The following is a 57,671-nucleotide window of genomic DNA, read 5'->3' on the forward strand; positions in this document are numbered from 1 at the left end:
AAAATAACACATTGGGACGGACTTATTGTGTAATTTACGATTTATGATTTTTGATTTACGATTGGGGTGAATGCTGATTTGTAGAAGGGTTTAGAAGAGGTTGTTTCTGATTTTAAATTTCAGCTTTCAGTTTGAAAGTTGGGTTTGGAGTAAAAATGGCAGGATGTGTTTGTGAAGTGTGCTGAAAGTTGGTTAAACTTAGGGAGTATTTTTTATAAAAATTAACGGATATTTTGAAGTTTGATTATTTTTGTATCGGACGTCTTTCCTCTGTATTAATTTTGAGGGAGAGGATAACATCCTGTGTCCGGAAAAATGAATGATCTGCATCGTATTCGTATGAAAAGGATATCCGTATTGTTATTGGTTTTGATTTTCGTAGGAGGAAGTGTTGTTAATGCTCAACGAAAAATCGATTATGTGAATCCGTTGATCGGAACGAACGGAATGGGGCATACCTTTCCCGGTGCCTGCGTTCCTCACGGTTTAGTGCAATTGAGTCCGGATACGGACACTGTTCCGCATAATATTGACGGAAAGTATCAACCCCGGGTATATGAATATTGCGCCGGTTATCAATACCGGGACAGTTCGATTGTCGGTTTTAGTCATACTCATTTTAATGGGACGGGGCATTCGGATCTGGGTGATATTTTGCTAATGCCGGTGACCGGACCGGTAAAATATAATCCGGGGACAGCGGAAAATCCGGATAGCGGTTATCGTTCCCGCTTCTCACATGCAACGGAAAAAGCTTGTCCGGGGTATTATTCCGTTGTGTTGGAGGATTATGGTGTGAAGGCCGAATTGACGACGACGGAACGGGTAGGGGTACATAAATATACTTTTCCGGAGGGTGACGGACATATCATACTGGATTTGAAGCATGGTATTTATAATTACGATGGAAAGGTGTTGTGGGCCAATTTGCGGATAGAGAATGATACGTTGTTAACGGGCTATCGTATAACGAGTGGCTGGGCCCGGGTGAATTATACTTATTTTGCAATTACTTTTTCCAAGCCGATAAAGAGTTACGGTTACCGGGAGATGAAGCCTTTGCTTTACAATGGTATGTGGCGGAAGTTTGATGTTTACCGGAATTTTCCGGAAATCGGCGGACGGAATGTCGTTGCCTGTTTCGATTTTGATTTTTCCGGCGGAGAGACACTGGAAATAAAGGTGGCTCTTTCTCCGGTGAGTAGTCGTGGTGCATTGAACAATTTGCAGGTTGAAACTGCAGGAAGGAGTTTTGATGAATTGTGTCGACAGGCAGAACAAAAGTGGGAAAATGCTTTGAGTGTGGTCGATGTGACAGGAGATTATGACCGGACCTGTAATCTTTATTCTTCTCTTTATCACACATTAATCAATCCTTCGGTTTATATGGATTGTGACAGTTTGTACCGGGGTGTGGATCATGAAATACACAAAGCCGGTGATTTTACCAATTATACCGTTTTTTCCGTGTGGGACACCTACCGGGCTTTGCATCCGTTGTTCAATTTGTTTTATCCTTCTTTGAGCAAAGATATCGTTGCTTCGTTTTTGGCTCATTACCGGCAGAGCGTACACGGATTGCTACCGATTTGGTCTCATATGGCCAATGAAAACTGGTGTATGATCGGATATCACGGGGCTTCGGTTGTGGCGGATGCCTGTGTAAAAGGAATCGAAATGGACAGGGAACTGGGATTAGAGGCGGTTGTGAGTAGTTCTACGGTGCCTTATCTGGAAGGATTGGCTGAATATATGGAATCAGGATATGTACCGCAGGAAAGAAGTAGTAGTTCGGCATCTGTGACACTGGAATACGGATACGACGATTGGGCCATTTATAATATGGCCCGGGTGATGGGCGAGCAGGAGATAGCGAACAAATATTTCAAGCGGGCAAAGGCATATAAACATTTGATTGATCCGAAGCTGGGATTTATTCGTCCGAGGGACAGAGCCGGAAATTGGAAAGCGGATTTTGATGTTTTGGATACTCATGGACAGGGTTTTATTGAAGGTAATTCCTGGAATTATTCTTTTTATATACCTCAGGATGTGAATGGATTGAAGGCTTTTATGGGAGGAGATAAACGTTTTATCGAACGATTGGATTCTTTGTTTACAATGGAATTACCGGCTAAATATTATGCAAATACAGAGGATATTACAGCGGAAGGGTTAATGGGGAATTATGTACACGGTAATGAGCCCAGCCAGCATATTCCGTACCTGTATATGTGGACTTCCCAACCCTGGAAAACACAGTATCGTCTGCGTGAAATAATGGACCGGATGTACCGGAATAATATCGACGGGCTTTGCGGGAATGACGATTGCGGGCAGATGTCGGCCTGGTATATTTTTTCGGCCATGGGCTTTTATCCGGTTTGTCCGGGCTCGGATCAGTATGTATTGGGAGCTCCTTATTTTAAAGAGATGACTGTACATCTTGAAAATGGTAAAAAACTGGTGATTAAGGCTCCCCGTGTGAGTGCTGAAAATCGTTATGTGAGGTCTGTAAAATGGAATGGAGAAGAGTATAAAAAAGCCTATCTTACTCACGAGGCTCTCCGTGAAGGCGGGGAATTGTATTTTGAGATGGGGGCTACTCCGAATAAGAAACGGCTGTTTACGAAGGAACAGAAGCCGTATTCCATGACGAAGGAATAATGTATGTTTATTCGTTAAAATTAAAGTTTATGAAAGAGAAGGTGGTTGTATTATTGGTTTTGTTGGCTCTGGTTTGGGGATATCATTCTCCGGTAAGGGCAGAGGAGAAAGATTATTCGGACTATGTAAATCCTTTAATGGGGACATTGTCTGAATATCAGTTGTCTACCGGCAATACTTATCCGGCAATAGCCCGTCCTTGGGGGATGAATTTCTGGGTTCCCCAGACCGGCAAGATGGGAGATGGATGGATTTATGTATACGATCATTATCGTTTGCGCGGTTTTAAGCAGACCCACCAGCCCAGTCCGTGGATCAATGATTACGGTACGTTTTCCCTTATGCCTGTGAAGGGAATGAAAATTACGGAGGAGGAGCGGGCGAGTTGGTTTTCACATAAGGCGGAAGTAGTCAAACCTTATTATTATAGCGTATACCTGGCTGAACACGATATTGTGACAGAGATGACACCGACTGAGCGGGCAGTTTACTTCCGGTTTACTTTTCCGGAAACGGACGAGGGATATATCGTGATCGATGCTTACGATAAGGGGTCGTATATAAAAGTGATTCCGGAAGAGAATAAGATTATGGGTTATACAACCCGTAATAGTGGCGGTGTGCCGGCGAATTTCAAAAATTATTTCGTCGTTGAGTTTGAAGATACCCCGGATGCATGGCATATTTGGAAAGATGGAAAGGTGTGTGACGGCAGGGAAGTGCAGGATGATCACGTGGGGGCTTTGATCGGCTTCAAAACCCGGCGGGGAGAAAAAATCCGGGCTCGTGTGGCTTCTTCTTTTATCAGCTATGAACAAGCCGAACGTAACCTGAAAGAATTGGAGAATAAAACGTTTGAAGAGGTAAAGGCAGAAGGACAGAAAGTATGGAATAAAATTTTAGGTGTGTTTGATGTTGAAATGAGCCTGGATGAGATGCGCACTTTTTATTCCTGTTTGTATCGTTCTGTTTTATTTCCGCGTAGCTTTTACGAATTTGACGAAAACGGACGTCCTGTTCATTACAGTCCTTATAACGGAAAGGTATTGCCGGGTTATATGTTTACGGATACGGGTTTTTGGGATACTTTCCGTTGTTTATTTCCTTTACTGAATCTGGCTTATCCTTCGATGAATGCTAAGATACAGGAAGGATTACTCAATACGTATAAAGAAAGCGGTTTTTTGCCGGAATGGGCGTCGCCGGGACATCGCGGTTGTATGGTGGGAAATAATTCGGCTTCAGTAGTGTCTGACGCTATCCTCAAAGATATTACTCCCAGGGATATTCAGTTGCCTTTGTATGAAGCGATGTTGTCTACTGCTAACAGTTGTCATCCGCAGGTGAAATCGACCGGGCGGTATGGCTATGAGTATTATAACAATTTAGGTTATGTACCTTATGATGCCGGAATTAACGAAAGTGCAGCCCGTACGTTGGAGTATGCCTATGATGATTGGTGTATTGCCCAGGTGGGGCGGAAGCTTGGCCGGTCGGCAGAAGAGACCGGTCTGTATGAAAAACGTTCACAGAATTATAAAAATTTGTTTGATTCTTCTCATAATTTGATGCGTGGTAAAAACAAGGACGGACGGTTTCAGGAGCCTTTTAATCCATTGAAATGGGGGGATGCGTTTACAGAAGGTAACAGTTGGCATTATACCTGGTCGGTGTTCCACGATGTGAAAGGGTTACAGGATTTAATGGGAGGGCGTGATGTTTTTGTATATATGCTGGATTCCGTATTTACCGTTCCACCGGTTTATGACGATAGTTATTACGGCGGGGTTATTCATGAAATCCGCGAGATGCAAGTAATGAATATGGGAAATTATGCTCATGGTAATCAGCCTGTACAGCATATGATCTATCTGTATAATTATGGCGGTGAACCCTGGAAGGCTCAATATTGGGTGCGGCAGACGATGGAGAGGATGTATCGTCCGACTCCCGACGGATATTGCGGGGATGAGGATAACGGACAAACTTCGGCCTGGTATGTGTTTTCCAGTTTGGGTTTTTATCCGGTATGTCCCGGTAGCGATCAATATGTCATCGGAGCGCCGCTGGTCCGGAAAGCAACGATTACATTGGAAAACGGTCATAAAATTGAAATATCGGCTCCGGACAATACTCCGGAGAATTGTTATATCCGGAGTTTGAGGGTGGATGGGAGAGAATATGACAAAAACTATTTTAGTTACGGAGATTTGATAAAAGGTACGACTTTGCAATTCGATATGAGTCATAGGCCGAATAAAAAACGCGGGATACATCAGTCGGCATTTCCTTATTCGTTCAGTGATCAGAAAATTTTTGATCAGGGATTTTACAGATAGGTTTTTCATTGAGGGATGAATTTCAAGCAGGTGGTATTTTATATAAGTATTGATTCCCGGTTAATTTCGATGTATGTTATTCGAACGGTAAATCAAGCGGATATTTATCGGGTCTGAAAATAATTAATTTGCAATTGAAAATCAAAGATTTATTATTTGTCAGGCTGGAATCGGATTTACAATCTACAATTTACAATCAGAATCTATAATTTTGCTACCGATGTTTTACTTTTTGAAAAATAATCCGTATAATCGAATTTTAATTTGAATAGCATGATGCGGATTATAGGTATACTATTATTGTTTCTGGGACTTTGGGGATGTAGTGACGACAAACATACTCCTCCTATGGCAGATCGGACTGTGATTGTATATTTGGGTGTAGATAATAATTTCAGCGGGGAGGATGATGAAAAGATTGCCGGGTTGACAGAGGGGTGGAAAGAAAGTTTCACCGGTCATTTATTGGTTTATGCAGACCCGCGACCTAAGGGTAGTAATTCGGATAATCCGCAGGGAGAGCCCTACTTAACGGAAATATTGTGGGAGAACGGGAAAGCCGTTGCCCGGGAAGTGAAACGCTATGAAGAAAGTAATTCTGCCGATCCGGTTATTTTTCGCCGGGTATTGTCCGAGATTGTAGATGAATATCCGGCTCAGTCTTACGGTTTGGTCGTTTTATCACATGCTTCCGGTTGGCTTCCTGTCAATACGTTGGCCCGTCCGCGTTCGGTTATATCCGATAAAGGAGAAGAAATGGAGGTCCGTGATTTTGTAACGGCTTTGCCCGTAAAGATGTCTTTTGTTATTTTTGATGCCTGTTTGATGGGAGGCGTTGAAGTTGCTTACGAGTTTAAAGAGTGTGCCGATTATCTGGTATTTTCTCCGGCCGAAGTATTGGTGCCCGGTTTCGTATATAAAACGATGATGGGTCATCTGATGAAGGAAAAACCGGATTTAACGGCTGTTGCCCGTGAGTTTTACGAATATTACGATAAACTGAGCGGTGCATGGCGTTCTGCGACAGTTACGGTTCTTGATGTGTCGAAAATGGAAGCATTGGCGAATCTTGCCAAAGAGTTGCTGGCCGGTGTCGACGGTGAAAAGCATCTTGATATCGGTCATATACAACGTTACGGATACGGCTGGAATAATCTGTATTTCGATTTGGGAGATTACCTGGAAACGTTATATCCTCAGCGTGTCGGAGAGATAGAGGCTGCTTTGAATGCATGTATTGTGTATAAGGCTCATACTCCCGGCTATTATTCGGCAGGTAACGGTTCTTATTCTGCCATTGATTTTTATAGTGGTCTGACTGTTTATATACCGCAGGAGGCTTATCCTTATATGAATAACGAATATAAGAAGATGAAATGGACACAACAGGTAAATCCTTATATTCCCTGATATTTTTGAATAATTTATTACCTTTGTTCGAAGTTGGGGGTTGCCTGGCTTAAGTCTATAGACTTGTTTATCATTTTTGCAATTTGCTAAAAAAGTTTTTACAATATTTGAATAGATCAACTGATTTTGATGTATTATTATAATTCCTAATCTATAAAGATGGCTTTCGGAATAGCAGATTTGAGTATTGTTCCCATGCGTCGGGAACAGTCGGAAAGAAGCGAGATGGTTTCGCAAATATTGTTCGGTGAATTATATGAAATATCGGAGGTTGCCGAAAAATGGGTGTATGTGAAATTGCTGCATGACGGTTATGAGGGGTGGATCGACCGGAAGATGTGTAAACCGGTGAGTGATGAATATGCGGAAAAATACCGGGCCGATGTTCCTGTTCTGACAACCGAAGTTTTTAATATTATTACGAAGGAGGGGGATTACGGCAATAAACTGATTGTTTCCGGGAGCGTTCTTCCGTTTTTAGAAGCAGATAGCCGTAAGTTGCTGATCGGGGAAGATGTGTATACGATGGTTACACGTCCGAAGGATGTCGGGATAGACAGTTTGCGGGAATTGATTATCGAATATGCGTTGATGTATTATAATACCCCGTATTTGTGGGGAGGGCGTTCGCCGTATGGAATTGATTGTTCGGGTTTGGCGCAGATTGTCTATCGTATTGCCGGTATCGATTTGCCCCGGGATGCCTCCCAGCAGGTTAATTGCGGGCAGAATTTTTCTTTTGTAGAAGAAGCTTTACCAGGTGATCTTGCGTTTTTCGGAGATGATGCTGGGGCTATTACTCATGTCGGCATATTGTGGGAACAAAACCGGATCATTCATGCTTCCGGGCGGGTACGGGTAGATAAAATCGATCATCAGGGAATTTTCAATGAGGAATTGAAACGATATACCCATAATCTTAAGGTTATCAAACGGGTTATAAATGATTGATTCTGGTATAAATAAAGGGTGGCTGTAAAATTTGCCACCCTTTTTTATAATTGTTTTTCGAGGAAGTTAATCTTCCGGAAAATCTTTGACACCTGCGATTTGTTCGACATTCAGGTCGCTTTCATTGGCATTTCCGGCGACGTCGTAATGTTGTAGCGGGTTAGCAGTCAATTCCGCATTTTGTTGTCTGTTGTTGAATACATCTATGCCGAGGTATAATGCCGAGTTCAAAGCGATTTCATCCGCCTGGTTCTGGCCGACGATGTCGTAAGCTGTTCCCGATACGGTTGAGGTATATACGATCGGAAGCCCGGCAATAAGGACTGCCCCTTCGTTGCCTTCTATCGTTTTGAAAGGAACCATGCCCTGATCGTGATACAAAGCCAGTATAGCATCGAATTTTTCGTAATCCGTACCTTTGAACAGGTTTTCCGAGGAATAAGGGCCGAGAGCCATAATTCCGTTTTCCCTTGCTTTTTCAATGGCCGGGATGATGATGGATTTTTCTTCTTCTCCGAAGAGACAGTTCTCTCCACTATGGGGATTTAGTCCCAATACGGCAATACGGGGTTTCCGTATGGTAAAATCTTTTTTAAGTGTATTGTCGAGCATCTTCAGCTTACTGAGTATGTTGACCGGCGTAATATTGGCTGCAATTTCCTTAAAGGGAATATGCGTTGTAACAAATCCGATTTTCATTTTTGTACCGACCAATACCGGCATAACATTTTTAACGCCGTATCGTTTGGCCAGATAGTCCGGACATCCGTAGGCACCTTCTGTTTTGAAAGATTCGATCCCCTGGGGTGCTGCAACGATGATTTCGATTCCCTGATGATCCAGATCATCCAGAGCTTTTTTCAGGGCGATCATGGCAGCTTTGTCCGATTCGGCCGTTTCCTGACCCAATTCGACTTTTACTGCATCGTCGATACAATTGATTACATTACAACGTTTGGGGTTCGCTTCTCTCGGTGTTTGTATGCTATTCAGATTAAAATTTTCGATATTTAAAGTTTTCCGGTGATAGGCTGCGACTTTTGAAGAACCGTAGAGGATAGGAGTACATATTTCACAAATCCGGTTTTCTGCCATCATTTTTATGATTAGCTCGTAACTGATACCGTTTACATCTCCGTGTGTGATACCTACATTTAATCTGTTTTCCATATAATCTTTTTTTAGATGCTCTCCGTTGTATTATTATTATACGGCTGGACTCTGAATTGTTGTTGTATAAGCCGCTCAAATCCCGTCGGATTTTTGCCGTACCGGGGCATAACTTTGCTTATGCAAAGATAAACTAATTTTATATTTGTATTGGGATTTGGCTTTGTTTTCTTGAGGGAAGGGGTATAAAAAAAGAGGCTTAAGCCTCTTTTTTGTTTGGGTTTTCCGGACTTTTACGTTCGGGCTTCGGCAACAGGGCCTTGCGTGACAAACGAAGTTTTCCGGTTTTTTTATCTATTTCGAGCAGTTTGACCTGTATACGATCTCCTTCTTTCAATACGTCTTCGACTTTTTCGATACGTTTATAGTCGATTTCCGATACATGGAGTAAACCGTCTTTACCCGGCAGGATTTCAACGAAGGCGCCGAAGGGCATGATTGATTTTACAACCCCTTCATATACTTCTCCTTCTTCCGGTCTGACGACAATAGCGCGGATACGTGCCAGTGCCATATTGATAGAATCGGCATTCGATGCAGCTATATCTACGATACCTTTGTTGTCGACTTCTTCGATATTAATGGTAGCACCTGATTTTTCCTGGATATCCTGGATGATCTTTCCGCCGGGTCCTATTACGGCACCGATCTGATCTTTATCGATGATAATGGTCTGGATACGCGGTGCATGTGGTTTGAGATCCGGACGCGGTGCAGGTAATGTTTCTGTGATGATATTCATGATATGCATACGTCCGCGTTTTGCCTGATCCAATGCTTTTTCCAGAATTTCATAAGGCAGACCGTCCACTTTGATATCCATTTGGGTAGCTGTGATACCGTCTACGGTTCCGGTTACTTTAAAGTCCATATCGCCCAGGTGGTCTTCGTCGCCGAGGATATCCGACAGTACGGCGTATTTTTCACAGCCTTTGTCGGTAATCAATCCCATAGCAATACCGGTAACCGGTTTTTTCATCGGTACACCAGCATCCATTAAGGCCAAAGTTCCGGCACATACGGTTGCCATCGATGAGGAGCCGTTGGATTCCAAAATATCGGAAACAACACGGATGGTGTATGGGAAATCTGTCGGTATCATGCGTTTTAAAGCACGGTGAGCCAGATTACCGTGACCGATTTCACGACGCCCTACGCCCCGGCTCGGTCTTGCCTCTCCGGTAGAGAACGGGGGGAAGTTATAATGCAACAGGAAACGTTCTTTGCCTTGTTCCGTTGCTTCGTCGATAATCTTTTCGTCCAATTTGGTTCCCAAAGTCACCGTCGATAAAGATTGAGTTTCTCCACGGGTGAAAATCGAGGAACCGTGAGGTCCGGGCAGAGAGCCTACTTCGCACCAGATCGGACGGATTTGTTCGGTGGTACGTCCGTCTAAACGTACACCTTCGTCCAGAATCATGCGGCGCATAGCCTCTTTTTCAACATCATGATAATAACGGCTTACCATCATTTTCTTTGCTTCTCTTTCTTCTTCCGGAAGGCTTGCCATATAGTCTTCGCCTACCTGATGCAGCAACTCGCTTCTCAGGTGTTTGTCGGCATTGCATTGGCGGGCTACATCGTATGCTTTTTGATAGCATTTGGCCCAAACGTCTTTGCGCAATTCTTCGTCATTTACTTCATGACAATAGGTCCGCTTTGCTTTTCCGACAGCTTCAGCCAATTCTTTCTGAACCAGACACTGGTCTTTGATGGCTGTGTGAGCAAATTTGATCGCATCCAACATTTCCTGCTCGGATACTTCGCTCATTTCTCCTTCAACCATCATGATGTTTTCATAGGTTGCACCGACCATGATGTCGAGGTCTGCATTTGCCAGTTGTGAGCAAGTCGGATTGATTACCAATTCGCCGTTGATACGGGCAACCCGTACTTCTGAAATCGGTCCGTGAAATGGAATATCGCTGACTGCAATAGCAGCGGAAGCCGCTAAGCCGGCCAATGAATCCGGCATCGATTCTTCATCGGCAGAATATAAGGTAACCTGTACAAAAGTTTCTGCGTGATAATCATCCGGGAATAACGGACGGAGCGCCCTGTCAATCAAACGGGATACGAGAACTTCATAGTCAGATGCTTTTCCCTCTCTTCTGGTAAAACCTCCGGGGAAACGACCGATGGCAGAAAATTTTTCTTTGTAATCTACGGATAACGGCATGAAATCGACATCCGGTCCTGCTTCCTGGGCAGATACTACGGTGGCTAAAAGCATTGTGTTGCCCATCTTTAACATGACAGCACCATCAGCTTGTTTTGCCAGCTTGCCGGTTTCCAGTGTAATTACTCTTCCGTCATGCAGAGTAATACTTTTTTCAATAATGTTCATAATTTTACTGTTAAAATAAATTCATTTTAACGGAATTCTTCAATAGATGATAACCCCAAACCGGAGTTTGAAATTATATAAGGAGGAGTGGAGGGAGGTAAAAATAATTAAAAACAAGCCCGGGAATAAACCCGGGTTTGTCTGAAGCGTATGATTATTTACGAATATTCAAAGCTTTAATGACAGCACGATATCTTTCAATATCTTTTTCTCTCAGATAGTCAAGCAATGCTCTACGCTTTCCTACTAATTTAATCAAGGCACGCTGTGTAGCAAAATCCTTGTGATTACTTTTCAAATGATCGGTCAAGTGACTGATACGGTAGGAAAATAAAGCGATCTGAGATTCTGCAGAACCTGTATCTTTATTAGACTTCCCGTAATTTGAAAAAAGCTCTTGTTTTTTTTCAGGAGTTAAATACATAATTTCTAAACTTTTAATTGAATTAATATCGTTAAACGGCGCAAAATTACAATTTATTCCGGAACAAACCAACGGAAGGAAAAATTATTTTACTCTTTCGGAGCAAAATAACTTATTTCTTATTGGCAATATTCCCGGATATGGTCAATTGCGTTTCCGGATGTTGAGGGTCGTTGGTAATGACCGTTATCGATTTATATTGCCGGCCGCTTTTTCCGGTAGAGTCGAAGGTCGCCCGGATTGTCGTAGATTGTCCCGGACTAAGTATCGTTTCTCCCATCGTTACGGCTGTGCATCCGCAACTGGCTTTTGTTTTCCGGATGATCAGGTCGGATTTGCCGTTGTTTTTCATCACAAAATCACAATTTGCTTTTTCTCCCGGTTTGATTTCTCCGAATTCGATGGTATTTTTTTCGAAAACAGCAACGGGGGCATTGGCCAGTTCTTCTTCGGTCAATTTGCTGAAATCTTCTGTAATATGAGCGCTGATGCTCAAACGGTTTTTGTATGAATTGTCGTTGTCGATCGACAAAATGACATTGTCGTAAACATATCCGTAATCATTCCTTTTGTCAGCATCCAAAGAAACGATAATCATGCCCTTTTTACCGGGTTTCACAATTTGCGGTTCGACTACGGCTGTAATGTAGGAAGGTTTGTACCGGATACTTACACTTACCTCTTTTTGCCGGCTGTTGAAGAAATAAACGGTGTCTTTTTTTATTTCTCCGAAATGTATTTCTCGGAAAGACAGGTTGTTGGATTTGAATTTCAAGCTATCCATGTTTAATTTATAAAGTAAATCCGGATACCTGGGGTTGTCTACGATGTTTCCGCGTATTCTCAATTGTTCCCGCGCCGATGATGCGTTGGAGTAGACCGTAAGCGTATAATTGAAATTCGTGGATATCTGTGTCGTGGGAAAAGAGATTTTGATCGTACCGGTTTTGCCCGGAGCTACCGGCTGTTCGTTCCAGGTGGCTTTTACGAGTGTCGTAACCGGAGCTACCCGGCTGATGATGATCGGTTGTGTTCCGGTATTTTTAAATCCGAATGTTACAGTCGTCGGTGTTTCGTCTGCTTTCAGGTTTTTCAATTCGATTTCTTTGGTTTTGAAATCAAAAACTCCCTGAGCCTGTGATAGGAATGGACTGAAGAGTAGTAATATCCCAACAATGAGTTTCATGTGAATGACTTATTTTATTGAACGGTTGCTGACAATCTGTAAGAGACGATCGTGTTTTTGGGATCGTTGAACGTGAAGGAAATAATTTTAGCCTTTTTGCCCGGCGTATCATTCGTCTTTAGGGTAAGCGTCACTTTGGCTTTCTTACCCGGTTTGATCGTCATTTTTGCCGGAATAACGGTAAGGTTTTGGTCGTCGGATGTTTTTATTTTGCGGATGATCAAATCTGATTTCCCCATGTTTTGAATGTAAAATTCGTGTTTTTTAGTGGTATTTTTAGCTAATATACCTAAATCGAATTCGTCTTCAGAAAGCTTAACAACGGGTGCCTTGTCGTAGTTATCGGCCTTATAGGCAGAAAAATCTTCTGTGATATTGGCAACTACAGGTATTTCTATCTGTTTTCCATGGTTTGTGCCGATTGACAGTTTATCGGATACAAAGCCCCAGTCGTTTTTGGCGGCGGCGTTGTATTTGACGGATATTGTACCCTTTTCTCCTTTTTTCAGGGTTTCCGGTTGAACGGTAACTGTGATGTGGGGAGAAGCCGGGGTTGTCGTAATGGTTAACGGCTGTTCTCCCAGGTTTATCATTTCGATTGTTTTTTCGGGAGTGTCGGTATTTTTGATCGTACCGAAATTAAGGTTTGAAGCAGTAAGTTTTAAATTACCGATGCTCTGTATATAGTTTGCGTAAGGGTCTCTGGGTTTCCGTTCTATTGTTCCCCGGATGGTCAGGGAAACGACGGCATTTTCTGCGTTGGAGTTAACAGTTATACTTTTTGTGAATGGACCGCTGCGCCTAAGTGGGTTAAAGCTTACCCTGATATGGCCCGTTCCGTTCGGAGCGATTGGCTGCCGGTCCCATTCCGGGGTTGTACATCCGCAACCGGCACGTACGTTCGTCAGGATCAAAGGGACGGTTCCTGTGTTTTTAAATACAAAATCATAAACGGCATTACCTCCCGTCTCACTGATTTTCCCAAAGTTGTGGGATGTTTTTTCAAATTCAATTTTCGCTTTCTGGCTGAATGCCAGCACCGGAATAATTGTAAAGCACAATAACAACAACTTCTTCATTGCTTCCATTTTATTTGATAATACTAATACTGCAAACGAAATGACAATCGTACCGGTTGTGACCGGTATTCCCGATAAAAATCCATCAAAGGTATAAAATATATAGAAAAAATGCCGGTTTCCGGGATACTTTTTCTATATGCTTTCAAAGAATTCTATATGCTTTCAAAGAATTTTGGGTTGTCATATTTTCGGATTTTCACATCCCAGTTTACCGAAAAAATGCCAATCGGTTCCGTTCGGAAACAAAAAAACGCCATTCGTAAAGACATCGGTTATAGATAGCGGGATTTTCTGACTATTGTATATATTTGAAATACATAATAATATCTACTGTGTTATAAGAAAACAGCATGTCGTGTAGGGGCATCAAAGAAATATTCCGGATACACTATAGAAAGGATATATATTAGATTTCGTATAAGGCGGGCGTCCAAGAACAATATTCTTTTATGCAAGCTTTAAAATCATGAATGAATGAACGGTCATATTTAATTTGTAATTATGCTTTCTGAAAAAAAAACTGTAGTACCTTCTTCACGTATTCTGGAAAGTTCAAATCCTTTGACAAATCCCAGGCAACAAGGTTTGCAAATAATTGACAACCGCCCTAATCAGCTTATTCAAAGATTGGTATCCCAGCTTGGGGGAGGGGATGACGATGATGAAAAAGCGAAATTGACAGGAGTAATGCATGAAAAACTCAGGATACTTGAGGATATAATAAAGACGATAAATAACCGGCAAATGGAAACAGAATATCAGGAATGTTTTCAGTTCTGCTTGTCCGATCAAGGATACAGGCATTATATGCAGCTCTCGGCTTACGAAGAAATGAATAAGCGTTTGGACTGTTTGTTGGAAGAGTGCAGGGATTGGGAAATTACTCACATACTTACTTTTTTCGATCGTTTGTCTCCTTTTCTTATTAATGATCATAATCTGGAATTGTTACGTGATAAATTGAAATATAGCCTTTCTGGAGATTGGGGGATGGATGTATTTTGTTTGTCACGATTATGCCGTTTGAGTGATAATATTGTAGAATCGTCGAATATGATGCTCAGGCGTTTGAATAAAGATTGGCCAATAATTGTAACACATTTCCTGCCTTCCGTCCCGGATATGGGAGAACTGGAGGCCGTTGAATTTACAGGTTCCGATTTTCATAATGGCGGACAATCCGTTTGTATTGTCAGTACCACGAAGGGTGTCCGGTTTGTTTATAAACCCAGAAGCGTTATTCCCGACATGCTGATTTTTGGTCAGGGCGACAGTTGTCTCAAGTTTTTTGCCGATAAACAGTTGCAGACTGCTCCCCAATTCCCCGGGCCGGGATTGATGTCTTATCTGCCAGGGGATGATAAAAGACAGGGAGAAGAATACGGTTATATGCAATTTATAGAACACAGAACCCGGATTTCGGAGCAGGAAGAGCGTGCTTACTATTTTCATTTGGGGCAGATTACCGTATACTCCAAATTATTGGGTATACTGGATCTTCATCAGGATAATATTATGGTATCGGACAAGGGGCAGGCTTATCCTATCGATGCAGAGGTCGCTTTCTGGCCTTCTTTTATTCTAAACCCAACTGTTTGGGCAGGAAGTTGTATGCAGAAATGCCTGAAGCTGTGTTGTGATACGTCAGAAGCTATAGAGGATATGACTAAAATTAAAGCGACGGCTAATTTTTACTTGCCTTCCTCGCAGGAACAAAATCCGGATATATTGCTTCATGATGTATATATGATCGAAGAGAGGAGAAGAAGGAACATTGCCTGTGAGAAAAAGGAACCTTTTTATAAAAATTTCAAAGAGGGCGTAAAATCGGTTATAGATATTTTACAAAAAAATTTGGCTGGATATAAAGTTGAAATAAGAAAATATTATGAACAATTGCAGACTGTTCGTATTGTGCCCGTGGCGACACAGGCCTTTAATTGCTATTTTAATAGAACGACTCCTCGGACTCAGAAGCAGGAGTTGGATACCCTTTATAGTGAATTTCAAGTATATATGAATAAGCAAAATTGTGAAGAAACGCTGGATAAAGATAGTTTTATCCGCTTGCTGTTAGATGACTTGAATCAAGGAGACATACCTTTGTTTTACTATTTGCCGCATGAAGATGAAATTGTGCTTCACCGGACACCGGTTGCCAGGGTTAAGGTGAAGTTGGTAGAGGCTATGGATGCCGCCGCCGATAGTCTGGCTGTGGCGAATCCTGAAAAAATAGCGGACACTCTGTTTCAGCTACCTCCGTTTCCGTAATTTACGGTCTATAGTTTTGTGTGTCATAAATTTTCAGCTACGACTTCGGCTATGTCTTTTACCGGTATGGATGTCGATTTTTTGGCAAATGTTTTTTTGCACAGCGGGCAGGCGGTTACGATGACATCCGGCCGGTAGGCGGCATAGGCGGCTACGGCGTCGGCGGCGATATGGCTTTTCTGTTCGGTGGAGATGTGGTTATTGGCTAACGATCCTCCGCAGCATAAGGAGTCTTTGCCGTCGTAACGGGTTGCCAGTTTACGGCTGACCTGCCTCAATACTCTTTCGGGAGCGGCATATACTTCACTGCCCCGTCCCAATTCACAAGGGTTGTGAAAAACGGTTTTGTCGTCACTGACCGTCGTTTTTAGTATGTTGTTGGATATCAGGTAATCGATGTATTCGGTATGGTGCATGATTTGCATGGACAGTCCGTATTCTTCCTTAAAGGTTTTGTAGCATATCGGACAGGACGTGACCAGTAGTTCCGCTCCTGAATTTTCGATTATCGCTTTGTTTTTTTCGACGATGACGGAAGCGGCACTTTGATTGCCCGAAAGCATCATCGGCCGTCCGCAGCAGATGCCGTCCTGTTCGTCTATAAATGTATATCCGACACCTGCTTTGCTGAAGATGTGTTTCATGGCCTGGATGACCGATGGGGTAAGATGTCCCATACATCCGGCAAAATAGGCTACTTTCGTTTTTTTGGGGTCGGCAGTTTTTACATAATTGTAAGTGTCTTTGGTGATTTGTATCCGGTCCGGGCGTTTGCTCAAACGGATGGCATTCAGTTTGAGGTCGACCGGGCATGCTGCTTCACAACGACCGCACATCAGGCAGTTTTCGGTCTGTTCGGAGTAGTCTTTGTGATGCCGTATTTTTTTGAGAAAATATACGGGTTGAGTGTTGTTCATACCCAGCGATGTATTGAGCTGACAGCGATCGATACAAATACCGCAACGCGAACAGGCGTAAAGTTGTATTTCGCTGAATGCATTGAACGTTTTTCCTTGTTTGATACCCCAGTTTTTTAAGAAAATATACACGACTTCCGTCGGGATATGCATATAACGGGAAAACGGCAATAGCAGGAAGAACAGGCCAAGGGCCGAGGAATAGGCCCACCAGGCCGGATAAGCCAGAGATTCCAGCGGTAGGGTATCGGCAAAGAAGTTGCCCGCTGTATGTGTCAGAAAGCTACCGCCTCCGCGAAGTCCGCTGGTAAAACTCTCTGCCAGGAAACGCAGCGGGAAAATCAACCACAACACCGTAAGAATGAGCAAATCGAACGGACGATGGCTGGTCGTTTTTTTTAGTCCCAGGGCTTTGGAATAAAGTCTTTTCATCAAGGCCAGGAATAAGCCGGAAAGGATCATCAGCAGGATCAGGTCCATGATAAAGGCGAAGACATTGCTGTAAGGAAATGTTTCTTTGGCCGGATGAAAAAAACGGAAAAAAATGGCAAAATAAGGGGGATTGAGGGCACTGGTATGGTAGACCATGGATTCCGTTTTGCCGATGACAATCAGCAGAAACCAACCGAGTCCGAAACACATGTGCATGTATCCCAGGAACGGATTCGTACGATAAATTTTACGATGTACCAGGCATTCCAGAAAAGCCTCTTTTATGGCCTTAACGGTTTTCAGACTAAACATGCCTTTCCGGATCATTTTCTTTTCCGGCTTGGAAAAGGTTTTGATCCAGCGGAAATATTTAACGACGAGGAATATAAGCAGTATATTCAGGCCAATGGTAAAAGGAAGTACAAAATTATCGTAATACATAAAAGATGGAACTTGCTAGTAGTTGAACGTTATTTTTTTATATAATCGATCATGGTCAGTATCATTTTCCGGGTATCGACGCCCCTGGGACATACCAGCAGGCATTTCCCGCAAAGCATGCATTTTTGCAATTTGGTCCTGGCTTCTTCGTTTTCGCCCCGCTTTACCAGCATTTGAAGCTTCCGGATGTTGAAGTCCGTCAGATTGCCGGCCGTACAGGTTGCAGTACATCCCCCGCATCCGATGCAAAGTTTACTACTGGGTGCATTTTGTGCCAGATAGGCGATAAAAGCTTTGTCGTTTTTATCGTAGTCGATGCTTCTGGTTTCCGGTATGGAATATCCCCACAGTGTTGTCATTGTTTGAGCGATTTGAGTTTATACTATATCAGGCATTCCCGGATTTTTTCAGGTAGGCCGTAATGTTACAGGCTGCAGAACGGGCATCCGCCAGGGTATCCGTCAGGTTCATGGGGGAGGTGCTGCAACCGGCGACGAAAATGCCTTCTTTTTCTGTCAGATTCGTGCCGTAATGGGGATCGGCGGGACGGATAAAACCGTTGGGCGACAAGCCGAGGGATAATTGTGCTGCTGCTTTACGGCTGCCCTCGGAGGCCTCCATTCCGATCATCAGCACCATTAAGTCCAATGTCATTTTAAGCGGTTTGCCGACTAAGGTGTCTTCTACTTTGATTACCAATTGCTTGCTTATGTTTTCAGAAGCTTCGGACAGGCGGCCCCGGACAAATTTGATGTTGTATTTTTCTTGTGCATCGCGGTATAGTTCTTCATAGCCGGGACCAAACATACGCATGTCCATGTAAAAACAGAAAATTTCGGCATCCGGCAATAGCTCCCGTGCTTCGATGGCTTGCTTAACGGCTGTGATGCAGCATAGCTTGGAGCAATGGTAGTTGCATACTTTTTCGTCCCGTGAGCCTACACAGTGGATGAAACCGATCCGTTGCGGCTTTTTTCCATCGGCAAGTGTGAGGGAGTGGTTGGTAAAAAGGTTTTCAAGTTCGACAGAAGTAATCACATGGTTGTATATACCGTAACCGTACTCTTCTTTCCGGTGGGCGTCGAATAACCGGAAGCCGGTGGTCAGCAACAGGGCATCTGCGGATAAAAGGGATTTGTCGCTCAGAGTGACCGTATATTTACCCGTTTCGTTTTTGGACATTTCGACGGCCTCTGTATCCAGGTGAAGGGTTATATTGGGATGATCGAGGTTGTTTTTTAATTTTTCCGTGATATCCCTGGCGTTTTTCCGGTCCGGGAAAAGTTGATACCAGTTGTTAAGGTTGCCGCCGGTCGTATTTTCTTTCTCGATCAGATCGATCTTAATGCCTTCCTGTGCCAATCTGTAGGCTGCCTCACATCCGGCCGGTCCTCCTCCGATAATGATTACGTTCATACTATTGATAAATTTATGATGGATTTCAGATTTAAATAAGCTAAGATATTTATGTTTCAACCACTTTTATTCAATGTAAATACCCAAATGGCAGAACTAAATCGATGACTTAAATGGATGAATCGCTTTATTTAATTCTAAAATTATAGTTTGCTGTTATTATTTCACTTTCAAATACGTCGGACAGGTCGGTTCTCCCAAAGAAATTCCCTTACTGTTTTTGTATTTGGCCTCCGGATCATAGTCTATTCCCATTTTATCCAAAAGGGGCTCTACTGCAACCTGGTGCATCTGTAATCCGATTTCCCACGGATCGTAGCCTAAAATCAATGCAGTCAGTTCTTCATAGGTCAGGACGGGGATACCGTAGCCGTCCGTTCCGTAAGTGGTGCCTTCCATTTCGCTGATCGTATATTGCCATTTGTCGAGGAACATCGCACACCCCGGGCAATTGGCTACGATAAAATCAGGTGCATAAGGCTGCATGGATTCGAATTTCTTCTTGGAATTGGCGACAGAAAATCCGCGATTTGCCATAACAAGGTAGTTTCTGAAACCGAATCCGCAGCAATGCCGGCGTTCCGGGTAGTCGACGGGATCTCCGCCCCAGGCTTCTATCATGCCGGTGAGTACGGCGGGAAATTCTGCTCCTCCGATTCCTTTGGAAGGAAACATTTTGGCGTAATGGCAGCCGATGTGGTCAACCCCGCGCAAGGCTCGTCCGGTATGAACGTCTTTTAATGTATATTTCGCCTGAATTGCAATTTCATTCCGGAATTTATAAATGATATCCGAAGTATGAGCCAGATTTTTAGGCTTTTTAAATTCCCGTTTTGTCGCTTTCCATAAGAATTCCCGTATTTTTTCCTCTATTTCCGGGTGATGTTCCCAGGTATCGAGAATTTCCGTATAAATACCGAATGACGTAATACAGGAAGGGGTCATATTTTCATAACCGGCTTCGGTCATCAGGGCGAAATGGCGGGCGACGACGGTCATAATGGTTTCTGCCGGAACGATGTCCGAATGGTAGCCGATACCTGTACAGGTTGTATGACGTGCGTCTTCCATGACCTCTTTTTGCAATTTGTTACGAAGAATGTCCAGATAAGCCCATTCCGATCCGGGAAAAAATGTCTGGCGAATACAACTGCGTGCATAGAAGTATTTATCTTCTGCAATTTCTTTCTGGTATTCGTTCCATATCTGTTGTTTGCCGAGTAAATCCATCTGTTAGAAAGTCAAAATTTAAAAAGTCGAAAGGAAAAAAGTTTAAATCTGAGAACTTTTGACCTTATTCTGATTATGAATGTTGTCCGTTGTTTTGGGTATATACCGACATGAGGTATTGTTCCATGTCGGCGCCTTCTTCCGCTGCTTTTTCTTCGGAGCATTGCTGTATCCGGTTCATAAAATCGGAACCTCCGGTGACATCGAATATTTTACGGAGTTCTTCCATGCTCGCTTCATCGATTTCCCGCAAAGCTCCGGGCCCCGGCTTCCGGTAGTTGGCGTGTACCCGCTCGAATACATCGTCGAGGTGAGCATACACCCATTCCCATACCGGCCCTTGTTCCGGATGCATTTCCGGTTTGACAATATCCGGAGTGACACAGTATCCCCGTTCCAGAATATTGTGGTCGATGACTCTTTTAAGCGCGTATTGCTGTCTGCCTTTTTCAGAACAGGTGAACGTACCTTCTTCCTGGGCCAATTTACGTAACGCCATAATGATGAGGCCGGGCGTGTTGCCCCGGGGACAACGGGTTTTACACGACATGCATTCACCGCAATACCAGATGGCATCTGAGCGGATGAATTGGGCAATCGTTTCTTCATCGCCTCGTTGTACCGAATCGACGATCATACGCGGATCGTAATTGTAAAACTCGGCAGCCGGACAAATAGCCGTACATACTCCGCAGTTCATACAACTGTTCATCCCTTCGATGTAATGAATATCTTTTTTCAGTTTCTCAACTAATCCGGACATCTTCTTCGTTTTTTATCTTTTCCCTAACGGGTATATTATTACACATGCAAAATTATATTTAAAAAGAAGAAGGTTAAAGTAAGTAAATGCGTATTGTCGATGTGTATTTATACTTATGTGGCCGGCATAAGGGCCGGAATGGGAAATGGATAGACGGGACAAAGCCGGTTGTAAAGAGGGAACTTTGTGCCTGTTTTTACGTAGACAGGATGTTGTCGGGAAAATTTAAGAATAAGGGTTTTCGATTTTTTTGTATCATATAAAATTTAATAAAATGGACAGATCATTAAAAGGAACGCTGACGGAGCAAAATTTACTGAAAGCATTTGCGGGAGAGTCGCAGGCTAAAAACCGGTATACATTTTTTGCCGAAGTAGCCCGTAAAGAGGGATATGAGCAGATTGCCGGTATTTTTTACGAGACGGCTTTACAGGAAGAGACTCATGCGAAACGTTTTTTCAGTTATCTGGAAGGCGGGATGGTTGAGATTACGGCGGCTTATCCGGCCGGGGCGATTTTGCAGACGGAGCTGAATTTACAGGAAGCGGCAGAAGGGGAGTATGACGAATGGCATAACCTGTATCCCGCATTCGGAGAGATTGCTGCCGGAGAAGGATTTAAAGCCGTTGCTTCTCTTTTCAGGCATGTGACGGAAGTTGAGCAGATGCATGAAAACCGTTATCTGAAATTGTTGGATAATTTGCGGACCGGTCTTGTATTTGCCCGTCCGGAAGAGGTACGGTGGTATTGTCGGAAATGCGGATATGTGCATGTGGGTAAAACGCCGCCCAAGGTGTGTCCGTCCTGTTTGCAACCGCAAGGTTTTTTCGAGTTGTTTCCGGATAATTATTGAAAATTGTTCAGGAGTGACTCTGGATGATTCCGATAAAATTGCGAATTTGGGATTTAGTTCTTAGATTCGCAATTCAAATCGGAAAATATGAAAAAGTGGTGTTTTGCAATAGGGATTGTGTGGGGATGTTTATCTGTGGCTGCCGGACAGGATATGGATAAAAAATTTCAGCGGCAGTTTCAGGTCATAAAAGAACTGGTGCGTCAGCGGAATTATGATGCTGCTATACAGGTCTTGGATAAAATGGGGAATGATGCCGGACGTTATGCTGAATTTTCTTTTTTGCGTGCGGATATATACGATCGACTGGGAGATACCGATCGGGAGATTGAAGCGATACATCAGGGATTGTTGCTGGATTCCGTGCATTATACCAATTACTATTATTTTTTAGGGGAGTGTTATTTCGGGAGGGGGGATTATGTGAATGCCCGGCAAAATTATAAGTTATATCTTGAGCGGGATACGAAGTTGAGCCGTAAGGAGGCAGCGAATCATCGCGTGATTAACTGTGATTTTGCTCAAAAGGCTTTGATGACTCAGGAAAAACGTCCGGTTGAATTGTATATCGGCTCGGATAAGGATGTGTATTGGCCTTCGTTGGATGTTACGGGGAGGACTGTGCTTTATACATGTCTGGACAAGGGAAATGAGGATATATGGTCGTATCGTGATGGTGCGGGAATACCTTTAAATTTCAATACGACGGAAGGAAATGAAGGTACACAATCGCTTACCGCCGATGGGCAGATGATGTATTTTACCGGTTGCGAGCGTCCGGATTCCCGCGGTAGCTGTGATATTTATGTGGCTTACCGGATTTCGGATACACTTTGGTCCGAACCGATTAATCTGGGATATCCTGTCAATACGGATGCCTGGGAAGCGCAACCGGCGGTATCAGCCGACGGGACTAAATTGTTTTTTGCTTCGACCCGGCAAGGAGGTAAGGGAGGAAGTGATATCTGGTTTTCTACATTGTTGCAAAGAAATCCGGACGGACGACAACTTTGGTCGCAACCGAAACCTTTGTATTTCAATACGTCCGGTAATGAAATGGCGCCTTTTCTTTATTACGATGGGAGAGTTTTGTTTTTTGCTTCAGACGGTTATCCGGGGATGGGAGGTATGGATATATACCGGGTAGATCTGGACAGTTTGAATGAACCGGAAAATATTGGGATAACGGTGAATAGCTATAAAAATGAAATGGGGTTTGTCGTCGATGCTACCGGAAGATGGGGGTATTTCTCTTCCGATCTGGATGGAACGAAGAATATTTACCGGTATGAGTTGGAAGACTTTTTGCGTTGTCAGGAAATGGCTTATCTGCATTTGATAACTGAAAATGAGGAAGGAGAGAAAGTCGTCCCGGATCGGTTGTTGGTGATACATCCGGAGAAAGGAGATACGTTGGCTTATTATGACGGGGTGTATGCTCCGGCAGAAATGTTGTCGTGCGTACCTGCGCAGAGTCTTTTGTTGCTTAGTGTACAAAAAGGCGGATATTTGTATTATTCAGATACGATACATGTCGGTCGGGCCGATTATGCACATCCTCAGACCCGGGTGATCGTACTGAAAAAAATTCGGAAAGAGGCTTCACAGGTATTGAACGGGATCTTTTTCGATGTGGATGATTATAGTCTGCGCCCGGAGTCGCGTTTTGAACTGGAACAATTGGTTGAGTTTCTGAAAAATAACCCTTCAGTTAAAATTGAGATTGCCGGATTTACGGATAACAGCGGATCGGCAGAATACAATGAGCGTTTATCGGATGCCAGGGCTTTTGAAGTGTATAAATATCTCTTTGTGAATCATATTAAGAAGGAGCGTATGAGTTATAAGGGATATGGTATGGCTCATCCGGTGGCTTCCAATGAGACCGAGACGGGAAGAGCACGAAACAGGAGAACGGAAATTAAAATAATGAATTGAATATGGAGAACGGATTGAAAAAATATAGTTTGGCCGGCTTTCGGGTTTTAGAATACAATGCGCTCGAATCCACCAATACTACGGCTGCGGCATTGCCGAGGGAAGAACTGAGGGATAAGACGGTTGTATTGACTTACAGGCAGGCTGCGGGCCGTGGGCAGGGAAGCAATACATGGGAAAGTGAACCGGGGAAAAATATCTCTGTCAGTATCGTATTTTGTCCCCGGGCGTGTGAGGCGTCCCGGCAATTTGCCGTATCTATGGTAATAGCATTGGGTTGTCGTGATTTTATTCGTAAATTTACAGAGGATTGTACTGTAAAATGGCCGAACGACATTTATGTCGGGGAGTACAAAATCGCCGGTATTTTGATCGAGCATTGTATTTCCGGTAACCGGATCGCCAGTTCGGTATGTGGGATCGGACTGAATGTCAATCAGAAACAGTTTTGTTCTGATGCACCCAATCCGGTATCCTTGTTGCAATTGACGGGTAAAGAGTTGAATATACAGCAGGCCTTGGAGATGCTACTGGCATGTATAGACAAGTGGTATGGGCGGATTGAAGATTATGCGTGTCTGGAAAAAGAGTACCGGGAGAGTATGTATCGCCGGGAAGGTGTTTATAAATGGGAGGATGAGCGGGGACGTTTTCGGGCTTCGATCGCAGGTGTGGATGAATATGGCCGGCTTGTACTGAAAGACATTACAGGAAAAGACCGTGTGTATGGTTTCAAAGAAGTGAAATTTTGTTGAGAAATATATGAAAATAATGATTCGCGTGGTGTGCAGCCTGATACTGGTTGTAGCCGTATTGACAGCCTGTAAGAAGGAAAAGCATTTTCTTACGGATGAAACTTACCGGAAAACGGTGTTGCAGGATTTTGAAGGTAAAAAATTGTTGTTATCGGATGCTCCGGAAAATCTGTTTGCCGTATTCGATGAACCGATGACGCTGGAAGAACGGGAGGCTCTTCAATTTTTGTATGCTTATGCACCTTTGGCTGATTTGGCCTGGTATGGAGGGGAGTTTTTACTGAAGAATGTAAGGATGTCATTCCAATTGAGGGAAGAGATGCCTTGGGGTAGGCATATCCCGGAAGATATTTTCCGGCATTTTGTATTACCGGTACGGGGACATAACGAGGGATTGGATTCGTCGCGCTTTGTATTTTATCGGGAGTTGAAAGATCGGGTCACGGCCTGCCCTACTATGGAAGAAGCTGCTCTGGAAGTCAACCACTGGTGTCATGAGAAGGCCATTTATCAGCCTACGAATGCGCGGACCTGTGCTCCTTTGACAATGACGACAACGGCTTACGGACGTTGCGGGGAGGAATCGGTGTTTACGTTGGCCGCTATGCGTTCGGTCGGAATACCTGCCCGGCAGGTGTATACTCCGCGTTGGGCGCACTGTGACGATAATCATGCCTGGGTGGAAGTATGGGTCGACGGGCAGTGGAAATACCTGGGGGCTTGCGAGCCCGAACCCCGCCTGGATATTGCTTGGTTTACCGCACCGGTACGACGGGGATTGTATATGGAAGCCCGGGTTTTCGGTAAATATCCGGCAAACGAAGAGGTGGTAGCAACGAATGCAAATTTGACGAGTGTCAATGTTACGGGTAATTATACCGGAGTAAAAAAGGTCGTTGTCTCAGTACAGGATACGGATAGAAAGCCTGTGGCCGGAGCTGTTGTACAATATAAGATATATAATTACGGAGAATATTATCCGGCTGTGACTTTAACGGCCGATGAGGCCGGAAAGTCGTCTTTAACGGTCGGTTTGGGCGATTGGATTGTCTGGGCTTATAAAGATGGAAATTACGGTTTTGCAGAATTACGGGCGGCAACTGCCGATACCGTTGTGATTGTTCTCGATAAGAAAGAAGGTGAAGCATACCGGGATGTATTCGATATTGTACCGCCCCCGGAAAAAGAATATCAGGCTTTGACAACAGATACCGAACGGGCATTGAATGACCGTCGTTTTATGTATGAAGATTCCTTACGAAACGCATATATCGCTACGTTTATGAATAAGGAGGAAGCCCGGCAACTGGCGGAAGAGTGGGGCTATGATCCGGATTCGTTTTTCAGGTATATCAAAACTGCCCGGGGAAATTATAAGGAAATCGTCCGGTTTTTGGAATCGGTAAAGGATCAGAGTACGGTTCAGAATAGAACAGCCTTGGATTTGCTCGGTGTTTTACAGGATAAAGATTTACAGGATATTACCGCTGTTATTTTGTCGGATCACCTGCATGAGGCCCGGAAGTATGCTGAAACTCCTGTTTATGCTGAATATAATTTATCCGGTATGGCGTACCCTGTTTTCTATAAAAATTATATTTTAAATCCCCGGATCAGGAACGAGTTTATCACGGCTTACCGGGAGCCGTTAGCTGCTTATTTGCAGAATGAAAACATCAGAACCCCGGAGGACCTGACCGATTGGATGCAGAAAATCCGGTTAAACGATTCTATAAATACGATTAATTTCGTGACTCCTCCTGTTGGAGTATTGCGGGTAATGGTTACCGATACCCGCTCTAAGGAGGTGTTTTTTGTGGCGGCCTGTCGTACTTTGGGGATTGCTGCCCGCTTGAATCCTTTGAACGGCAAGCCGGAGTATAACGCAGGTGAAGGCTGGCGCCCGGTTGTGTTTGCGAGGGAGCAGGGGGTGATGCCCAAAGGCAAGCTGATGATCCATAATGTGGGAAAAAGTATTTCAGATCCCGTTTATTATACGCATTTTACAATTTCTAAAATTGAAAACGGTCAGGCTCACTTGATCGATTTGGGTAGCAATTCGCAAGTAGATATGGGAGGTGGAATGAATTACAGTACAATATTTAAAGAGCCGGTGGAATTGGAAACCGGAGATTATATTCTGGTAACGGGGAACCGGAAAAGTGACGGTTCGGTGTTGTCCGGCATTACTTCTTTCCGGGTGGAGTCGGGGAAACTGACGGAGGTGGATATGGAGATAAGAAAGGTGGTTGAGTCGTTGAAAACATTGGGTATAATCGATACAAAAGTAAAATATATGCCGGAGGAAGGTCCGGAGATGAAGTATTTACCGTTGCCAGTCAAAGGATATACGGCACTGGCGCTTATTGGGGCAAATCAGGAGCCGACCAATCATTTACTTCGGGATATGAGTGGGATGAAGGCTGATTTTGAGGCGAAAGGGATACCTATGTTGTTTTTGTTTACAGACCGCACACAGGCCGGGAAGTTTTCACGGCATGATTTCAGGCCCTTGCCTTCGAATTTGTTGCTCGGATATGATAATGACGGGACGATTTTACAGATGCTGGAAACCCGTTTGAAATTGAAAAATGCAGGAAATCTGCCTTTGATCGTTATGGTAAATGCGAAGGGTGAGGTTGTCTTTTTATCCCAGGGTTATCGGGTCGGATTAGGGAATCAGCTTATTAAATATATGGAATAAGAAGTAGGATTTAGAGGAGAGCTGATGCCGTAATTGGGCAGATGTTTTATTAACTGATGATTTACGATTTTAAATTTACGGTTAAAATCCGGAGTTCGTTTCGGCGGGAAATTTAAGATCGTAAATCCGGAATTCCAATGTGAGTTATGGAGACGAATAAGGAGTTGGATTTGGCTTATCGTTTTTTGCAATATACCGGTACGAATGTTTTTCTGACCGGAAAGGCGGGTACGGGTAAAACGACTTTTTTGCAACAACTGAAAACGAAATCTCCTAAACGCATGGTTGTTCTGGCACCGACGGGTGTAGCTGCAATCAATGCCGGAGGAGTGACGATACATTCTTTTTTCCAGTTGCCGTTCGGTCCTTATGTCCCTGGTCAGAAAGCAGAGGGAACAACGGCTTCGAATCGTTATTCCCACCGGTTCGGCCGGGAAAAGATAGACGTTATCCGTAGTATTGATTTGTTGGTGATCGATGAAATCAGTATGGTGCGTGCCGATTTACTGGATGCTGTAAGTGATATGCTTTGTCGCTACCGCGACCGGAACCGGCCTTTCGGCGGTGTACAATTGTTACTGATCGGGGATTTGCAACAACTGTCTCCGGTGGTAAAGGAAGAGGAATGGGATTTGCTGAAAGCATATTATGATTCGCCTTTCTTTTTTAATAGTAAAGCTTTACAGCAGACATCCTATATCAGTATAGAACTGACCCATGTGTACCGTCAGGTGAACGACGAGTTTATCGGTTTGCTCAACCGGATCCGGGCCAATCAGGTGGATGAGTTTACCTTAAAGAAGCTGAACAGTCGTTATATTCCCGGCTTCGTACCTGATGACACCGAGGATTATATTACGTTGACGACACACAATAGCCAGGCACAGCAGATCAATGACCGTAAGCTGGAGGAAATCGGGTTTACAGCATATTCGTATACGGCAGAGATTCAAGATAATTTTCCGGCTTTTGCATTTCCGACATCCGAATGTTTGGTGCTGAAAAAAGGGGCACAAGTGATGTTTGTAAAAAATGATTCTTCTCCGGAGAAGCGTTATTATAACGGTAAAATCGGAAAAGTGACGGAAATCGGTCCCGGCCGGATAAAAGTTCTTTGTCGTGGAGACAAAGAGGAAATAGAGGTAAACCGGGAAGAATGGATGAATACAAAATATTCTGTTGATCCGGAGACCAAAGAGATAACCGAACAGGTTGAAGGTATTTTTCGGCAATATCCTTTAAAAACGGCCTGGGCCATTACCATACATAAAAGTCAGGGGTTGACGTTTGAACATGCGATTATCGAAGCTTCGGCGGCCTTTACTCACGGTCAGGTATATGTAGCGTTGAGTCGTTGTAAAACGCTGGAGGGCCTGGTATTGAATTCTCCTTTGAGCAGTCATGTTATGATCCGTGATAAGGCGGTAGAATATTTTACGGAACAGGTCGGACAAAATCGCCCGGGATTACCGGAATTGAAAGAGGCCGGTCGTCGTTATTATATGGAGTTGGTGACCGAATTATTCGATTACACGGTTTTGTGGAAGAAATTGCAGCAACTTGCCTGGTTGTTTGGAGAGCATCTGGCCAAATTGTATCCGGATTTGACGGGGCGTTGCCGGGAAGTCCGGGATTGCTGTTACAGCGAATTGACGGCCGTCGGAGAAAAGTTTCAGAATCAATTGCGTCAACTGATAGTCCGGAGTGATGATTATGAGCACGATAGCCAGATACAGGAGAGAATACAGAAAGGGGTTATCTATTTTGAAGGAAAAATGGAACATTGGGTGGTTGCGTTTTTATCTGTGGCACAACCCGAAATAGATAATAAAGAAATCCGGAAAACAATAGAGAAAGCTTTGGAAGCTTTACAGCGGGAAGCAGACGTTAAAATGGAAACTTTAGGTGCTGCGGAAGACGGATTTTCTGTAACGGCTTATTTGTCGGCGAGAGCGAAAGCCGCTATTTCTAAAGGGAAGGCGAAAGCGAAATCCAGATCTAAAAGTACGACGGGAACAGGGCTTGCTTCGGATAGAGCCGAAATTTCGGCGGATATCAGGCATCCTGAGTTATACAAGCTTTTACGGGATTGGCGGAAACAGGAAGCCGATGCCTTGAAATTGCCTGCTTATATGGTTATGCGACAAGCTGCTTTGGTCGGGATATGTAATTTGTTGCCTGCCGATGGTAAGGAATTATTAAAGATTCCGGGGATAGGGAAAAAAGTGGTAGAAAAATACGGAGCAAAAATATTCAGCCTGATTGACGATTACAGATTCGGTACAAAGGAATAATTTTTGCCGGTTGAATTTTTCTCAAACGTTTTCAAAAAAACGAATTTTTACGCTGCATAATTATATAAAATGAAAGAATAATTATACTAATCATTGGTGTTCAGAGGTTTAAAAATCAACAAAATTATTTTTTCCTATTTTTAGTAAATTTCCTATTCTTTAAATTTGTACAGTAATCTTCAAAAAGAAGGAACTAACAAAATTAAAAGAAATGGAAAAGAAATTAGCAGTGGTGGCATTGGGAGGAAATGCGATCCTCCGGGGCAATCAGAAAGGAACTGTAGCCGAACAGAATCAAAATATACGGGAGACGTTGGAAAATTTGGTTTATTTGATCCGGGACGGTTATAATTTGATTATTACGCACGGTAACGGCCCGCAGGTCGGAAATATCTTGATGAGTGATGATGCCGGTGTGAGAATGTACGGTTTGCCTCCGATGTCGTTGGATATGTGTGTGGCTTATTCACAGGGACAGATCGGGTATATGATCGAACGGAATTTGCGCAATATATTAAAGGAGCATAATTTAAGCCGGCATGTCATCTCTATGATTTCGCAGGTTGTAGTGGACCAGCATGATCCGGCTTTACAGAATCCCACGAAGCGGGTGGGTAAGATTTATACGAAGGAAGAAGCGGATAAATTACATGCTGAGCACGGTTGGATTTTTAAGGAAGAGATAAAGGTGGAAGGCGGATGGCGTCGTGTGGTACCTTCTCCTGCGCCGGTTGATTTTAAAAATGCTCCTTTGGTAGAACGTATGGCTCGTGCCGGAAGTATCGTCATTACGGGAGGTGGCGGCGGTATACCGGTGTATGTCGATGCGGAAGGTATGTTGCAGCCGATCGAAGGTGTTATCGATAAAGATTTGGCATCGGCCATGATCGGAGTCCGGGTGAAAGCAGATGAGTTGTATATATTGACAGATGTACCTTATATATATAAGGATTATCGTAAACCGACCCAGGAAATTCTGGAATTTCTGGACTATGCGGATACTGTAAAGTATCTGGAAGCCGGTATGTTCGGTGAAGGAAGTATGGCACCCAAAATCCGGGCTTGTCTGGCTTTTGTGGAGAAAGGAGGTCAGAAAGCGGTTATTACGGAGGCCACGAAATTGGAGGACCGCCGGTACGGTTCGAAGATTACCATGCATTATGATTAAGTATGAAGAATCGGAAATCTGGAGTTCTGAAAATAAAAAATGAATCCTTCGCATTCAAATTTTCAAATCTCCAAATTAAAATTATACATTTGTCTTCGACATGAAAATTTAAGATTACTGTCTGAAATTTACAATTTAAATTGATACGATATGGCTTTTAATTTGAGAAACAGAAATTTTCTGAAGTTGTTGGATTTTACTCCGACGGAAATTAAATATTTATTGGATTTGGCTGCTGATTTAAAGAAAGCCAAATATGCCGGTATAGAACAACCCTGTTTGAAGGGTAAGAATATAGCTTTGATATTTGAGAAGACCTCTACCCGTACACGTTGTGCTTTTGAGGTGGCCGCTTATGATCAGGGTGCGCATACGACTTATCTGGGACCTAGCGGATCGCAGATCGGTGTAAAAGAATCGATGAAAGATACGGCACGTGTGTTGGGACGTATGTATGACGGTATTGAGTATCGCGGATTTACCCAGGCTACTGTAGAGGAACTGGCAAAATATGCCGGTGTTCCGGTATGGAACGGTTTGACAAATGAATTCCATCCGACACAGATTCTGGCTGACTTCCTTACGATGTCCGAGCATGTGGATAAACCGTTGAATCAGGTAACTTTTGCTTATTTAGGGGATGCCCGGTTTAATATGGGTAATTCTTTGATGGTCGGAGGCGCCAAAATGGGAATGGATGTACGGATCGTTGCCCCTAAAGCTTTACAACCGGATGCTGAATTGATTGCTACCTGCAAGGAAATAGCGAAAGAAACCGGAGCTAAGGTTACTGTAACGGATGATGTTGAAGCCGGTGTAAAAGGATGTGATTTCTTGTATACGGATGTGTGGGTTTCTATGGGAGAGCCTGCAGAAGTATGGGCAGAACGTATTAAATTGTTGATGCCTTATCAGGTAAATGCTAAAGTAATGGAAATGACGGGCAATAAAAAGTGTAAGTTTATGCATTGTTTACCGGCCTATCATAACCTGGAAACACAAGTGGGACGTGATGTTCAGAAACAATTCGGATTGAACGGCATTGAAGTGACAGAAGAGGTTTTCGAATCGCCGAATTCCATCGTTTTTGATGAGGCTGAAAACCGAATGCATACGATAAAAGCTGTTATGGTTGCGACATTGGGATGCTGATTTACAAATCGGATATAATAAAATGAGAAGAGGGTGCTCGCGCACCCTCTTTTTTATTCCCGGAAACTTTGAATACCGGCTTCCACATCGGGATAAATATCGAGAATCATTTGTAAATGCAATAGATCGAATACTGTTGCGACGTCTTTGTTCAGACAACATATTTTGAAAGTAGAATCGTTACTCTTGGCTGTTTTGACGAGAGAAATGATACATCCGATACCACTACTGTCGATAAACGTGATGTCTTCCAGATCTAAAATCAGTTTGGTTTTCGGAATACTCAGCAATGGTTTCAATTCATTTTTTATTTCTTCCGTAATAGATAAAGTGAATCTGGATAATTCTGCTAACCTTGCAATTTTGATACCCTCTTTTTCTTGCAATTTAATAACCATGGTCATTGTTTTAATTTAGTTTTTATTCTTCAATTTGTATTTAGGCGTCAGTTAATAGTTCGTCTTTCAATGCTATAGAAGCGGATAGATTTCGGATGTGTTATATTCATATAGAAATAAAATTTATCTGCAATTCCAAACTTTAAAGTTACAATAAAAGAATCGAAAATTCAAAGAATATGTCTTATTTTGTTTATGATTTGGGAAAATAAAAAGCGGATGAAAAAGGAGAGGAAAGGAATAAATCTTATATCTTTGTAAAGTTTTGCATGGATGGGCAATTTTTAAAAATGAGTTGTTCTGAGTCTTGTTGAGTGCTAACGTTTGCGAGTATTGTACTTGAAGTAATAATTATATAAACATTAAAAAATAACAACAAATGAAGACCACACCGTTTACGCATTTTCATGAAGCTTTAGGAGCAAGGATGGCTCCTTTTGCCGGATATAACATGCCGATAGAATACAGCGGAATTAAAGATGAACATCTGACTGTCCGTGAGAAAGCCGGCGTTTTTGATGTATCTCACATGGGAGAATTTTGGATAAAGGGTCCGAAAGCATTCGATTTGGTGCAAAAGCTGACTTCTAACGATGTGGCTGCTTTAACGGATGGTAAAGTGCAATACAGTTGCTTCCCGAACGAAACCGGCGGGATTGTTGACGATTTGTTGGTTTATCGTTTCAGCGCTGAAAAATATTTGCTGGTGGTTAATGCAGCCAATATTGAAAAAGACTGGAATCACGTTGTGAAGTATGCAGAAGAAATGGGTATGAAACCGGGAGTTGATCTGGAGAATACATCCGATGATATCTGTCAGTTGGCTATCCAAGGTCCTTTGGCATTGAAAATAATGCAAAAACTGACCAAGGAGAATGTTACGGATATGGAATACTATACATTTAAAGAGATTCCGTTTGCCGGAATAGATAAGGTTATTTTCTCGACAACGGGGTATACCGGATCCGGCGGTTGCGAAGTATACGCTTATAATAAGGATGCCGACAAGTTATGGAATGCCATATTTGAAGCCGGGGCAGAGTTCGGTATCAAGCCGATCGGTTTGGGAGCCCGGGATACCTTGCGTCTGGAAGCCGGTTTCTGTTTGTACGGACATGAAATCGACGACGAACATTCACCGATTGAAGCCGGTTTGGGCTGGATTACCAAGTTTGTACCGGGTAATGATTTCATCAACCGTGCTTATCATGAAAAACTGAAAGAAGATAAACCTTCCCGTTATTTGAAAGGATTTGAGGTATTGGATAAAGGTATCGCCCGTCAGGGATATCCGATTGAAGATGCCGAAGGCAATGAGATCGGTGTTGTATGTTCCGGTACGGTATCTCCTTTGACGGGGAAATCAATCGGAACCGGTTATGTAAAGAGCGGTTTTCATAAGCTTGATACGGAAATTTTTATCCGCGTAAGAAATAAAGCATTGAAAGCCAAGATTGTCAAAATGCCTTTCTTTTAAAAAGATGTTTTCCTCTTTTGCCGGAAAAATCTGGATAAATAGAATGATTTTGATTTTGAAGAAAAGGGGAACAATTTCTTATAAAAAGGATGTTTTTAAAGATAAATATTGCATATTTGTAACGTTTCCGAAAGAAACTTAATTTATAATTTCATTAATACTATACGATATGAGAAAGCATATTTTTAACGCCGGGCCGTGTAAATTGCCCGATTCTACATTGAAGAATACAGCAGCTGCCGTATTGGAATTTGGTAATACCGGTCAGTCTATCATGGAGGTATCCCACCGTTCGGCTGATTTTCAGGCTGTATATGATGAAGCTGTGGCTTTGTTTAAAGAAGTATTGAATATTCCGGAAGGATACCATGTACTTTTCTTAGGAGGTGGTGCCAGTATGCAATTCTGCATGATTCCGTATAACTTCTTGAAAAAGAAAGCTGCTTATGTAAATACAGGAACTTGGTCTACGGCGGCTATCAAAGAAGCTAAGCTTTGGGGTGAAGTAGAGGTTGTGGCTTCTTCTGAAGCAGACGGTTTTACTTACTATCCTGAATTTACGATTCCTGCGGACGTGGATTATATGCATATCACTTCTAATAATACGATCCGTGGTACGGAAATTTTTAAAGATCCGGTTTCTCCGGTGCCCTTGTTGGCCGATATGTCTTCAGATATATGCAGTCGTCCGGTAGATGTTTCCAAATATGCAATGATCTACGGCGGTTGCCAGAAGAACCTCGGACCTGCCGGTGTAACTTTTGTTATTATTAAGGATGAATTCCTGAAACATGTGGTTGCTGACAGACCTATTCCTACGATGTTGAAATACCAGACCCATGTGGACAAGGAATCTATGTATAACACACCTCCTTGTATCAATATCTTCGGTGTAAAAGAAACCTTGAAGTGGGTAAAAGAAATGGGCGGTGTGAAAGAGATGGAGAAACGTGCTATCGAAAGAGCTGACGCAATTTACAATTACCTGGAAACCAGTAAGGTATTCCGTCCGGTTGTCAAAGAAGGCTCTCGTTCCCGTATGAATATTCCTTTCTTATTGAGAGAAGGATATGAGGCATTGGAAAAAGATTTTCTGGATTTCTGTAAGACCAAGAATATCGTAGGTGTGAAAGGTCACCGTTCAGTGGGTGGTTTCCGTGCATCTACCTATAATGCTTGTACGATGGATGATGTGAATGCTTTGTTGGCTGCAATGACAGAATTCGAAAAAGCACATATAAAATAATACAGTTTTAGATTATAGATTTTAAATAGTGAATTTTAAGTTTACTTTTTAAAGTCTATAATTTATAATTAAAAATTGAAATCATGACAAAAGTATTAATTGCTACCGATAAACCTTTTGCTGCGGTTGCTGTAAAAGGGATCCGTGAAATCGTAGAAGCCCAGGGTTATGAACTGGTATTATTGGAAAAATATACTTCTCAGGACGAATTGATTGCTGCGGTTGCTGATGTGGATGCTATGATCATCCGTTCAGATAAAGCTACCAAAGAGGTGATCGATGCTGCGAAGAACCTGAAAGTAATTGTACGTGCCGGAGCCGGGTATGACAATATCGATTTGCAGGCTTGCACGGATCGGGGTATTGTCGCTATGAATACTCCGGGACAGAATTCAAATGCCGTTGCCGAATTGGTATTTGGTATGATGGTTTATATGGCCCGTAATTTCTATAACGGGAAATCGGGAGTTGAACTGAAAGGTAAAAAGATCGGTATTCACGCTTACGGGAATGTCGGACAAAATGTCGGACGTGTCGCTAAGGGCTTCGGAATGGAGGTATATGCGTTCGATCCGTTTATGACCGACGAGCAAATCAAAGCTGCCGGAGCTATTCCATTGCATTCGGTAGAAGAGATGTACGGTATGTGTAATTATGTTTCTTTGCATATTCCGGCTACGGAGAAGACGAAAAAATCAATCAATTATGAATTGGTTAACCGGATGCCGAAAGGAGCTGTATTGGTAAATACGGCCCGTAAAGAAGTAATCGATGAGGAAGGTTTGTTGAAATTGATGGCTGACCGGCCTGATTTCAAATACATTTCTGATATCGCGCCGGATAATGCTGCCGAATATGCACCGTTTGAAGGCCGTTATTTCTTTACTCCGAAAAAAATGGGAGCCCAGACCGAAGAGGCTAATATTAATGCCGGTCTTGCAGCTGCCCGTCAGATTGTAGCTTATCTGGAACACGGAGATGCTAAATTCAAAGTAAACAAATAATGATTTGAAAATTTGAAGATGTGGGGATTTGAATATATTGAACTTCCACATCTTCTGTTTTTATTCTGATTTTCAAATTTCCAAATTTATAATTTATGGCTATAGTAAAACCATTTAAAGGCTTACGTACTCCGAATCAAGTTGTGTGCGAAGAGTTGGCTTGTCTGCCGTATGACGTGATGAATTCGGAAGAGGCTGCTCAGATGGCTGCCGGGAAGCCGAAGTCTCTCTTACACGTGACACGTGCCGAAATAGATTGCCCTCCGGGAACGGATATTCATTCGGAAACCGTTTACCACAAGAGTGTGGAGAATTTCAAGATGTTCCAGGAAAAAGGGTGGTTGGTACAGGATAATGAAGCTAAATTTTATATTTATGCCCAAACGATGGACGGACGTACTCAATACGGGATCGTCGGTTGTGCTGCCTGTGAGGATTATATGAACGGGATTATTAAAAAACATGAATTGACCCGTCCTGACAAGGAAGAGGATCGCATGGTGCTTACCCGTTATGTAAATGCGAATCTGGAACCGGTATTTTTTGCTTACCGTGCTGTACCTGAGATTGATGCGATCGTTGAAAACGTTGTGAAGAATCAGAAAGCGGATTACGATTTCGTAGCGGAGGATGGTTTCGGACATCATTTCTGGGCAATCCATTGTCCGGAAACCAACAAGCGGTTGGAGGAATTGTTTGCAACGAAAGTTCCGTATACCTATGTAGCTGACGGGCATCATCGTACCGCAGCAGCAGCTCGCATCGGAGCAGAATATAAAGCTAAAAATCCGAATCATACCGGTAATGAAGAATACAATTTCTTTATGGCCGTTCATTTCCCCGATCATCAGTTGAAGATTATCGATTACAACCGGGTGGTAAAAGATCTGAATGGTTTGACGGAAGCTGAATTATTGGATAAGCTGAATGCCTGCTTTAAAGTTGAAGATATGGGTACGGAGATTTATCATCCGGCCAAACTGCATGAATTCAGTATGTATTTGGGTGGTAAATGGTATCGTTTGACGGCTAAACCCGGTTCATATAACGATAATGACCCGATAGAAGTGTTGGATGTGACCATTTTATCCAAACACGTTTTGGCTGACATCCTGGATATCCAGGATTTGCGTACTTCTAAGCGAATTGATTTCGTCGGAGGTATCCGTGGTCTGGGTGAATTGAAAAGACGTGTGGACAATGGTGAGATGAAAGTGGCATTCGCTTTGTATCCGGTATCTATGGAACAATTGCTGAATATTGCCGATACGGGTAATATTATGCCGCCGAAAACGACATGGTTTGAGCCTAAGTTGCGTTCAGGCTTAGTCATTCATAAGATAGATTAAAGAGTAAAGCCGCTTTCGGGCGGCTTTTCTTATAAACAGGAGTGTGATTTATTTAAAACTCGGGATGAATAAATGAAAAAGATAATTTTATTAAGCTTGTGTCTGGGATGGAGTCTTTGTATTTTGGCACAGGTAACACAAGCAGATTACCGTCGTATCGATACCTTGTCGGCTAATGCCCAGCGGGTGTATGACAATGCTGTAAATCCGGTGTGGATCGGGGATTCCCATTATTTTTGGTATCTTAACCACGGTCGGGAAGGAGATGTTTTTTGGTTGGTGAATGCTGAAACCGGAAAAAAGGAAAAAGCTTTTCAGGCTGAAAAATTGGCACTGGCTTTGACTAAAGCCAGCGGTGAAAAAGTAAATGCCATGAAATTACCCTTCCGTAAGATTGATTTTCGGACGGACAGGAGTGGTTTTGAATTTGAGTTTCAAGGAAAAAAGTGGTTTTATCATGTTCGTACAAATAAGTTGACAGAAAAAGGAACGGTTGAAAAGCAGGAGAGAAAATGGGAGCGTTACGATAAAAAAGCTGAAAAGCGGGTGATGTCTCCCGATAAAAAATGGGAGGCATTCAATCGGGACAACAATATATACGTGCGCGATTTATCGGACAATAAAGAATATGCTTTGAGCATGGACGGTATAAAGGATTTTTATTATTCTTCCGATATCAATTGGTCGCCGGATTCTAAAAAGTTAGCCGTAATTAAAGTGCGGGATATGGAGGAGAGGCGGATTCCTTTGATTGAGTCGAGTCCGAAGAGCCAAAAACAACCGATTCTGCAATGGCGCGATTATGCTAAACCGGGGGATGTGTTGCCGGTATATTTGCCTGCGTTGTTTGATGTTACGTCAAAGCGTCAGATTTCTTTGGAAACTTTGCCTTTTGAAAATCAATTTTATTTGAATCTGACGGGTTGGCGGGAAGATAGCCGGGCCTTTACTTTCGAGTTTAATCAACGGGGACATCAACGTTATATCGTTGCCGAAGTGAGTGCGGAAGACGGACATATCCGGCCGTTGATAGATGAACAATCGCCGACGTTTATTTATTATGGCCGTAATTTCCGGCATGATCTGAACGACGGTAAAGAAATATTATGGATATCAGAAAGGGACGGTTGGAGACATCTTTATCGCTTCGACGGTGAAACGGGCAAGGTAATCAATCAGGTGACGAAAGGAGAATGGGTTGTCCGGGAAGTGGAACATGTGGATGAGGCCAATCAAACGATTTTGTTTACTGCTTCCGGACTTCATGCAGGAGAAGATCCCTATAACCTTCATTATTGCCGGATCAATTTTGACGGTAGCGGTTTTGTCGACCTGACACCGGAGAATGCCGATCACTATGTTGTTTTCTCAAAAGACCGGAATTATTTTACAGATGTCTATTCCCGTCCGGATATGCCTTATGTCAGTGTTGTGAAACGGGCAGACGGGAGTCGGGTGGCAGAAATACAAAAAGCGGATATCCGTGATTTGCTGGCTACCGGATGGCAGATACCGGAGGTGTTTTGTGCTAAGGGACGCGACGGTAAAACAGATATTTGGGGAAACATATACCGCCCGTCCGGGTTTGATGCTCAAAAATCTTATCCGGTGGTGGAGATGATTTATGCCGGACCGCATGATTCACATGTCGATAAATATTTCCGGGCATACAATCATCTGACTTCCCGGCTTTGTGACCTGGGGTTTGTCGTCGTGACAATCGACGGTATGGGAACGGCTAACCGTTCGAAAGCTTTTCATGACGTATGCTGGAAAAACCTGAAAGATGCCGGTTTCCCGGACCGGATTGCCTGGATAAAAGCAGCGGCACAGAAATATCCTGCGTTGGATACTTCCCGTGTCGGCATTTACGGTTGGTCTGCCGGCGGTCAGAATGCAATGGCGGCATTGTTGTTTCACAATGATTTTTACAAGGCGGCAGTTGCTTTGTGCGGGTGTCACGATAACCGTATGGATAAAATCTGGTGGAACGAACAATGGATGGGATATCCGATCGATGAATCATACAGCGCCTGTTCAAATGTGGATAATGCCTGGCGTTTGAAAGGTAAGTTATTGCTTATAAACGGGGAACTGGACGATAATGTGGACCCTGCTTCCACTTTACAGGTGGTGGATGCCCTTGTCAAAGCGGGTAAGAATTTCGAGCAGTTGTATCTGCCTAATCATACTCATAGTCTGGGAGGTAATTTTGAGATGCGCCGGATCCACGATTTTTTTGTCAGATATTTGATGCATCAGGATGCTCCTGAATGGGAATAATATATGGGATTTTGGATCGTTTGCGAATAATCCGGGATCATTCAGAAAAAGCACAGTGAATTTTTTCACTGTGTTTTTTTGTTGGAGGAGTTTGCTTTTATGAGAGAATGATACGAATTTGTTACGCTATTAGAATATCCGGACAGGAATATATTTGCGTCGTAATAATTTTGTAACAATTTTGAAACAGGAGCGTAACATTCGCTTCATATTTTTGCATTTGTAAGCAAAAATATAAGAATGGAAACAATTTATCTGGGGATCATTATTTTTCTCTTTTTATTAGCAATTTTTGATTTGTTTGTCGGGGTTAGCAATGACGCCGTTAATTTTTTAAATTCAGCTATCGGCGCCAAAGCTGCTTCTTTTCGTACGATCATTGTTATTGCTGCCATCGGAATTTTTTGTGGTGCTACGATGAGTAACGGTATGATGGAGATTGCCCGTCACGGAATTTTCCGGCCCGAAGCATTTTATTTTAATGAGTTGATGTGTATTTTTCTGGCGGTGATGGTGACGGATGTGGTATTACTGGATATTTTCAATACTTTGGGAATGCCTACGTCAACGACCGTATCGATGGTCTTTGAGTTGCTGGGAGGAACTTTTGCTTTGGCTCTGGTAAAGATTGCATCGGGTGGAGATGTCCTCACTTTTGCCGAGCTGCTGAATACCGAAAAAGCACTGACCGTTATTTTGGGTATCTTTTTGTCGGTAGCTGTTGCTTTTTTCTTCGGTTCTCTGGTACAATACCTGTCCCGTATCCTGTTTACGTTCAATTATAAAACAAAATTGAAGTGGACGATCGGACTTTTCGGGGGCATTGCAGTTACGGCAATTATTTATTTTATGCTGATTAAGGGAGTTAAAGACGCCTCTTTTATGACGGCAGAGCTTAAATTGTGGGTGAAGGAGAATACGGTTTTAATAGTTAGCGGATGTTTTGTATTTTTTACCGTATTGATGCAGCTTTTGCATTGGTGTAAGATAAATGTTTTCCGGGTTGTGGTGTTGTTGGGTACGTTTGCTCTGGCGATGGCTTTTGCCGGGAATGATTTGGTGAACTTTGTCGGAGTACCTTTGGCGGGATTGGCTTCTTATTCGGATTTTATGGCTAACGGAAACGCTGATGCATCCGGTTATTTTATGGGAGCTTTGAATGAACCGGCACGTACGCCTTTTTTGTTTTTATTTTTATCGGGTGTTATCATGGTTATTGCCTTGTTTACATCCAAGAAGGCCCGGAATGTCATTAAGACATCCGTAGACCTTTCCCGTCAGGAGGAAGGTAATGAGATGTTCGGTTCTTCGGCTATTGCCCGTAGTCTGGTACGCTTTTCCACAAGTCTGAATAATACGTTATCGAGGGTATTGCCGGAAGGGGTGAAGCATTGGCTGAACCGTCGGTTTAATAAAGATGAGGCGATTATTGCAAACGGAGCGGCGTTTGATTTGGTCCGGGCTTCGGTGAATCTGGTGTTGGCCGGGTTATTGATTGCTTTGGGGACTTCCATGAAGTTACCGCTTTCCACAACTTATGTCGCTTTTATGGTAGCTATGGGCTCCTCTTTGGCAGACCGGGCCTGGGGCAGGGAAAGTGCCGTATTTCGGGTGACGGGCGTACTTTCGGTGATCGGCGGTTGGTTTATTACGGCGGGGGCTGCTTTTATCATTTGCTTTCTGGTAACATTAATCATGTTTTACGGGGGGATAGCGGCGATGTTGATTATGATCGGAGTCGCTGTATTGATGTTGATTAACAGTAACAAGCGTTACCGCAAAAAGTTGAAGAGCGAAAAAGAAGACGAATTGTTTCAGTGTATTTTGTATGCTAAAGATAAGAAGGAAATCTGGAGTCTGCTTCGGCGGCATGTAAGTGAGAATCTGGTAAAAGTACTGGGATTTGCGTCTGCAATTTATTTACAAATGACGGACGGATTTATTCACGAGGATTTGAAGAGTTTGCGGAAGGCTGTTGCAGTGACGGATGAGGAAAAGGACAAGCTGAAAAAAATCAGACGAAAAGAGACATTGGGGATGCGCCGGATAGAACGAAATATTGCCATCGAAAAAAATACGTGGTTCCATCTGGGCAGTAACAGCAGTGAGCAATTGATGTATTGTCTGAAACGGATTTGTGAGCCTTGTAAAGAACATGTGGACAACAATTTTAATCCGCTACCGGTCAAAAGTGCTGCAGAATTTATTCCGGTCAGGGATGAGTTGATTGCTTTATTGCAGCAAACCCGGGAAATTATTTCTGCCGGACAGTATGCACAAGCCGAGCAGACATTGGCAGAAGGGGAAAATCTGAAAGTAAAGTTATCAACTCTTCACAAGCTGCAGATCGAACGAATGCAGGAAGAAAACGGCAGTGTAAAATTGTCGTTGGTGTACCTGAATTTATTACAGGAATCACAGGAGTTGGTGAGTATATTGCGGCATATGCTCCGGGCAAGCCGGAAATTCCAGGAGTCTTAACCTGGAATTTCCCGCTTTGTCTCATTCGAACAGAAATTTGAACGGCTGACTGGTTTTGAATTGTGAAGCTGCATTACCGGCATATATTTCACCGTTCGAGAGATTGAGTTTTTTGACCGGTGCATCGGAAGAAAAATCCAGATCCCGGAAATTGACCCAAAATATGTTCGGCGTCATTGTGGATTCAAAGAAATAAATTTTGTTTTTCTGGTCAGAGACGGTACGCCAACGGGTAGAGGCAATGTTGGGTTGATCGGGGGTGGAGATTCCCAAGGGCACCGATACATTGCGCATAACACTGAATACACCTGCGACTGCTTCTCTTTGATCGGCGGTTTGCGGGATGGCGTTTATGTAAAAGGAAGCTCTGACAAAGCGGTCGGCAGCCCGGTTGGTTCCCGGTAACATGACTAAACCGCCTATTTGTTTCCAGTAGTTGTTGAGGGTGATTTGCTGTTCGTAAGTCGGAGAGTTGGTCATTACCTGACATTGGCGTCCTTCGTGAATAACAAGATTGCCGTTGATGTATTCGAAGATTGCATTGTTGCCGCTTGTATCCGAAATTGCCAGATGAAGTGTGGATTTCGATCCGTTTGGCATGTCGGGAGCGTCGATGCGGAAAAGCTCTTTTCGGAGTTCCTTAACAGCCTCGTCGACTGTGGCAAAATTATCCAGGACGTATTGGGTCCAGATGCTGATACCCATTACGGGGCGGGTGTCGTTGGGGCGGTCGTAAGAGGATTCGGTGAGATAGAGGATATTGGCCACCAGTCCTTTTTCGTTCATCCCGTCCGAGGTGCCGATATCATAGCCGGCGGTGATGACACTCCCGTATTTGGAGGTCCAGTGGATCGTGTTGCCGCTGTCGGCTCCGGCTCTTTTTATTCCGCGTGGAAAAAGATAAATATTGGATTTTAAATCTTCTTTCCAATCCATGGTACGTCCTGTAATTACCATGTTGTCGGGACCCAGATAAACGGCCCGGGTACATGCCTGTGAAGGTAAAGCCAGATAAGAAGTCAGGAGTAAAATACCGATAAATGTCATTCTTTTTTTCATATCTTTTTTTTTAGATAAGGAACGTGAAATCGGGAAGAAAGATTTATAAAAGATATTGAATTTATTATTTTATCGGGATTAAGGAATTAATTTACGGAGACGGGGAATTGTCGGAGTTGTAATTTTGTATTCAGAACCGTTTGTAAATGAAGGGGGTACTCTAATATTGAAAATGCCTCTCAAAATTATCGTTTTGACATTTGAGAGGCACATTTGTTATCTGCTTGTTTCTGGTTAATACAACGGAGCTCCATTGTAAAAATCCAGGATTTTAGACCGGAAGATAAAATCATACTTGGCTTGTAAGACTTCCGACAAGGATTTGGCCAAACGGGTTTTGATGTCATTGAATTGGTAGCTGGTAGATTTTCCCGCCTTGTATTTTTGTTCTTCGTATTGGAAAGCTATTTGTGAGGCTTCAACCGATTTTTCCGAAGAACGGTATTTTTCATGTGCGGCTACGGCATTGTAATAGGCCTGTTGGATTTCTTTGTATAAGATCAGGCGGGTATTGTCCAATTGTAATTGCTGGTTTTCAATATCCAAACGGGCCATACGCACCTGATTACGGGTGGCCATGCGGTTGAACAGGGGAATACTTAAATTTAATCCGACCGATTCGCTTCCGTTATTGCTCAGCTGAGAGGAAAAAGACGGATTGCGGGATCCTTCAAGATTATAGGTATGATAGTAGGCATTACTGTAGGAGGCGCCCAGTGACAGGGTCGGATAGTAGGCAGAGCGTGTAACTTTTAAATTTTTCTCACTGCTTTGCAGTCTGAATTCTGCGGCTTTTATTGCCGGACGATTGCCGGCTGAATGCGTAAATACTTCTACCGGAGTTTGCAGGTTCAACATTTCTTCTACAATGATATTTTCCAGATCGGGCATTACAATATCGAATTTTTCCGGACTTTCCAGGTTGAGTAGCTGGCTTAGGTCGAGTAATGATAATTTTAAGCTATTTGCTGCCTGGGTAAGGTTTAATTCTTCCCTGGCTAAAGCGGCTTTTGCATCAAATAATTCCGACTCCGGGCTTTTACCGTTCCGGACCAGTATTTCAGTCTGTTCAACCTGACTTTTACTTAACTTTACCTGTTCTTCTGCGACATTCAGTAATTCCTTATTCAGTAATACCTGAAGATAATAGGAGGTAATATTTAAAGATAAATCCTCTTTTGTCCGGTTTAGTTCTTCTACGGCAGCCTGTAAGCTCATCTTTTTGGCTTTTACGTCGTTGTGTATCCGGAACCCTGAAAATACGGGTACGTTTGCCGATACGTTAAGCGAGCTACTGGCCTGTGATTGATCCTGATATGTTCCGTCCCTCCCCGGACCCCGGCCGAAATAAAAGTTCTGTGATCCGCTTGCGTTCAGATTGGGAAGGCGGCTGTATTGTGACGTATTCAGATTCAGTTCCTGATTCATCTTTTCCAGTATACGCTGGCGGACATCGATGTTGTGCTCGATGGCATATTCGACACATTGCTTTAGCGTCCAGACTTCCGGTGTCTGCTCTTCCTGTCCCCAAATAGCTATCGGCGATAGTATGAAAATCAGTATATATATTCCTATTATTTTCATCTTTTTTTACTTTAGAGTCTTTATAATCCTATCTGCTGCTTACTTCTTTTCTTTCATTCCTCTTATCCGGTCCTCAGCCGTAATTCCGCTGATGACTTCAATATTTATTCCGTCGGATAGACCGAGTTTTACCTGACGTTTTTCAAATTTTTGTTCCGGGATTTCGGTAAGGACGATCTGCACAAAGGCTGAATCCTGCTTAAATTCGACCGTACTTTCCGGAATGGTCAATACGTCTGTCCTTTGGTCCAAAATGATCTCTGCATTTGCACTGTAACCCGCACGCACGAATACCGTATCCGGAATTTCCGCAGCCGCTTTGATTTCAAAAAGTATAGCGCCGTTTTCTTCGATACTCTTTGGGGATATGTATTCCAGTATGGCTTGGAATTTAGAGTCTTGTAATGCTCCGACGGTCAGTGTCAGAGGCATCCCCTCCTTGATCCGTCCGACCTCTGTTTCGTCTATTTTTCCTTTGAAAATCATATCGGACATATCGGCAATTGAAGCAATGGTGGTACCGTCGTTGAAATTATTCGATTGAATGACAGAGTTTCCTACTTTTACGGGTACGTCCAAGATCATACCTGTAATGGTCGCCCGGATTTGGGTATTGCTGAATTGAGAGGAACGTTTGGCAATACCGTCTCTTACAATTTCCAGATTATCCTGTGCATTTTGTAATTCTTCTTTGGCCCGGTTCAGTTCGGTTTCCATTTTTTCGAATTCTTCTTTGGAAATAACTTTTCCTTCGAACAGCCCTTTGTTACGGTCGTATTCCCGTTGTGTCTGCGAAAGATTGATCCGGGCTACATTCACCCGGGATTCGGCTGCATTCAATGTTCCCATTTCCGGAATGACTTTTACTTTTGCCAGTACATCTCCGGCTTTTACTTTCTGTCCGGCTTCTTTATATACCTCCGATACGATTCCCGATATCTGCGGCTTGATCAGCACTTCATCCCGGGGTTCCACTTTTCCGGTTGCCACTGTTTTTTTCTGTATTGTACCGATGGTGGGTTGTACGATTTGGTAAACCACTTTTTCCGGTTGAGATTTTTTCCAGAGAAAGATAAATGTCCATACCAATATAACGACAAACAGTCCCAGGAAAACAAACTTAATGTACTTTTTCATAATATGTTCTTTATTTTATTTTCAATTATTACATGTTATTCTTCCCGTATGGCATCGATGGCTTTTATCTGAAGAGCCCTCCAGGCCGGGATAACACCGGCCAGCAAACCGCAAATCAGTAAGACAAAAGCAGCGATTACCGCAATATAAAACGGGATTTGAGGGTGTTGGAAAAAGGTGTCTTTACTCATGTTTGCGCTTAAGACATTGTCTACCATACTGAGTATTCCGACACCGAAGGCCAGTCCGAAAAATCCGGCCAGGGCCGTTAACACCAGACTTTCACTCATAATTTGAGTCAGGATGGTTTTCGGTTTCGCGCCCAGGGCTCTCCGTATGCCTATTTCTTTTGTCCTTTCCCTTACCGTGACCATCATAATATTGCTTACTCCAACGACACCGGCCAATAATGTTCCCAATCCGACAATCCATATCAGTGCGCTGATACCCAGGAAAAGCATGCTGAACATCCGGAATTGTTTTTCTACATTCATGCTTTGTACGGCCATCGGATCGGTCGGGGATATGGAATGCCGGGCTTTCAGTAAATTTTTGATTTGATCTTCATAATCGCTTACCCTGGCTTCGTCGTATAAGGTCAGAGCGATACAATCGACGATATCCCCGCGGTTGTAAGTTTGTTGCATTACGGTATAAGGCAATATGATGGATTCATTGGAATTACCTCCGATGTTTATTTCTGTAACGGGTTCGTTTACTCCTATTACCTGATAATAGATGCCGTTGATTTTTAATAAATGTCCCAGAGGATTACCGGTGCCCTGAAACATTTCATCGTACACTTTTTTACCGATTACACAGACTTTCCGTTTGTCACGTATATCCACTTCATTTAAATAACGTCCGTAAATCATCGATTGGGGTTCGATAAAGTTGTACATGGGATTTAGCCCCTTGATGTAATATGTACCGTATTTATCGCCCCGGACCGTATTGTTGTCACTGCGGCCTCCGAATAGAATGGGGGAGATGTATTTTATTTCGGGGACCTGGGCCGCCAGCATGTCCATATCGTTGTTACGCAGGTTCCAGTAGCGTCCTTTGCGGAAACCTTTGTAAGCTTCGGTAGTGACATTGCTGAAAAAATAGGCCGAATTTTCCGCGAATCCTTCCACGCCTGCCAGTACTCCGTTTTGCAATCCGTAACCGGCCCCGGACATGACAACCAACATAAAGATACCCCAAAATACTCCGAATGCCGTCAATACACTCCGCATTTTGTTCCGGGTTATCGTAATCCATATTTCCTGCCAACGATCTATATCAAACATGTGAATTGAATATTACAAATTAATAATGAATGAGAGGCATTTATTCATAACGTAAGGCTTCTATGGGTTTAATACTGACCGCTTTTTTGGCAGGGAAGTATCCGGCTAAAAGCCCGGATATAATCAATACCATTGTCGCTGCTATGACCACCGATATGTCGACTGTCGGATTTTTAAATACACTCATATCATTGTTACCGCCACTACTTATTGCGCTGTTGATCAATTCTGTCAGCCCGACACCGGCTATCATTCCGATGTATCCGAAAAAGCTGGTGATTAACAAGGCTTCCAGTAAGATTAATTTTAAAATGGAAAAAGGAGTTGCTCCCAATGATTTCCGGATGCCGAATTCCTTGGTTCTCTCTTTCACTGTAATCAGCATAATATTACTTACACCGACTACACCGGCTATCAATGTCCCGATTCCGATCACCCAGACAAATAAGTTGATACCGTTGAATATTCCCATGGTTTGCATGTAATTTTTCAATTTATTCCATACCCACATGGCTCTGCGGTCGCTTACATCGAAAGCATGCCGCACCGCCATATTGGCCCGCATATTCTGATCGAATTCATCATTGGCTTCCTGGGTAACCAGGTCTTCAACCATAAAGGAAATTTGGCCGAATCCGTCTTCCGGATTATAGATGCGCAGAGCCGTTGTCAGTGGAATGAATACATCCGGCAATTGGTTCATATTGTCGTCTTCGTAAATACCGATGACCTGATATGCTACTTTATCTACTATGACATATTTTCCCAAAGGAGGTACTTCCCGGAATAACCCGTCGGCTGTTTTCTGGTGGATGACAATTACTTTCCGCGCCTCTTTTATGTCGGACTCGTTGATAAAACGTCCTTTTCCTGCTTTTATTTCTACGTTTTCGATAACAGCATAATCCGGAGTTATTCCGCGTAATGAGTTTGTCCCGTATTCTTTCCCGTAAGAAATGACTGTATTCCAGCGGCTGATGCTGGGAGAATAATATGAAATGTTGGGAAATTCCCGTTTCAGGAAAAATTCGTCGTTGGCATCGAATTTAATGCGGCGTCCTTTTTGTAGTCCCTGGTACGGCATACTCGTTTTGCCCGGCCACAAACTGACCGTATTTTTGGCTGAATTTCCAAAATTGGAGGAGACGCCGTTTTTCAAACCGTTGCCTGCTCCGAGTAAAAGGATCAGCATAAAAATACCCCAGGCCATAGAGAAACCTGTCAGAAAAGTCCGTAGCTTATTCTTTTTTATCGTACTGAATATTTCACGCCAGACATCGAACATAAAACGATATTATTTGAGATTATGACTGCTGTTTGTTCTGCATCTTGTATAAAGAACCCCATTCCCGGCCGGTTTATAATAAGATTTTTTCCGCCGGGGCACTTTCCGTTGTTTCAATGGAGCCGATCAATCCGTCTTTGATGTGAATGATCTTATGGGTCATGGCAGCTACGTCAGGGGCGTGAGTAACGATAATCATCGTCATCCCGGTTTGGTTGACGTCTTTTAGGATGTTCATTACTTCGATTGACGTTTTGCTATCCAAGGCGCCTGTCGGCTCATCCGCCAGGATTACCTGAGGTTTGCCTACCAATGCCCGCGCTATAGCCACCCGTTGCTTTTGTCCTCCCGACAATTCGTTAGGCATGTGTGTGGCCCATTCTTTTAATCCCAGTTTATCGAGGTATTCCATAGCTATCATGTTCCTGCGTTTCCGGGATATGCCTTGGTAGTAAAGTGGCAGGGCAACATTTTCCAACGCATTTTTGAATGAAATCAGATTGAAGGACTGAAATACGAAGCCGATCATTTTGTTCCGGTATTCGGCGGATTGAGTTTCACTTAAATTTTTGATCAGTATGTTATTGAGATAATATTCCCCTGTGTCGTAGTTATCCAGGATGCCTAATATATTCAATAATGTTGATTTTCCGGAACCTGAAGCTCCCATGATTGATACAAACTCCCCTTTTTCGATTGTCAGATCAATTCCTTTCAATACATGTAAAGGAGCTCCGTTGTTGTATGTTTTGTTGATATTCTCGAGACGAATCATTTACCCCGCGTTAAGATTAGAAATATTTGAGTTCAAAATCGTGTTTTGATTTTGCTTATTAGACGCTTGAATATATAAAAAGTTACGGTCTAAAAGAAAAGATTGTAAAATTATTTTAATGTTTACATAGCAGAGGAAAACATTGTCCGGACTTCTTTTTACAGCCCGGTGTTATTTTTATCTGATTAAAAAAGCGACTCCATCCAGAGTCGCTTTCAGATTAATATTTTAGCCACTTGTATAATTCTTTCCAGGTGACTTTTTTACCGTACATCAATATACCGATGCGGTAAATCTTTCCGGATAACCAGGTAAAGAAGATGAAAGCGGCGATGAGAGTGACAATGGAAGTGATGATTTCCCATGCCGGAACTCCGAACGGTATGCGTACCAGCATAACGATAGGCGAGGTGAAGGGGATCATCGAGCTCCAGAATACCAGGGGCGATTCGGGGCTTTTCATAGCAGCAAATCCGATATATACGGCAGCAATCAGGATAATAGACAGTGGTGTCATGAATTGCTGGGAATCGGTTTCGTTGTCTACGGCTGCGCCTATGGCTGCGAATAGAGAGGCATATAAAAGGTAACCTCCGATGAAGTAGAAAATAAAAGCACCCAGGAATGAAAGAATGAAACCGGGTTCGATTGTTTTGACTACATTCTGGATGATCTGAAGTTGTTCCGGATTTACACCGCTGGTTTGGCTCATCATAGCAATATTGGATGAATTACGTAAGGCTTCCATGTCGATGTCCGGAAGGAATATGGCTTGCAGTGCGATCATTGCAGCACCTCCCAGAATGATCCAGATCAGAAATTGTACGAGACCGACGGAGGCAACGCCGATGATTTTACCGAGTAAAAACTGGAAAGGTTTTACAGAAGATACCAATACTTCGATGATCCGGTTATTTTTTTCTTCGATAACTCCTTTCATGACCTGGGCTGCATACATAAAGATAAAGATATAGATGATAAAGCCCCCCGCCAATCCGACAATTGAAGCTATTTCTGACGAACTTTCCTTTGCTTCTCCGGATTCTGTAACCATTAATGTACGTACGGTAACCGGTGTGCGGGTAGCTGCCAGTTTTTCTTCGAGATCGGGTATTTGTGATTCGGCAATAACGACACTTTTTTTGATATTTTCAATTTTACGCCTTAGTTGTGATGATATTTCTCCTTTTAAATCCATTGTAATTTGGGAAAAGGAATAAATCGGAATTTCGGCACTGTCCATCACATTAGCCGGAATCCACATCACGGCGTAGTAATTTTCTTTATTTAAAAAGTCTGCGGCATTGGCTTCAGTGACATTTTGATCCGTATATTCAAATTTTGTGTTATTGATGGTTTCTAACGGATTTTCTAAGGAAGAAGCGTTAACAACTGCGATTCTTCTTTCCTGGGTGTCGTCTTTCAGCATCATCCACATGAGGAAAGCATAGAATAGGATGAACAGTATCGGTACGAATACCGTGACGAGCAGGAAGGTTTTTTTCCGTACTCTGGTCGAGAATTCCCGGCTTATGATGATAAATGTTTTATTCATGATCTATGAGGTTTTAGAGTATCGTAAATTTATTGGCCTTTTACCAGTTTGATAAAGATATCATTCATTCCCGGGATGATTTTCTGATAGGAGATAATATCCGTATGGGGCAAAATGCGGGCCAGTAATGTATTGGCTTCACACGGTTTTATCCGTTGCAGGATGATGTCCTGGCGGTTGCCTTCTGTTTTCTGCGAAAGGATTTCGAATTCTTCGCCGGTGAATTGTTCCGGCTGGAAGTCAGGATTATACTTACAACTCAATTCATAGGTGTCGTTTGCATATTTTTCCCGGATTTCATTGATCGGTCCTTCGATGATTTTTTTCGATTTGTTGATGAGGGCAATGTGGCTGCATATTTCCTCAACGGAAGCCATATTGTGGGTAGAAAAAATGATGGTGGTTCCTTCTTTGCGCAATTCCAGTATTTCCCGTTTTAAAAGTTCTACGTTGATCGGGTCAAATCCGCTGAACGGTTCGTCGAAAATAAGCATTTCCGGTTTATGGAGGACTGTCGTGATAAACTGTACTTTTTGGGCCATCCCTTTGGAAAGTTCTTCTACTTTTTTATCCCACCATTCTTCTATTTCGAACTTTTCGAACCAACTTTTCAGTTGTTTGACGGCTTCATTGCGGTTGAGTCCTTTTAAACGGGCTAAATATACGGCTTGTTCACCTACTTTCATTTTTTTATACAATCCTCGCTCTTCCGGCAGATAACCGATGCGATTCATATCGGCAGGCACTAACGGTTTACCGTCGAAAAAAAGTTCTCCGGAGTCGGGGCCTGTGATCTGGGTAATGATCCGGATCAAAGAAGTTTTTCCGGCTCCGTTGGGGCCGAGCAATCCATAGACAGCACCTTTGGGAATATCTATGGATACGTCATCCAATGCCTTGTGGTTGGCGTAATTTTTTACGATGTTTTTTGCAACAAAAAAACTCATGTTCTTATGTGGTTTGGGGTTAAAAAGGTAAAAGGCCGCCTTTAGACGACCTTTTTGTAATTATTCCAGTTCGATCATTAATGTTCCTTTGGGAACCTGATCTCCTTTAGTGACATAGATTTTTTTTACTTTGGCTGTAAATGGAGCAATAATTTTGTTGTCCATTTTCATTGCTTCCAGAATCAGTAAAGTATCACCTCCTTCGACGTCCTGACCTTCTTTTACGTTGATTTGAAGAATTGTCCCGGGAATGTAAGCTTCAATGAGATGCGGATTGGGTTCCGTCCAGGCTTTCCGGTTTATCCACTTTTGCGTAAAAGTAGTTTTGTATTCAACTCCGTCGATTTGTAATTTTTCGTATTTTGTAGCCATACTGTGTTCTCCTTTCTGCTAAAATGGTGGGATACCGTGTTTTTTCTGCGGAACCATGACGGTTTTGTTACTGGAAACTTCGATGGAATGCTTGAGTAACATACGTGTTTCTTCCGGTTCGATTACAGAATCAATATATCCTTTAGAAGCAGCTACATAAGGGTTTGCGAATTTTTCACGGTATTCGGCCACTTTTTGCTTACGTGTTTCGTTCGGATGATCGGATTCTTTGATTTCTTTTTTGAAAATGATATTGGCAGCACCTTCAGGTCCCATAACGGCAATTTCAGCCGTCGGCCATGCAAACATAAAGTCTGCTTTCAGGTGACGGGAGTTCATGGCGATATAACCTCCGCCGTATGCTTTACGCAAAATGACAGTGATCTTGGGAACTGTAGCTTCGCTATATGCATATAATACTTTGGCCCCGTGACGGATTACACCCATGTGTTCCTGTTCTACACCCGGCAGATAGCCCGGCATATCTTCGAAAGTCACAATCGGGATATTGAATGCATCACAGAAACGGATAAAACGTCCGGCTTTATCTGCGGAGTCACAATCGAGTACTCCGGCCAGTACCAAAGGTTGATTGGCTACAAAACCGACGGTTTCTCCGTCAATGCGTCCGAAACCGATCACGATATTCTGGGCAAAGTCCTGTTGTACTTCCATAAAATCCGAATCGTCGGCTATAGCCATGATGATATCGCGTACATCGTACGGTTGTGTCGGGTCGGCGGGAAGTATGTTGTTGATTTTGTATTCCGGTTTTGGCGGTTTTGCCGGGAAAGCTTTGGCTTTACGCTGGTTGTTCCATGAAATAAAGGTAAGCAGGCGTTTGATTTGTTCGAAACATTCCTGCTCCGTCATGGCAAAGAAATGGGCATTACCGCTGATGGCTGCATGTACCCGTGCTCCCCCGAGGTCTTCCATGGAAACAACTTCTCCCAATACGGTTTTTACAACTTCCGGACCGGTAATGAACATTTTGGAAATATTATCTACCACGAAGACAAAGTCCGTTAATGCAGGAGAATATACGGCACCACCGGCACAAGGACCGAGGATAACAGATAACTGGGGAATAACTCCAGAAGCCATTGTGTTTCTGAAAAATATCTCGCCATAACCGGCTAAAGAGTCTACACCTTCCTGAATACGTGCACCACCGGAATCGTTGATACCGATAAGCGGCATCCGCATTTTGAGGGCATGATCCATGATTTTGGTGATTTTCCGGGCATGCATCAATCCCAATGAACCTCCGGCTACGGTGAAGTCCTGTGCATAGATAGCAACCGGCTCTCCGTAAACGGTACCGGTACCTATTACTACACCGTCTCCGTGCAGCACTTTTTTGTCCATGTCGAAATCCTTGGATTGGTGCTCTACGAACATATCGTATTCATGAAAAGAACCTGCATCAACAATACCCTGAATTCTTTCCCGGGCTGTCAATTTCCCCATGGCATTCTGTTTCTTGATCGCCTCTTCACCACCACCCTGGAGAACAATTTCTTTTCTCTTCCTTAAATCGAGAATATTCCTTTTAAGTGACATATTTATTGTTTTTGTTAATAATTTGCACGTCGTCCTAAAGAGGTGCGTGCATATTTTTTCAGACGGCAATGTTAATAAAAAAAAATGATTAAAAAAATAACCTCGGCTCGCTATAAGTGTTAAAATATTGATTGATTGTATTTTAATACCAGTTTATTTTACCTTATTCAAATTACGGAAAATTATAAAATCTTAAGGAATCCGGTTTTAAAATGGCTTTGGCCCCTCTGTTTGTCATTTTGATTTAAAATTAATGAATTTTCTTCATTTCGTCTGGAACCGGCTTCTGGTTTACGTTTCTCAGTCTTGTTTCCGGAAGTGTAACCCGTTTTCGTTTTACCCGTTTAATTATGGACTGATTTTAAATTAAAAATGACAACAATGCATACGAGTTTTAAAGATAAAGACGGAGTAAGGAGCAAACATTTGATTATTCTGGCACATCCGGATCCCGCATCTTTGAGTGTTGCTTATAAGGATGAGGTAGTAAAATTAACACAGAAAGCCGGTAGCGAGGCAATTGTCCGGGATTTGTATAATATCGGTTTCCATCCGGTATTGAGTGGGGAGGATTTTGCTGCATTCAAGGAGGGAAAAGTACCTGCAGATATTAAATTGGAGCAGGATTACATTCGTTGTGCAGATTTGATTACTTTTATTTATCCTATTTGGTGGGCAGGTATGCCTGCCATGATGAAAGGGTATATCGACCGGGTGTTCAGCCGCGGATTTGCTTATGATATTGTCGGTTTAGGGGAGATTAAAAAGTTATTGACCGGGAAAAGAGTTGTCGTTCTGAATAATTTTGGGATGACTTATGACGAATATGAGCAATCGGGTATGTTGGATGCTTTGAAAAGAACAAGTGACATCGGTATTTTTGAGTTTTGCGGAATGGAGGTTGAAGCGCATCATTTTTTCGGACGTATGGATAAAGCATCGCGGGAAGAATGCTGCGGTCATGTACGGATGTTGGGCTTTTTGTATGAGAAATTTTTACCGGCGCGTTGATAAAATAAAATGGAGGCAAATAACTGCCTCCATTTTTAAGCTTTTAATTTTTCCGCCATAGCGTAGGCGATGGCTTTACAATCTTCGACATCCTGATTTTTCGGATGGCCGGATGCATCGGCATGGGGAGCAACGATTTCCCATTTCATTTTATCGGCGAATTGGGTAAAACGGGGAAGAGCTCCTCCTGACCAGGTTTTGTTGGCAAAAAAGGCCAGATAGTGATTCTTTACACCGATGTGCTCCAGTTCGCTTAATAAGGTTTCCATCGTGGGAAATATACCGCCGTTATACGAGCAACTTCCCAGTATTACTCCTTTGTACCGGAAAATATCATTGATCAGGTAAGACGGATGGGTTTTTGACGTATCGTGAATACGGATTTTCCGGATACCTTTTTCTGCCAGGAAACGTCCGATCATGTCTGCCATGTTCTCGGTGTGTCCATACATACTGCTGAATGCAATAACAACACCTTCCTCTGTTTCATATCTGCTCCATTTGTCATATTTGGCTATGATGTCTTTTATATGGGAACGCCAGATCGGCCCGTGTGTGGCGCATATCATATCGATGGGTAAGGTACCGAGTTTTTTCAATGCCGTTTGTGCCGGAACTCCGTATTTACCGACAATGTTCGAGTAATAACGGCTGATTTCTTCCTCCAGATAGTCAAGGTCGAGCTGATCGTCGAAAATACCTCCGTCTAATGTTCCGAATGCACCGAATATATCTCCGCTGAACAATATATGTTCGGAGGGAAGATAGGTAACCATTGTTTCAGGCCAATGAAGCATGGGAGCCATGTAAAATTGCAGTTTACGGCTTCCCAGATCCAGTGTACTTCCTTCTTTAACTTCCAATAAGTTATGGTGTATGCCGTAAAAATTTTCCAGCATGGGGAAGGTTTTGCAGTTGCCTACAATAGTCATATCCGGATAGTGGCATAATAAAGCTTTTATTACTCCGGAGTGATCCGGCTCCATATGGTTCACAATCAGGTAATCTACCTTTTTACCGTTTAATGTCGTTTCCAGGCTTTCCAGGTAATCATCCATACGGCTTCTTTCAACCGTATCTACGACAACGACTTTTTCATCTACGATAACGTATGAATTGTAAGCGACTCCTTTGGGTAAAGGCCAATAGTTTTCAAACAGATGAGTCCTACGGTCATTTACACCGATCCGGTATATCCCTTTCTTTAATTCTACCGCTTGGTTCATGATTTGATATTTTTAGTTGTTCTATTTTTGTGCAAAAATTCTTTGTTTTAAGAGATACAAAGATAAAAAAAAGTCGCCACATAGCGAGTGTAACGACTTTTTAAGGATTTTTTCCGTTATTATTTGATACCCAACTTCTTTTTCAGATCTTTAGGAAGTGCATCCTTATGGATCATAATAGACGTGGTTTTGTATGCAAGGAACGGATAAGATACATATAAGTAACCGTGGTATTTATTATAATCTCCCCATGAATTTTTTACGACAAAATATTTGTTACCTGCTTGATCGACAGCCTTTCCGACAACGTGCATGCCGTGATCGTCCTGGGTCTGGTAATTGTCGAAAGCTTCCTGGCGCATTTCCTGGGTAATTTCTTTTTCTTTGCCCGGTTTGTCGAATTTATACAATTGTGCGTCTTTTTCTTTTTTAGAAAGAGCGACCCATTTTGTAATTTCGGCATTACTCATGTCTTTGATATCTGCTGTGGGTACGATTGCTATACCATCACGCGAGAATCCTCTCTCGGAAACATCCGAACCCCAGGAGAAACTGTAACCTTTGTCGATAGCCTTGTCCAATACATCCATCAATTCGTCCAGCGGAATATTGTAACTCATTTCTCCGATCCAGTTGTCCGGAACTTCCAGAGCAAATTGAGTATAGAAAGGGTGATGAGTGAAGGAAGTCAGACTGATGTAATCGTCCATATTTAATCCCGTGGCTTCTTTGTAAAAAGACATAGGTGTATATTCTTTTCCTTTGTACGTGAATTTTTCCGGAATTTCCCCCAGATAAGCATCCAGAACTCCGTCGTATCCGCGTTTCCAGGCAGTGCTGAGTTTACGGTTGGGATTGGAAACGACGACATCCAGATAAGCTTTTAAAATGCCGTCCAACTCTCCGTGTACATGTACGTCTTCACCGTAGTTCAAACCTTTGTATACTTCCAGGGGTACAATACCGTAATTTTTAATGGCCCAGGTTACATCGGCAGAAGCACCTCCCTGACCGAAATTGAGTTTACCGTGCATACGAACGTATTTGTCTGCTTTTTCATTGTACGTATGCCAAACGATAAACATTGGGGACAGGCTGACAGAATCTTTCCCCAGACGCATCATTTCAGTTTCCAGAAAAGATATGGTTGACCAGGACCAGCAGGTACCTGCTCTGTCTTGAGACTTTACGGAAGTTGCAGGTAATCGTTTGAGTTCCGTAAATTTGTAACCTTCGGCTTCTTTGTTATCCTGTGCATAAACAGATAAAGCCAAAGCCAGCATTAAAACCAATGATGTGATTTTCTTCATAGAGATACTTATTTAATCGTTTGTAATTATAATTGTATATTTTATTTAGCAAATGCTTTCAAAGATAATTTGAAAATTTGAAAATACGAAGATTTGGAAACGTTTTCGTGTTATTTTATTACTAAAATAGGCAGAAAAATATAAAATCCTTATTCGTAACGAATGTGAACTTTACGAATAAGGAGAATAACGGCTGATTTTATAAAGAGGATTCCTCCGGACGGATGTTGTCTTTCAGAAATTTGTATTTTTTGTTGCAAATACCGATAAAGATGACTCCGGCAATGAACATGATGATGGCATCGAGATGCGAGCCTGTCGGGTTCATGTCTTTGAATAAAGCGTGCGTTTGTAGAGCCGAGGCTTCCGATGTGAAGGTAATGGCTGCCATAAAATTATTGGCCAGG

The 57,671-nt window shown here is 42.9% G+C and carries 43 protein-coding genes (1 of these 43 running past the window's edge); 19 read left to right on the forward strand and 24 right to left on the reverse strand.

What is annotated here, in order from left to right:
• Positions 1-339 precede the first annotated feature (339 nt).
• The 4 genes from DD657_RS06420 to DD657_RS06435 all read left to right on the forward strand — a co-directional run bounded on the left by DD657_RS06420 (position 340) and on the right by DD657_RS06435 (position 7,367).
• The gene (locus DD657_RS06420; RefSeq protein WP_287049093.1) at positions 340-2,667 is read left to right on the forward strand and encodes a GH92 family glycosyl hydrolase; all 2,328 of its coding nucleotides are present in this window, start codon (positions 340-342) and stop codon (positions 2,665-2,667) included.
• 29 nt (positions 2,668-2,696) lie between these two features.
• Positions 2,697-5,006 (forward strand): GH92 family glycosyl hydrolase, encoded by a 2,310-nt coding sequence (locus DD657_RS06425; protein ID WP_287049095.1) that lies wholly within the window; start codon positions 2,697-2,699, stop codon positions 5,004-5,006.
• Between the two features lie 273 nt (positions 5,007-5,279).
• On the forward strand, positions 5,280-6,416 hold the full coding sequence (locus DD657_RS06430; RefSeq protein ID WP_021988282.1) for a clostripain-related cysteine peptidase: 1,137 nt from the start codon (positions 5,280-5,282) through the stop codon (positions 6,414-6,416).
• Between the two features lie 159 nt (positions 6,417-6,575).
• Entirely contained in the window at positions 6,576-7,367 is a 792-nt protein-coding gene (locus DD657_RS06435; RefSeq protein ID WP_287049097.1) for a C40 family peptidase, read from the forward strand.
• A 66-nt stretch (positions 7,368-7,433) separates the two neighbouring features.
• Here DD657_RS06435 and DD657_RS06440 read toward each other — a convergent pair whose 3' ends face one another.
• From DD657_RS06440 to DD657_RS06460, 5 genes are all read right to left on the reverse strand, one after another.
• Positions 7,434-8,537, reverse strand: a complete 1,104-nt coding sequence (locus tag DD657_RS06440; RefSeq protein WP_287049099.1) for a PdxA family dehydrogenase — start codon at positions 8,535-8,537, stop codon at positions 7,434-7,436.
• 199 nt (positions 8,538-8,736) lie between these two features.
• Positions 8,737-10,884 carry a polyribonucleotide nucleotidyltransferase gene (gene pnp / locus DD657_RS06445; RefSeq protein WP_021988285.1) on the reverse strand — a complete coding sequence of 716 codons (2,148 nt, stop codon included), beginning with the start codon at positions 10,882-10,884 and terminating at the stop codon, positions 8,737-8,739.
• Between the two features lie 154 nt (positions 10,885-11,038).
• Positions 11,039-11,308 (reverse strand): 30S ribosomal protein S15, encoded by a 270-nt coding sequence (gene rpsO, locus DD657_RS06450; protein WP_021988286.1) that lies wholly within the window; start codon positions 11,306-11,308, stop codon positions 11,039-11,041.
• 112 nt (positions 11,309-11,420) lie between these two features.
• Positions 11,421-12,494: a DUF1573 domain-containing protein gene (locus tag DD657_RS06455; RefSeq protein WP_021988287.1), complete on the reverse strand. Its 1,074-nt coding sequence runs from the start codon at positions 12,492-12,494 to the stop codon at positions 11,421-11,423.
• A 14-nt stretch (positions 12,495-12,508) separates the two neighbouring features.
• A complete protein-coding gene (locus DD657_RS06460; protein WP_287049102.1) occupies positions 12,509-13,573 on the reverse strand; it encodes a DUF1573 domain-containing protein in 1,065 nt (354 codons plus the stop codon).
• A 504-nt stretch (positions 13,574-14,077) separates the two neighbouring features.
• Here DD657_RS06460 and DD657_RS06465 point away from each other — a divergent pair.
• Positions 14,078-15,847, forward strand: a complete 1,770-nt coding sequence (locus DD657_RS06465) for a type 2 lanthipeptide synthetase LanM (protein WP_287049103.1) — start codon at positions 14,078-14,080, stop codon at positions 15,845-15,847.
• Positions 15,848-15,870: 23 nt separating this feature from the next.
• Here the strand turns inward: DD657_RS06465 and DD657_RS06470 are convergent, their stop codons facing one another.
• From DD657_RS06470 to DD657_RS06490, 5 genes are all read right to left on the reverse strand, one after another.
• Complete coding sequence (locus DD657_RS06470; RefSeq protein ID WP_287049105.1) at positions 15,871-17,637, reverse strand: (Fe-S)-binding protein; 1,767 nt, start codon at positions 17,635-17,637, stop codon at positions 15,871-15,873.
• A gap of 29 nt (positions 17,638-17,666) precedes the next feature.
• The gene (locus tag DD657_RS06475) at positions 17,667-17,996 is read right to left on the reverse strand and encodes a 4Fe-4S dicluster domain-containing protein (protein WP_021988291.1); all 330 of its coding nucleotides are present in this window, start codon (positions 17,994-17,996) and stop codon (positions 17,667-17,669) included.
• Positions 17,997-18,024: 28 nt separating this feature from the next.
• Complete coding sequence (locus DD657_RS06480; protein WP_068690131.1) at positions 18,025-19,053, reverse strand: FAD-dependent oxidoreductase; 1,029 nt, start codon at positions 19,051-19,053, stop codon at positions 18,025-18,027.
• A gap of 159 nt (positions 19,054-19,212) precedes the next feature.
• The gene (locus DD657_RS06485) at positions 19,213-20,283 is read right to left on the reverse strand and encodes a heterodisulfide reductase-related iron-sulfur binding cluster (RefSeq protein WP_021988293.1); all 1,071 of its coding nucleotides are present in this window, start codon (positions 20,281-20,283) and stop codon (positions 19,213-19,215) included.
• 73 nt (positions 20,284-20,356) lie between these two features.
• Positions 20,357-21,046: a 4Fe-4S dicluster domain-containing protein gene (locus DD657_RS06490; protein ID WP_287049108.1), complete on the reverse strand. Its 690-nt coding sequence runs from the start codon at positions 21,044-21,046 to the stop codon at positions 20,357-20,359.
• A 274-nt stretch (positions 21,047-21,320) separates the two neighbouring features.
• Here DD657_RS06490 and rbr point away from each other — a divergent pair, with 274 nt between their 5' ends.
• From rbr to DD657_RS06525, 7 genes are all read left to right on the forward strand, one after another.
• A complete protein-coding gene (gene rbr, locus DD657_RS06495; RefSeq protein ID WP_021988296.1) occupies positions 21,321-21,899 on the forward strand; it encodes a rubrerythrin in 579 nt (192 codons plus the stop codon).
• Positions 21,900-21,986: 87 nt separating this feature from the next.
• On the forward strand, positions 21,987-23,837 hold the full coding sequence (locus tag DD657_RS06500; protein WP_287049109.1) for an OmpA family protein: 1,851 nt from the start codon (positions 21,987-21,989) through the stop codon (positions 23,835-23,837).
• Between the two features lie 2 nt (positions 23,838-23,839).
• On the forward strand, positions 23,840-24,592 hold the full coding sequence (locus DD657_RS06505; protein ID WP_287049111.1) for a biotin--[acetyl-CoA-carboxylase] ligase: 753 nt from the start codon (positions 23,840-23,842) through the stop codon (positions 24,590-24,592).
• Positions 24,593-24,599: 7 nt separating this feature from the next.
• A complete protein-coding gene (locus DD657_RS06510) occupies positions 24,600-27,296 on the forward strand; it encodes a transglutaminase-like domain-containing protein (RefSeq protein WP_287049113.1) in 2,697 nt (898 codons plus the stop codon).
• 146 nt (positions 27,297-27,442) lie between these two features.
• Positions 27,443-29,590 carry an HRDC domain-containing protein gene (locus DD657_RS06515; RefSeq protein ID WP_068690127.1) on the forward strand — a complete coding sequence of 716 codons (2,148 nt, stop codon included), beginning with the start codon at positions 27,443-27,445 and terminating at the stop codon, positions 29,588-29,590.
• Positions 29,591-29,801: 211 nt separating this feature from the next.
• Complete coding sequence (locus DD657_RS06520; protein ID WP_021988301.1) at positions 29,802-30,758, forward strand: carbamate kinase; 957 nt, start codon at positions 29,802-29,804, stop codon at positions 30,756-30,758.
• A 150-nt stretch (positions 30,759-30,908) separates the two neighbouring features.
• Complete coding sequence (locus DD657_RS06525; protein WP_021988302.1) at positions 30,909-31,910, forward strand: ornithine carbamoyltransferase; 1,002 nt, start codon at positions 30,909-30,911, stop codon at positions 31,908-31,910.
• A 53-nt stretch (positions 31,911-31,963) separates the two neighbouring features.
• Here the strand turns inward: DD657_RS06525 and DD657_RS06530 are convergent, their stop codons facing one another.
• The gene (locus DD657_RS06530; RefSeq protein WP_068690125.1) at positions 31,964-32,308 is read right to left on the reverse strand and encodes an STAS domain-containing protein; all 345 of its coding nucleotides are present in this window, start codon (positions 32,306-32,308) and stop codon (positions 31,964-31,966) included.
• A gap of 379 nt (positions 32,309-32,687) precedes the next feature.
• Between DD657_RS06530 and gcvT the strand changes: the two genes are divergently transcribed.
• The 6 genes from gcvT (at position 32,688) to DD657_RS06560 (ending at position 42,148) form a co-directional block, all read left to right on the forward strand.
• Positions 32,688-33,785, forward strand: a complete 1,098-nt coding sequence (gene gcvT, locus DD657_RS06535; RefSeq protein WP_021988304.1) for a glycine cleavage system aminomethyltransferase GcvT — start codon at positions 32,688-32,690, stop codon at positions 33,783-33,785.
• A gap of 169 nt (positions 33,786-33,954) precedes the next feature.
• Positions 33,955-35,031, forward strand: a complete 1,077-nt coding sequence (gene serC / locus DD657_RS06540) for a 3-phosphoserine/phosphohydroxythreonine transaminase (protein ID WP_021988306.1) — start codon at positions 33,955-33,957, stop codon at positions 35,029-35,031.
• Positions 35,032-35,114: 83 nt separating this feature from the next.
• Positions 35,115-36,035: a 3-phosphoglycerate dehydrogenase gene (locus DD657_RS06545; protein WP_021988307.1), complete on the forward strand. Its 921-nt coding sequence runs from the start codon at positions 35,115-35,117 to the stop codon at positions 36,033-36,035.
• Positions 36,036-36,130: 95 nt separating this feature from the next.
• On the forward strand, positions 36,131-37,384 hold the full coding sequence (locus tag DD657_RS06550) for a DUF1015 domain-containing protein (protein ID WP_021988308.1): 1,254 nt from the start codon (positions 36,131-36,133) through the stop codon (positions 37,382-37,384).
• 72 nt (positions 37,385-37,456) lie between these two features.
• On the forward strand, positions 37,457-39,667 hold the full coding sequence (locus tag DD657_RS06555) for a S9 family peptidase (RefSeq protein ID WP_287049116.1): 2,211 nt from the start codon (positions 37,457-37,459) through the stop codon (positions 39,665-39,667).
• Between the two features lie 240 nt (positions 39,668-39,907).
• The gene (locus DD657_RS06560) at positions 39,908-42,148 is read left to right on the forward strand and encodes an inorganic phosphate transporter (protein ID WP_118773442.1); all 2,241 of its coding nucleotides are present in this window, start codon (positions 39,908-39,910) and stop codon (positions 42,146-42,148) included.
• Positions 42,149-42,169: 21 nt separating this feature from the next.
• Here the strand turns inward: DD657_RS06560 and DD657_RS06565 are convergent, their stop codons facing one another.
• From DD657_RS06565 to DD657_RS06610, 10 genes are all read right to left on the reverse strand, one after another.
• The gene (locus tag DD657_RS06565) at positions 42,170-43,207 is read right to left on the reverse strand and encodes a linear amide C-N hydrolase (RefSeq protein ID WP_437124767.1); all 1,038 of its coding nucleotides are present in this window, start codon (positions 43,205-43,207) and stop codon (positions 42,170-42,172) included.
• A 234-nt stretch (positions 43,208-43,441) separates the two neighbouring features.
• Positions 43,442-44,791, reverse strand: coding sequence for a TolC family protein (locus tag DD657_RS06570; RefSeq protein ID WP_021988312.1), 1,350 nt, complete (start codon positions 44,789-44,791; stop codon positions 43,442-43,444).
• A gap of 39 nt (positions 44,792-44,830) precedes the next feature.
• Positions 44,831-45,928 carry an efflux RND transporter periplasmic adaptor subunit gene (locus tag DD657_RS06575; RefSeq protein WP_021988313.1) on the reverse strand — a complete coding sequence of 366 codons (1,098 nt, stop codon included), beginning with the start codon at positions 45,926-45,928 and terminating at the stop codon, positions 44,831-44,833.
• Between the two features lie 35 nt (positions 45,929-45,963).
• Positions 45,964-47,220, reverse strand: a complete 1,257-nt coding sequence (locus DD657_RS06580) for an ABC transporter permease (protein WP_021988314.1) — start codon at positions 47,218-47,220, stop codon at positions 45,964-45,966.
• 40 nt (positions 47,221-47,260) lie between these two features.
• Positions 47,261-48,505 carry an ABC transporter permease gene (locus DD657_RS06585; RefSeq protein ID WP_068690116.1) on the reverse strand — a complete coding sequence of 415 codons (1,245 nt, stop codon included), beginning with the start codon at positions 48,503-48,505 and terminating at the stop codon, positions 47,261-47,263.
• Positions 48,506-48,578: 73 nt separating this feature from the next.
• Positions 48,579-49,280 carry an ABC transporter ATP-binding protein gene (locus DD657_RS06590; protein WP_021988316.1) on the reverse strand — a complete coding sequence of 234 codons (702 nt, stop codon included), beginning with the start codon at positions 49,278-49,280 and terminating at the stop codon, positions 48,579-48,581.
• Positions 49,281-49,500: 220 nt separating this feature from the next.
• The gene (locus tag DD657_RS06595) at positions 49,501-50,835 is read right to left on the reverse strand and encodes an ABC transporter permease (RefSeq protein WP_021988317.1); all 1,335 of its coding nucleotides are present in this window, start codon (positions 50,833-50,835) and stop codon (positions 49,501-49,503) included.
• A gap of 29 nt (positions 50,836-50,864) precedes the next feature.
• Positions 50,865-51,782: an ABC transporter ATP-binding protein gene (locus tag DD657_RS06600; protein ID WP_287049122.1), complete on the reverse strand. Its 918-nt coding sequence runs from the start codon at positions 51,780-51,782 to the stop codon at positions 50,865-50,867.
• A gap of 60 nt (positions 51,783-51,842) precedes the next feature.
• The gene (locus DD657_RS06605) at positions 51,843-52,154 is read right to left on the reverse strand and encodes a biotin/lipoyl-containing protein (RefSeq protein WP_021988319.1); all 312 of its coding nucleotides are present in this window, start codon (positions 52,152-52,154) and stop codon (positions 51,843-51,845) included.
• An 18-nt stretch (positions 52,155-52,172) separates the two neighbouring features.
• The gene (locus tag DD657_RS06610; RefSeq protein ID WP_021988320.1) at positions 52,173-53,717 is read right to left on the reverse strand and encodes an acyl-CoA carboxylase subunit beta; all 1,545 of its coding nucleotides are present in this window, start codon (positions 53,715-53,717) and stop codon (positions 52,173-52,175) included.
• A 381-nt stretch (positions 53,718-54,098) separates the two neighbouring features.
• Here DD657_RS06610 and DD657_RS06615 point away from each other — a divergent pair, with 381 nt between their 5' ends.
• A complete protein-coding gene (locus DD657_RS06615) occupies positions 54,099-54,728 on the forward strand; it encodes an NAD(P)H-dependent oxidoreductase (RefSeq protein ID WP_287049126.1) in 630 nt (209 codons plus the stop codon).
• A gap of 35 nt (positions 54,729-54,763) precedes the next feature.
• On the opposite strand, the gene DD657_RS06620 is transcribed toward DD657_RS06615, so the two are convergent.
• The 3 genes from DD657_RS06620 to DD657_RS06630 all read right to left on the reverse strand — a co-directional run.
• Positions 54,764-55,954: an FprA family A-type flavoprotein gene (locus tag DD657_RS06620; RefSeq protein WP_287049127.1), complete on the reverse strand. Its 1,191-nt coding sequence runs from the start codon at positions 55,952-55,954 to the stop codon at positions 54,764-54,766.
• Positions 55,955-56,073: 119 nt separating this feature from the next.
• Positions 56,074-57,264, reverse strand: a complete 1,191-nt coding sequence (locus DD657_RS06625; protein ID WP_287049129.1) for a C1 family peptidase — start codon at positions 57,262-57,264, stop codon at positions 56,074-56,076.
• A gap of 199 nt (positions 57,265-57,463) precedes the next feature.
• On the reverse strand, positions 57,464-57,671 hold the 3' portion of the coding sequence (locus tag DD657_RS06630; protein WP_021988324.1) for a CPBP family intramembrane glutamic endopeptidase. Its footprint extends 695 nt past the window's final position; only the last 208 of its 903 coding nucleotides appear in the window; its start codon lies off the right edge, out of view; its stop codon occupies positions 57,464-57,466.

Origin of the sequence: Culturomica sp., from assembly GCF_003524185.1 — a bacterium.
Taxonomy (GTDB): Bacteria; Bacteroidota; Bacteroidia; order Bacteroidales; family Marinifilaceae; genus Culturomica; species Culturomica massiliensis.

Bases quoted from the DNA above. Each gene is read 5' to 3' on its own strand.
- DD657_RS06420 (WP_287049093.1), top strand. From the start codon at position 340: ATGAAAAGGATATCCGTATTGTTATTGGTTTTGATTTTCGTAGGAGGA.
- DD657_RS06425 (WP_287049095.1), top strand. From the start codon at position 2,697: ATGAAAGAGAAGGTGGTTGTATTATTGGTTTTGTTGGCTCTGGTTTGG.
- DD657_RS06430 (WP_021988282.1), top strand. From the start codon at position 5,280: ATGATGCGGATTATAGGTATACTATTATTGTTTCTGGGACTTTGGGGA.
- DD657_RS06435 (WP_287049097.1), top strand. From the start codon at position 6,576: ATGGCTTTCGGAATAGCAGATTTGAGTATTGTTCCCATGCGTCGGGAA.
- DD657_RS06440 (WP_287049099.1), bottom strand. From the start codon at position 8,537: ATGGAAAACAGATTAAATGTAGGTATCACACACGGAGATGTAAACGGT.
- pnp (WP_021988285.1), bottom strand. From the start codon at position 10,884: ATGAACATTATTGAAAAAAGTATTACTCTGCATGACGGAAGAGTAATT.
- rpsO (WP_021988286.1), bottom strand. From the start codon at position 11,308: ATGTATTTAACTCCTGAAAAAAAACAAGAGCTTTTTTCAAATTACGGG.
- DD657_RS06455 (WP_021988287.1), bottom strand. From the start codon at position 12,494: ATGAAACTCATTGTTGGGATATTACTACTCTTCAGTCCATTCCTATCA.
- DD657_RS06460 (WP_287049102.1), bottom strand. From the start codon at position 13,573: ATGAAGAAGTTGTTGTTATTGTGCTTTACAATTATTCCGGTGCTGGCA.
- DD657_RS06465 (WP_287049103.1), top strand. From the start codon at position 14,078: ATGCTTTCTGAAAAAAAAACTGTAGTACCTTCTTCACGTATTCTGGAA.
- DD657_RS06470 (WP_287049105.1), bottom strand. From the start codon at position 17,637: ATGTATTACGATAATTTTGTACTTCCTTTTACCATTGGCCTGAATATA.
- DD657_RS06475 (WP_021988291.1), bottom strand. From the start codon at position 17,996: ATGACAACACTGTGGGGATATTCCATACCGGAAACCAGAAGCATCGAC.
- DD657_RS06480 (WP_068690131.1), bottom strand. From the start codon at position 19,053: ATGAACGTAATCATTATCGGAGGAGGACCGGCCGGATGTGAGGCAGCC.
- DD657_RS06485 (WP_021988293.1), bottom strand. From the start codon at position 20,283: ATGGATTTACTCGGCAAACAACAGATATGGAACGAATACCAGAAAGAA.
- DD657_RS06490 (WP_287049108.1), bottom strand. From the start codon at position 21,046: ATGTCCGGATTAGTTGAGAAACTGAAAAAAGATATTCATTACATCGAA.
- rbr (WP_021988296.1), top strand. From the start codon at position 21,321: ATGGACAGATCATTAAAAGGAACGCTGACGGAGCAAAATTTACTGAAA.
- DD657_RS06500 (WP_287049109.1), top strand. From the start codon at position 21,987: ATGAAAAAGTGGTGTTTTGCAATAGGGATTGTGTGGGGATGTTTATCT.
- DD657_RS06505 (WP_287049111.1), top strand. From the start codon at position 23,840: ATGGAGAACGGATTGAAAAAATATAGTTTGGCCGGCTTTCGGGTTTTA.
- DD657_RS06510 (WP_287049113.1), top strand. From the start codon at position 24,600: ATGAAAATAATGATTCGCGTGGTGTGCAGCCTGATACTGGTTGTAGCC.
- DD657_RS06515 (WP_068690127.1), top strand. From the start codon at position 27,443: ATGGAGACGAATAAGGAGTTGGATTTGGCTTATCGTTTTTTGCAATAT.
- DD657_RS06520 (WP_021988301.1), top strand. From the start codon at position 29,802: ATGGAAAAGAAATTAGCAGTGGTGGCATTGGGAGGAAATGCGATCCTC.
- DD657_RS06525 (WP_021988302.1), top strand. From the start codon at position 30,909: ATGGCTTTTAATTTGAGAAACAGAAATTTTCTGAAGTTGTTGGATTTT.
- DD657_RS06530 (WP_068690125.1), bottom strand. From the start codon at position 32,308: ATGGTTATTAAATTGCAAGAAAAAGAGGGTATCAAAATTGCAAGGTTA.
- gcvT (WP_021988304.1), top strand. From the start codon at position 32,688: ATGAAGACCACACCGTTTACGCATTTTCATGAAGCTTTAGGAGCAAGG.
- serC (WP_021988306.1), top strand. From the start codon at position 33,955: ATGAGAAAGCATATTTTTAACGCCGGGCCGTGTAAATTGCCCGATTCT.
- DD657_RS06545 (WP_021988307.1), top strand. From the start codon at position 35,115: ATGACAAAAGTATTAATTGCTACCGATAAACCTTTTGCTGCGGTTGCT.
- DD657_RS06550 (WP_021988308.1), top strand. From the start codon at position 36,131: ATGGCTATAGTAAAACCATTTAAAGGCTTACGTACTCCGAATCAAGTT.
- DD657_RS06555 (WP_287049116.1), top strand. From the start codon at position 37,457: ATGAAAAAGATAATTTTATTAAGCTTGTGTCTGGGATGGAGTCTTTGT.
- DD657_RS06560 (WP_118773442.1), top strand. From the start codon at position 39,908: ATGGAAACAATTTATCTGGGGATCATTATTTTTCTCTTTTTATTAGCA.
- DD657_RS06565 (WP_437124767.1), bottom strand. From the start codon at position 43,207: ATGAAAAAAAGAATGACATTTATCGGTATTTTACTCCTGACTTCTTAT.
- DD657_RS06570 (WP_021988312.1), bottom strand. From the start codon at position 44,791: ATGAAAATAATAGGAATATATATACTGATTTTCATACTATCGCCGATA.
- DD657_RS06575 (WP_021988313.1), bottom strand. From the start codon at position 45,928: ATGAAAAAGTACATTAAGTTTGTTTTCCTGGGACTGTTTGTCGTTATA.
- DD657_RS06580 (WP_021988314.1), bottom strand. From the start codon at position 47,220: ATGTTTGATATAGATCGTTGGCAGGAAATATGGATTACGATAACCCGG.
- DD657_RS06585 (WP_068690116.1), bottom strand. From the start codon at position 48,505: ATGTTCGATGTCTGGCGTGAAATATTCAGTACGATAAAAAAGAATAAG.
- DD657_RS06590 (WP_021988316.1), bottom strand. From the start codon at position 49,280: ATGATTCGTCTCGAGAATATCAACAAAACATACAACAACGGAGCTCCT.
- DD657_RS06595 (WP_021988317.1), bottom strand. From the start codon at position 50,835: ATGAATAAAACATTTATCATCATAAGCCGGGAATTCTCGACCAGAGTA.
- DD657_RS06600 (WP_287049122.1), bottom strand. From the start codon at position 51,782: ATGAGTTTTTTTGTTGCAAAAAACATCGTAAAAAATTACGCCAACCAC.
- DD657_RS06605 (WP_021988319.1), bottom strand. From the start codon at position 52,154: ATGGCTACAAAATACGAAAAATTACAAATCGACGGAGTTGAATACAAA.
- DD657_RS06610 (WP_021988320.1), bottom strand. From the start codon at position 53,717: ATGTCACTTAAAAGGAATATTCTCGATTTAAGGAAGAGAAAAGAAATT.
- DD657_RS06615 (WP_287049126.1), top strand. From the start codon at position 54,099: ATGCATACGAGTTTTAAAGATAAAGACGGAGTAAGGAGCAAACATTTG.
- DD657_RS06620 (WP_287049127.1), bottom strand. From the start codon at position 55,954: ATGAACCAAGCGGTAGAATTAAAGAAAGGGATATACCGGATCGGTGTA.
- DD657_RS06625 (WP_287049129.1), bottom strand. From the start codon at position 57,264: ATGAAGAAAATCACATCATTGGTTTTAATGCTGGCTTTGGCTTTATCT.